This is a genomic window from Desulfacinum infernum DSM 9756 (genome assembly GCF_900129305.1).
Classification (GTDB): Bacteria; Desulfobacterota; Syntrophobacteria; order Syntrophobacterales; family DSM-9756; genus Desulfacinum; species Desulfacinum infernum.
Genome location: NZ_FQVB01000003.1, coordinates 57,672 through 113,647 on the forward strand (window position 1 = coordinate 57,672; position 55,976 = coordinate 113,647).

The window sequence follows — 55,976 nt, forward strand, 5'->3', positions numbered from 1 at the left end:
CTACGTGTTCGCCAACGCCCGTCGGTTCTGTGACAATTCGCTGGAATTCGCCTTCCAGGTCCTGGAACGGGCCAAGGTGGGCATCACGCCGGGGGTGGATTTCGGCGCCCAGGGGGAGGGTTACGTTCGTTTCAGCTACGCCAATTCCCTGGGAAACATCGCCGAAGGCATGGACCGACTGGAAAAGTTCCTGTACGGGCGATGACAAGCAGAGCCGCCATCTTCCACCCCTTTTGCGGGCTCGAAGGGCGCGGGCTCCGTGGCGCGGATGCCACCCGGGCACAAGGACTTCGGAGCGGGGCAATCCCCCGGCCCTCTTCTGAAAAGGGGGCCCTGCTCTTCGCAAACCATGCGCACCCGGGCTCTGGGAGCCTGTCCGGGAACTCCTCAAACCGGCACTCCCGCGCAAGCGGGAGTCCATAAGTTGCCGGAAGTCCTGGATCCCCGCTCCCCGTTCAAGCCGGGGGCAAGCTTCGCGGGGATGACGGATGGACGTTGGAAGGGGCAAATGAACCATTTTCAGACAAGCTCCTAGGAGCTTGTCCGAGAATGTTCCTCCGACACAAGAGGCTGGAGAATTTCCGTTCTCTTCGGAGCCGCGGGGCTTCAGCCCCGCGGAGAAGGTCATCGTAACTCCACGAAGTAACAGGAAATACGCGATGGCCTATCCGAGGGCCGGGGATTGTTCCGCAGCCCTAAAGGGCTGCACTACGAGGAAAAAGGTCGTCCGCGGCGTTCTCAGACAGGCTCCTAGGGACCCCCAAGGAAGAGCCCCCGGTACGGACCACGGATCACGAATTACGGATCACGCTCATGGAACATCAGGCGGGTTTTTCCCTGCAGATCCATTCGGCGGAATTCGTCACCTCGGCGGTGGCCCCGGAAGGCTACCCCCCGGGAGACCATCCCGAGGTGGCCTTCGCCGGTCGTTCCAACGTGGGCAAGTCCTCCCTGATCAACTGCCTACTCGGCCGAAAGAAGCTGGTGCGCACGAGCCGCACCCCCGGCCGGACCCAGACCCTGAATTTTTTCCTCATCAACGAGAGCTTCTACTTTGTAGATCTTCCCGGGTACGGATACGCAAAGGTCCCCCAGAAGATCCGGGAACAGTGGGGTCCCATGATCGAGAGGTACCTCACCACACGACGTCGGCTTTCCGGCGTGGTCCACATCATGGACCTGAGGCATCCCCCCACCACCGACGATCTGCTTCTGTGGAATTGGCTGAGAGAGATGGGAATCCCGGCCGTCCCCGTGCTTACCAAAGCGGACAAGGTTTCCCGCGGCAATCGCGCCAGGCACCTTCGAGACGCCTCCCAGCGCCTCGGGATCGAACCCCGGGAAGCCGTCGTCTTTTCAGCCGTCACCCGGGAGGGATGGCAGGCACTCTGGGAACGATTGATGCCCTGGATCGGTTATTCGTCGTAGACCATCTCCCCGATTTCCGGAACCCGCCGGAGCACCCGGTATGCACCTTCGCTCTTGAGGGAATAGCGCAGCCCTTCGAAGGTGAACTCGTCCTGGAAACCGTAGGGAAGGTGCAGGTCCTCCGATTCCGACATGGTTTCCATGAGGAAGGAGAGCACGCGGGCGTATTCCGTCAGGGCCTCCGCAATGTTTCGGGTGTCGATCCAGATTTCCTGAACGTTGAAGAGCTTGGTGAGCCCTTCCGTGTGCAGCCCCCCGGCATCGGGATCCCTCACGAGGGAGATGACCTGTTCGGGTTTCCGGCTGTTTTGGATCTTCAACAATTCGATCCTGGCGGTGTTTTCCGTTGTTTCCATGCGATTTCCTTTCTCGCAGGGTCGCGCCCCGGCGCGGTTGAGCCGGCTCGAAGACGCCCTCATCGAGCAATTCTTGTCGGCTTTCTTTGGCATCGCGGGATGAGCGGGGGCGGACAAACCCCGCCCCCTCACCCCAGAGGTCAATCCATCACTGTAGGGGCTGGTTTTGTGCCCTCCCGACAGGACCGAATCAGCAAAGGACCTTCCACTTGGGCTCCTCTACGCAGAACGGCTCTTCCTGGGCGCGGGAGCCAGGCATTCATCGCGGAAACAGCAGTCCAACCGGTCGCAGTAATCCTGCGCCGTCCCGAAACAGTCGAAATTGCCCTCGGCCCTTTGGATCTCCCGGATCAGATCCACCTTTTTCTTCCCGAATGAATTGATCCCCAAAGCCTTCGCCTTAACCCGTATTTCCTGCATCTTCATGGCATAACTCCTTGTCCCCGTGCCCATCTTCCGGCATTCGGCGCACCCGGTCCACTGCGAGGCCCACGGCAGCCCTGCAGAGCCATGCCTCAATCCCCGAAGTCATAACGGAAAAAGACATCCACACCGCTTTGGTTCTCCCTGCCCCACTGGCTTTCAACGGAAATGTGACGGTTCAGGCGGTATTCCGCCCGCAATTGGTCCTTGTCGTCCCCCGCCAGCCCCTTCTGGTAAGTCACGTAGAGCTCCGGAGTGAGGTATTTGCCGATTTCCACCACGTTTCCATCGGACGTACCTTTCAATTCGAACACATCGGGCTTGAGAGGCATATCCCCGAGCAGGTCTCTTACCACGGCGGTGGTGCCAGAGCCCACAAACTGTACGCCCCGCCGCTGCAAGGCCCCGGCCTGGCGGGCGCTCAGCTCACCCGCCGGCCTACCGTACAAAAGATAGGACACGATATCCACCTGATCCATGGCGGGGGAGCTGGAAAAGCTGAGCACCGGCCGGCTCAACTGCCCCGTGAGGGATGCTGTGACGCTCACGTCCCGAACGTTTTTCTGGCAAGTCACGTTGAGAAGGGGATCGGGTTGTTCCAGACCCCGGAAGACGAGCACTCCGCTCACCAGGCTCAACCGGACCCCTTGGAACACGTACTCTCCCTTGACCGCCTGAAGGGTGCCGTAGAGCTTCACCGGGCCCCGGCGGGTCTTCTTGATCTTGGTCGCCCCCTGGACCAGGGCTTCCAGTCCGTAGCCCCTCACCCACGATCCTTTCTCGGGCAGGTGAATCTCCACATCCAGTGTGGTCCGCTGGAACAACCCCGGCCTTCGCCGCTCTTTTCGATCCCGGCCCAATGGAACCACGGGACCTTCCTCCTTGTCGCCCACCACATGGATATTGCGAGCCAGATCCAACTCCAGCTCCCCCAGATTCATTACGGCTTCCGTGAGCTGAACCCGTCCCTTGACGTCCGGCCGAAACTCCCCGCCTTCCTGGGAAAAGACCCCCACGGCATTCCCGCGTCCTTCGATACCGAACAGCTCGGGAAAGCGGACGTCGGTGCCATCGGCATGGAGCTCATAACCGAGCACCTTCCCCATGCGGTGGCGCAGCACGCCGCGTGCCGTCACGTCCCCATCCAGCAGGCGGAACCGGGCGTCCTCCACGACCAGCCGGTCGTTTTCCAGCCGCCAGCGCGCCCGTAAGCCCTGGAAGGGCTCCGCCCAGGATTTGAGCTGGAACGCGCCGTGCTCCACCCGGCCTTCTCCCTCCAGCCGAAGATCCTGCAAGGGCCCCGCCAGTCGGAGCCTGCCCTGCAGGGTTCCCTTGAGGGTCTCCATGAAGGGCAGGTAGGCCGTCCCGCTCTCCAGGGGAAATTCCTCTGTTCGAAGCTCGATCACACCCTGGGCGTCTTCAGGAATCCGACACACCTTGGAGCGAAAATCCAGTTCCAGCGGCCAGCGGCCGTTCGCATCCACAACCCCCGTACCCGAGCCGGTTCGGACATGAGCCGTAAAACTCAAAAAACCTTCGCGGTAGTCGCCTTGCACCTGCACGGAAGCCGAAGGATATCCAAGGTCTTCTCCCGGACGGATCCCTCCCGCAGCCACTTCATAGGAAAGCACCGGACTCTCCCAGGATCCGTCCAAAACGAGGACGCCTCCCAGCACCCCCGTCCCGAAGGTCCGCTTCGCCAGCCGCTTCGACCATGCCCCCAGATCCAGCCCCTGAACCCTGAGGCGCAGATTCCGAGGGCCGCCCTTGGTGACCTCCCCGGACAGAAAAAGGGACTCACCCCCGTGGAGGATTTGCCATTCCTCCAGGTCGACCCCGGCAGCCTCCACGCGCCCCCGCCCTGAGAACCGAAACGACTCCTCCCCCATCTGCACCGAACCGCCTTCCACTCGAAACGTCTTGGGAAGGGCCCACACATTCTCCACGCGCCCCTGGAGGCTGAGCCGATCCGATCCCAGGAGGCCTTGCCCGGTGACCCGGAACTGAATCTGGTCGGATGCACCTTGATTCAGTTCCACCTCCAGGGATTGCCCCCGGGTGTCGTTGAGAGCGAAGGAAGAAAGGCGAACGGTCGCACGGCGCGGGCCGTCACGCCCCAGGATCCGCCCCTTTGCGACGACCTTCAGGCCCTCCGCCCGCACGCCCAATCCCTGGACGTTGCGACCCCGGATCGTTCCCTCCCACACGGGATCGCCCCAGGATCCGGACAAGGACCCATCGAAATCCACGGTCCCCGAGATGGATTCCCCTCCCAGTGCTCGCCCCAGCAGGGCCAGATCCAGGCCCTTTCCCGCAAGATGGAGATCCATCACGGGGCGCCACGGAACGACGTCATCGGACGCCGCTTTTCCTGGAGGAAGGAGAATACGGCCGGAAGATTCCACGCGACCCGGCCCCAGGATCACGTCCCCGCGGGCAATCTGAAAGGCCTCCGGAGTCCATGTCCCGTGGATTTCCGTTCCGGCCAGGGAAACATCGACCACCGAACCCTCTTGGATGCTCAGCCGCAGAGCCCCGGAGATCCCGCCCACGAAGTGCCGCTCCACCCGGATGTCCGCCTTACCGGAAAGGCTCACCGGCACCTGTGGCTTCGGAGAGACGTCGAGGTCCTGAAACGCCAGGGACGTGTGGGCGGACAACGTCCCGTCACCTCTTGTCAACCGTGCATCTCCCCATACCCTGCCTCCCATCATCCGAACTTCGTAGGTTGCCTGGAGGTCTTCCGGGCTGCCGAGAAGCCTTAGCCGCGCCCGAACTTCCCCTTTCCCGCACGCGAGGGGAATTCGGGGAAGAATCGGGTTGGGGCACACCGCCTCACAGGAAACACGGATGTCCATCCGGCCCGACGGAAACCCCGGCCATCGCCCTTCGACCCGTGCGGAAAGGGTATCCCCCGCCTGCACTTCCAGCGTCTCAACCGCAAGAGCTTCCGGCATCCAGGAAAGCCTTCCGGAAAGAGCCACCGGACCGTAGGAAGGCGTATCGACGTTCCCCCGCCAGTCCTCCAGGCGAATGTCCAGGCCCGAAGTTCCGTCTTCTCTTCGAACACCCTCCAGCCGGAGGATTCCGGTCATCTCCTTGATATCCAGGATCTTGTGTCCGTCCTGGTGAGCCCGCACCCGGGCCTCGATCACCTGGACGGAAGGCAGCGGCATCCGGTCCCACCGAAGCGTCGTCCCATCCGATGCCTCCTTTCCTTGGATCGGGGGGATAGGCAGAGCCCATCGCCCGTCCGCCTTCCTTTGCACATCCAGGACCGGCCGCACCAGGATCAAGCGGCGGGCATGGAAATACGGGGAACTCAGGCTCAACCGATAATCCAACGCCACGGACTCGGCCTCCAGGAAAGGCTCCTGGCCCTGCGAAGCGGCGCTGACATGCTGCAGGCGGATTCCCTGAAAGGGGTTCCAAGCCACTTTGCTCACATTCAGTTGGATCCCCAGCTCGTTTCGGGCCCAGTCCGTGCCGTAGCCGATGATTGTGTGCTGGACCCACGGCACATGCAGGGCCAGCACAAGGGCGATGGCGGCGGCCAGCCCCACGCCCGACACGGCAAGGACGATGCGTACGATCCACGCGCCCACCCGGGAGTCCTTGGTGCGTCCTGTTTTTTCGGCCCCCCCGTTGGGGGATTTCCGGATGTGTCTCATGGATTTCAGATGGGACCTCCTCTATCGGGAGCCTTGCATGAGCCCCGTCTTTCGTACAATATGCGAATTATCCTGCACCCGATGCGTCAAGGCAACAAGTGATTGAACCCAGCATGCGGAGGCACTTCCCATGAAGGCGATGGTTCTGGAACGTTGCGCGCCCATCGAAACCGAACCCCTTCGCATCCGGTCCCTTCCCGACCCCGAGCCGGGCCACGGGGAAATCCGGGTGCGCGTGAGGGCCTGCGGCGTGTGCCGGACGGATCTTCATGTGGTGGAGGGGGAGCTTCCCCCCTTGGACCATCCAGTCATACCGGGACATCAGGTGGTGGGGGAAGTGGACGCCCTGGGAGCCGGCGTGCGGCTTTTCAAAGGTGGAGAGCGAGTGGGCATCGCCTGGCTGCGCCATACCTGCGGACAATGCAGCCATTGCAAGAGCGGCCGGGAGAACCTCTGCGAGCAGGCGCTTTTCACCGGCTACCACGCCCCGGGCGGCTATGCCACGCACGTGGTGGTGCGCGAGGATTTCGCCTATCCCGTTCCGGAAACCCTCGGCGACGCGGAAGCCACGCCCCTGCTGTGCGCGGGAATCATCGGGTATCGGAGCCTCAAACGGTGCCTGTGCGGCCCCCAGCCCACCGGTTCATCGGCAGACCGGCCCAAGCTGGCCCTGTACGGCTTCGGCTCCTCCGCTCACATCGTGATCCAGATCGCCCGCCACTGGGGATACGACGTATACGCCGTGTCCCGGACTCCCCGGCACCAGCGCCTGGCCCTGGAGCTGGGAGCCCGTTGGGCCGGACCGACCGCGGAGGAGATGCCCGTAAAACCCGGCCACGCCATCATCTTCGCACCGGCCGGCCATCTTGTGCCAACGGCTCTGGAACACCTGGAAAAAGGCGGCACTTTGGCCCTGGCGGGGATCTACATGAGCCGGATTCCATCCTTGGACTACGAAAAACACCTCTTTTATGAAAAGAACATCCACAGCGTGACCGCCAACACCCGCCAAGACGCCCGGGAGCTCCTGGAGATCGCGGCCGCCGTACCCATTCGCCCCGAGGTTCACACCTACCCCCTGGAGCAGGCCAACCGGGTCCTGCGGGATCTCAAAGAAGATAAGATCCGGGGCACCGCCGTCCTGCTGCCCTGACGGACCCGCTCGTCCCGGGGCCATCATCGAAAGATCATGCACACAGCCGCGGCAAAGGCATAGAGCGTGCCGCCGTAGTAGGCGCGCCCCCTCACCCTCCGTCATCTCTTCACATTTCTTTACTGATATTTACATACTCTTAACTCATCGATTCCACAAAAAGATCCGTTTATTGCTTTAGGTATTTTGAGGTCGGTTTCAAATCATCCAAACACCCCAAAGAAAGGAGGATCAAAATGGTCAGTTCGGTGGAATTCGGTATGACATCGGCACTTTTCGGGCAAAGCACCCAACAAACACGGATCCTGGACAGGATCGACAGCGATGGAGATGGAACCATCACCAAGGAGGAATTCATAACCAATCGGCCGGAAGATATGGACGAGGAACAGGCTGAAGAAATGTGGAGCACGTTGGATACCGAAGGGGCCGGCAGTCTAAGCGGAAGCGATTTCATCAGCCTCATGCAAAGCATGCGGCCGCCTCGTCCACCGCAGGGCGGTGACGAATCTCAACGTTCGGCGGGACTTCAAGGTCTTCTCGAAAAGATCGACGAAGATGAGGACGGTACCATCACCAAAGCGGAATTTCTTGCGGCCCGGCCGGAAGACATGAGCGAGGAGCAGGCTGAAGAAATGTGGAGCATGTTGGATACCGAAGGGGCCGGCAGCCTCTCACAGGCTGAATTCTTGTCGGCCATGGAGACCTTGAAACCTCCGGCCGGGCAGGCTCCCATGGGCTCTTCGGTACCCCCGAGCGAGAATGGCGAGGAGTCGGAATCGGACAGCGACGCCCTGACACAGGCGATTCTCAGCGCAATTCAACAATACACCAACGGATTATCAAGCGAAGCCCTCTCCGGCAACCTGCTCGCCTCGTCCGGGCTGCTTTCCACCACCGCTTAGTCACATCCCCCAGGCGGAAGCTTTTCCTGCTTCCGCCCCTTTACACCCAGCTCCCGTAGCCCATCCGGGCGAACACCCATGCCGAGCATCAGGACGCGAACAGACCCGTCCTCCTCCGGGGCTCGGGCCGGATTTCTTTGCGGCGGGAAAAAGATTCCCGCCCTTGGGAAAAATCTGCCGAGCCCTGCAAAGCCGGGAAATCCTAGAAGGCGTGGCCGATGCTGAAATGGATCTGGTAGCGATTGAAGGGGGCGTCGTCCGGCGGATTGAGCTGGTAGCCCAGGTCCACGCGCACGGGTCCCACCGGCGTCTTGTAGCGCAGTCCCACACCCGTGGTGAACCGGAGCTGGTCCCAGACAAGTTCATATCCCCGGGGATAGACGTTGCCCGCATCCAGGAAGAGCACCCCTTCCCAGGAATCCTTCAGGGGGAAGCGCCAGTCCAAGTTCCCCTCCAGTACGGTGAGTCCTCCCAGGGGATTGCCCGCATCGTCCAAAGGGCCCAGTTTCTGGTAGGGATACCCCCTCACGGAATTGCTTCCACCGGTGAAATAGCGCTTGAAAATAGGCACATAGCTCGTGTCTTCCAATTCCTTGATGCTCCCCCACCGCGCCCTCAGGGCCAGGACCCCCAGCGGGTCAAGGGGCAAGTAGGCCCTTCCTTCCAGGCTCAGTTTGACGAAACTCACGTCCGAGCCCAGCAGCCCGCTTCCCCACTCCAGCCGCTGAAACACCTGCCAGCCCTTGTGGGGATCCAGCAGGTCATCCACCCGCTGGTAGCTGGCTCCGGCCACGAGAGAGGAAACGAAATAGTCTTCCCCTTCCTTTTCGGCGCCGAGCGTTTGATCCGGTTGCAGGTCCAGGCTGAGGAGTTGGTTGGCTTCCAGGTTGTGACCGAGATAGAAGAGCAGGCGGTCCGATTCGCGAATGTTCCATTGGTTGCGGATGTAGTACTGCTCGTTTTCAAAACTTTCCTGGATTTCCCGGGAATAGCCGCCGGAAGAGGTGAGGAAGGCATTGGGCCAAGGAAAGTGCGGCTGAAGCAGGCGACCTTCCACGTATCGGGCCAGGGAGCTGGCTTTGGCGCTCACCTGCAAATTGCGGCCGCCGCCCAGGAAGTTCCGATACTCCCAGCCGAGCATCCCCCGCAGCTTGTCTTCCGTGCCGTAACCCGCTCCGAATCGTATGCTCTGGCTCTTGGCTTCCTTGACCACGATGTGGATGGGCAGCCGGGGACCGGTATCGCCTCCCTCCACCACCTGGACGTCCACGAAAGAAAAGAGGCGTGTGTCCATCAGGCGTTTTTGGGAGGCGGTGACGGCGGAGGTCCGAAAGCGTTCGCCTTCCCGGAAAGTCAGCTCCCGCCGGATGACGTCCGCGCTCACCTTGCGGTTTCCCTCGATCGTAACGGGGCCGAAATAACAGGGCGGGCCCATCTGGACGTCCACTCGGATGACGGCCTTCCGCGCCTGCTTATCGAGGCTGCCGCCGGTCTCTACCTGCGCTCGCGCGTAACCCCATTCGGCCAGGAAGCGGCGCACGGTCCTTTCGATGTTTTCGAAACCCGGGCTGGTGAAGCGCCCCCCCTCCTTCAGGGGCAGGGCGGACAGGAGTTCCTTGTGCCAGGGACCGCTTTCTTTCCCGTCCACGTAAAGCCGGACCGACTCCACGATGACCGGATCTCCCTCATCCACCTGAATTTCCAGGATGTGGTTCGACCCCGCCAGGGGAAGGAGGCGATACCCGAGGACCCTGGCATCGTAGTAGCCTTCGCTTCGATACAGCCTTTCGATGCGCTCCAGGTCCTTTTCCAGCACCTGCTCGTCCAGGGGCTCGCCGCCGAACCAGCGGAAACGTCGAACCCGCGTCTCCATGACCTTCTTCAACCGGTCCGGTGACAGCCCTTGGACACCCACGAAACGGAGGAAGCGCACGTAACGGACATCAGAGGAAGGGGATGGACGGGAGGCTGCTCCCGCGGGAGCCCCTCCCATGGCGATGGCGAAAAGGAGGATAAGGAAAAGGCGTTTCCCCAACCGGGCGGGCATCCACGCGCAACCCTTGGAGGTTTGAATCGGACGCCCGCTCACCGAAGCCTTTCAAGCCACTTCTTGGCAATCTCGGCCTGTGGGGTCGTGGGGTGCTGCTCGACCACACGTTCATAGAGGATCCTGGCCGCGGTCCGGTCCCCCAGCTTCTCGAAGGCGGCTCCCTGCTTGAGAATCGCATAAGCCACCTTGTTGCCCTTGGGATATCGGTCGAGCACGTCCTGGTAGGCGGCAATGGCCTCCTGATACCGGCCTTGCATGAAGTGGCATTCCCCGATCCAGAATAGGGCGTTATCCGCCAGTTCCGACTGGGGATACCGGTCCACGAATTGGCGGAACCCTTCCAGGGCCTGGGGGTAGTCGCCCTTCTGGAAGGACTCCAGGGAACGGCTGTACAGCGCCTTTTCGGGGTCCTGGGGAGGCGTGACCGGCTGAACGCTCACACTGCTTCCCGTCGCCTCCGGTTCACTGGAAACCGGAGGGGCTGCAGGGACAGGTGCCGGAGGAGAAGTCGCCACAAGGCGCTGCTGCTCTTCGAGGCGCCCCTTCAGCCCGGCCACTTCCATCTGGAGGGCGTCCAAGCGAGCGTTCATGTCCGCCAGGCTTCTACGGCCGCCCCCCTCTCCTTCGCCCGTACCGAAAACGGCGGATTCCATGCGCTGGACACGGGCGTCCAGGTCCTGCACCTGCTGCTGAAGCGAATAGACGCTCTGCTGGAGCACCGATGTTTGCTGGGTGGTCACACACCCCTGAAGCACCATGGCCGTCATGGCCGCGACAGCGGCTGTGCCGAGAGCCCTCATCCCGCCAGGCATTGTCTCCCCCCGTCGATGTTGGTGGCCGGACTAGAAATGAATCACGAAATGGGCCCTGCGGTTCTTGGCCCAGGAAGCTTCATCGTGGCCTGCGGCCACCGGACGCTCTTCCCCGTAACTGATCATGCTCAGTCGCGACGGGTCGATGCCCGAGTCCACCAGGTACTGCCAGGCGCTGTTGGCCCGCCGCTCCCCGAGGGCCAGGTTGTATTCGCTGGTCCCCCGTTCGTCGCAGTGGCCCTCGATGGTCACCTGAACCTTGGGATAACGCCGCAGGAATTCCACCTTTCGATCCAGGACCATGCGCGCTTCTTCCAGGAGAACATACGAATCAAACTCAAAGTAAACATCCTCGTTTTCGAACTTCTCCATGGCCTGCAGAAACTCGAGGCGTTCCGGTTCCGTCTGCAGTCCCAACCGCTGCCAGGTGGCCTCGTCGATCCGGCCTGTGGCGCCGGATCCCTGCACCGCGGTCTGCATCGGGGGCGCGGGGGTCATCCCGCCCTGCACGGGGACCGCTTTCTTGGTGCAGGCGGAAAAGGACAGTACCAACAACCCCAATGCCGCTACGGCCAGAAGACGCTTCAGCATGTCTTGCATGGTTTCCTCCATCTTCGAGGTTTGGGATCCCAGGAGCCTGTCCGAGAATGGTTTTCAGGCTCAAGAGGCCGGGAATTTCCAATCACTTCGTAGCCGCGGGGCTTCAGCACCGCGGAAAAGGGTCCAACCCAACCCAATGAACTGACAGGCAATACCCGATGGGCCATCCGACATCCGGGGATTCCTGCGCAGCCAAGGGCTGCGCTACGAGAAAAGAGATCATCCGCGACGTTTTCGGACAGCCTCCTAACGCGGTAGTCGAGGCGACCAGTCAGGAAGGCTCTGCTCTCCGGGAAGGCGGGTCAATCTCTTCACTCCTTCACCATTGAGGAGCATGACCCAGACGGCCGCACGCCCCCCTTGACGCGTGGAAGTGAAGGCGATCATCCGCCCGTCCGGCGACCAGGAGGGCGCCTCGTTATCTCCCTCATTGTGGGTCAGCTGCCTGATCTCCGACCCGTCAGGCCGAATGATATAGATATTGTTAAGCCCTTTGTCCATGCCGCTGTAGGCGATCCAGTCGCCCTTGGGAGACCAGCTGGGGGCCGTGTTGTACTTCCCGTGGTAGGTCAATCGCTCCTTTCGCCCTGTGGCGAGATCCAGGACGTAGATCTGGGGATTACCCGTTTCTCCCGATACATAGGCGAGCCTCTTGCCGTCCGGGGACCAGGAAGGCGACACATCGATGGCCCAGCTGGAGGCCAGCTTCCGCACCACCTGTCCGTTGAGGTCCACCAGGTAGATATCGGGGTTGCCGTCCTTGGAGAGCGTGACCGCCAATCCGTCGCCTCCGGGCCTCCAGGCCGGGGAGATGTTGAGACCCGGGTACCCACACAGGTTTCGGCGTTGCCCCGTAAAAAGGTCCACCACGTAGAGTTTCGGGGCGCCTTCGAAGTAGCTCACATAGGCCAGATGCCTTGCGTCGGGGCTCCAAGCAGGCGAGAGCGCCGTGCTCCCGTCCCGGGTGACCTGTTTGAGGTTTTCCCCGTCGATATCCATGAGGAAGATTTCCTTAACCCCGTCCTTGGCCTGCACGAACGCGATCTGTGTATCGAAGATGCCGGGCTCTCCGGTCAAGGCCGCAAGGATCTCATTGGCGAACCGATGGGCCATGACCCGCGCGTCTTCCACGCGCCCTTCGTAAATCTTCCCGACTACCAAGCGCTGAGCCACCACGTCGTAGAGGCGGTACTCCACACGCAGCCGAGAGCCCTCTCGGCTGCACTTACCCCGAACCAGAAATTCGGCTCCCACTTGCCGCCATCGATCGAAACGAATTTCCGCCGCCGTCAGCCCCTCGTCCTGCCCGGAGCCGAGGAACCCTCTGGGGTCCAGGACTCGGAACAGCCCGGAAAGATCCAAGTCGTTGGACACCACGGAGGCCAGCAGGCGGCCGAGACCCTCCCCTGCGGGGCCTTCCTCGCGCAGATCGGTGACCGCAATGGGAAGCTGGACGAAATGGGGCTGGGTGATGTCGATATAGACTCTCTGGGCCGCCGTGGCCTCTCGGGCCGACACCGCGGCCACAAGCAGGGCGATCGCAAGAAGGAGCGGCCTGACAACGGATCTTTCACTCTGGAAGGGCATCATCATGAAGAAAGGGTGTCCTCCTTGCAATCTCAAGCCAGGTCCTCCGGGCGGAACCGGATGCCGATCTCGTCCCGGGGCGGGCTGTAAATGTCCGGGAACTTGGGCAGAGGATTGGCCTTTTGAATGGCGCGAAGCACGGAGTCGTCGAACAGGGCGTTTCCCGACTTCTTCTCGAACCGAACACTCTCGATGGTGCCGTCGCGCCGGACCACGATCACCACCACCGCTTCCAACCGCTGGGATCCCAGAAGGGACTTGGGCAGGGCCCACTGGTTCCGAATGGCGCTCCAGACCTCCGTATAGTAGAGACGGCGGGCGAGGCCGATGTCTTCATCCTCCGATACCTCGCGGGCCGGGCCGGAAGTGGGCGGGCCGGGCGCTTCGCGGGTTGCCTCCCTGGTGCCGGCCCCGGCAGTGTGGCGAGGCACCTCACGGGGAAGAAGCTTTTCCACCGTCTCCTCGATGGAAGGCTTGTCCACGGGCGCCACCTGCGGCGTCCGAGGGACATCCAGCTTGTGCACTTCCGCTTCCTTGGGCTGGAAAACTTCCCCCAGCCTCTTGACGGGAACCACGGGCGGGGGCCGGAATCCCTTGGATGGGGCCTTTTTGGACGGGGCAACGGAATTTTTCCCTGGGCTTACGGGCTGGGAAGGGGCCGGGGACTGGAGACCTATATCCGCCGGGGAAACCAGTTTGACCGTATAAAAGGGGATCTCGTAAGTCTTCCGTGGAAGCACCTGGGGCAGGAACAAGACGCCAAAGGCCAGGAACACATGAACCAGGAAGGAGATCCCCAGGCCCAAGATGACCTCCTCCTTGGGAAGACGCAGCCTCGAAAATGCAGCGGAAGCTTCCGTCATCTTAGCCCTCAACCGCCCCGACTTTCCGTTGAAGCCCCCACCGGTTCCGTCACCAGCCCGATCTGATCGATTCCCGACTGCCGAATGATGCTCATCACGTGCATGACGTAACCGTAGGGGATGGACTCATCGGATCTCAAAAAGACCCCCTGCGTTCCGCCCGTGTTGCGATAGATGGCCGCCAGTTTGGGGCCCAAGACGTCCAGTTCCACCGGGTACTCGTTGATATACACCTTTCTTTGAGCGTCGATGGTAACCACCAGCCGCTCCTGCTCCGACGGGATCGCCGGTGCCTCCACCTCCGGAAGGTTCACGTCGATGCCCTGCATCATCATGGGCGCGGTCACCATAAAGATGATCAGAAGCACCAACATGACATCCACGAAGGGCGTCACGTTGATCTCAGACAGGAGTCTTCGGTCGGATTCGGGGATCTTCATGACATCATCCACTGGTGATTCCCGTCCGGACTGCGGACGACGCCTCCGCCGCCGCCACCCGCACGCCGTGGGAAGATCGGCGCATCCACTCGCGCTTCATGAGGCTATAGAAATCCGAGGCAAAGTATCTCATCTGGCCGTCGATGCTCTGAACCTTGTTGATGAAGTGGTTGTAGAAGATAACCGCCGGAATGGCTGCGGCCAGCCCCACGGCGGTGGCCACGAGGGCCTCGGATATGCCCGGCGCCACGACGGCCAGGTTGGCCGCCCCCTTCAGACCGATTTCCTGAAAGGAGGTCATGATGCCCCAGACGGTGCCGAAAAGGCCGATGAAAGGCGCCGTATTGCCGGTGGTGGCCAGCAGGGGCAGGAAGCGTTCCAGGCGGCGCCTTTCCAGGAGCATGGCCCCCTCCATGGTCCTTTCCACGGTCTCCAGGGCGTCCTCCACCCCGTTCAGTGCCCCCTCTGTCGGGTTGCCCGCCTCCAGAGCCTTGCTCAAACGGCCCCACTCCACATAACCGGTTCGAAACACCTGGGCCAGGTAGCTCTCGTCCAGCAGCTGGCTCTCCCGGTACAGGTGGGCGAAGTTTTTCTTTTGGCGGTACAACTCGTAGAACTCCTCCGACTGTTTCTCGGCTCTCCGAAACAGACGCCACTTCACCAGCGCAATGCCCCAACACGCCAGGGACATGACCAGCAGGAGGAGCAAGACCAGCTTCACCATGGGGCCGGCGTGGCGGATCATGTCGCTCACTCCGTTGCCGGCCCGCTGGTAGGGGGATGCCAGGGCCACCGTTGTCAGGAAGGTTGAAAGAAGGGAAAGGCTCATTCTCTTTACGCTCGCTTTCCTTGCCCGCCGATCAAAGGCCCATGGCCGCAACGAGTGCGGGCAGGGCCCGACCGGCGGGTTGATCGATGTGGATATCCGTCACCGTGCGGGTCAATTCCGATTCCTGAGGATTGATCTCGATGATGAAGGCGCCGCGCCCTTTGGCGATGATCGGCAAATGGGATGCCGGAGCCACCGTGGCCGACGTTCCCACCACCAGCAGCACATCGCACCGCTCGGCCATTCGAAAGGCCTCATTTTGGGCTTCGAAGGGAATGCCTTCGCCGAAGAAGACAAAATTGGGGCGGATAGGACCTCCGCACGGACAAAGCGGCGGCAGATCCCCGAGATCCAGCTCTTCGCGGGGGAAATGCCTGTGGCAAGAATCACACCGGGCGCTGCGCCCGTGCCCATGGAACTCCACCACGTTCCTGCTCCCCGCCCGCTGGTGCAGGCTGTCCACGTTCTGGGTGACGATGCCCTTGAGGATTCCCCCTTGCTCCAGTTGCGCCAGTGCGTAATGGGCGGGATTAGGTTGGGCACCCCGAAGCAACCGGTCCATGTCCAGCAGCATCCGCCACACCTTCCCGGGATTTCGCCGAAAGGATCGGATGTCCCCGTATTCCAGAGGGTCGTACTTGGACCACAAGCCTCCCGGACTTCGAAAATCGGGAATCCCGCTTTCCACGGAGATGCCCGCCCCGGTGAGGGCCACGGCCCGGGCGCTCTTCCCAAGCCGCTCGGCAGCCTGACGGATGGCTTGCTCCATGCGGTTAAGCTCCCGTTATCTGATCCATTTCCACACCCACGGGGCATCGTAGTGGCGTCCCGGTACCCTTGTCAAGGACGGAAGGACGGCAGCCCCGGCCACCACCGTCAGTCACGGTGGACAATGAGCTTTTGGCCCAGCCAGATGGTGGAGCCCTTGAGGCCGTTCCATCTCCGCAAATCGGATACGCTCACCCCGTAGCGCTTGGCGATCCTCGTCAGGGTGTCGCCTTTCTCAACCACATGGAGCACCGCCTTGGGTTTGAAGGCCTCCAGGAAGGACGCCAGGTTTTGCCGGAATCGGGCTCCGTGGCCCCGTGGCAGCCGGAAGCGGTATTGTCCCCTGGGAATTTCCCGGGAGATGAAGGAGGGATTGAGGCGCTTGAACTCGCGATAGGTAATGCCCGCCTTCTCCGCCAGGGCCTGGATGGGTACGGGATATGGGACCGTCGCTTCCACGTAGTCGAAGGCTTCCTCCGGATAGCCCGCTCCTTTGGGCAGCACGTAGCCGTACTTTTCCGGGCTGGACAGGATGGCCTTGATGGCGAGAATCCGGAAGATGTAGCGTTCGGTTTCCGCGGGCAGCTTCAACTGATAGTAGTCGCGCACCTTCTGGCGCTCCATCTCTTCCTGGACGCGTCGTTCCCCGCAGTTATAGGCGGCGATGGCCAAGGTCCAGTTCTGGAACTGGTCGTAGAGGTCTTTGAGGTAGCGCAGGGCGCTGTCCGTGGCCAGTTCAAAGTCGTACCGCTCGTCCACCGAGCCTTGCGTTGCCAAGCCGTAGCGCTGTCCCGTTCCCGGAATGAACTGCCACAGCCCGGCGGCCCCCATGGGCGAATAGGCTCCATGCTGCAGGTCGCTCTCCGCCACGGCCACATACTTCAGGTCCAGCGGCAGGTTCCGGCGCTTCAGTTCCTCCTCGAATCGGGGGAAGAACCTTTCCGCCCTCTTGAGCCACAAGTAAACTTGGGCATGGGCATAAACGAGGATGGTGAACTCGCGGTCGAACCGTTCCCACACGTCCTGGACGTGGAGGGGGACAGGCTCCCCGCACAAATCCAAGTGGTTCGGCGGCTCCACATACGGCACCACCTGGACGGGCGGGGCTGCTTCCTGCTGAGCATTGACGGGAACGGATAGATAAGCGGAAAGGAAACAGAACAACGACAGGGCCCAGAGCCATTGCCTTCGACCCGTGGTCATGGTTCAACTCCTACACCCACAAGCGTTTCGCATTCCGGACGGCCGCCATGCCGGGGCGGGCCTCCGGCTGGAAAATCTCTACCGCGGAACAGGACATTGAGTCCTTCGTGCGGCCGCATCGCAGGGGCCAATGATCATTCGCCCCTGCACTTCCCCGCCTTTGAAAGGCACATCGCATCGTTGGTTGTCACGGGCTCCCGTGACGGGGGTCAGTATGCCACAAAGACTACCAGGAGTCACGACAACACTGGAGGAGGGAGCTGAAAGGCAGCCCGATGGGCTGAGCCAGGAGATCCCCGGCCTTCGGGAGGTGGGTGGGAAAGAAGACGCGGGGATGCCCGGGGCGGGTTCCGGCCCAGCCCGCAGGGGACCGCCCCACGTTCAAGGCCCATGAGGGAGCTAGCAACCTGTTTGATAACGCAAGGGATGACTTTGTTTTTCGTAGCGCAGCCCTTCAGGGCTGCGGATGAATCCCCGAACGTCGGACAGGCCAATGGGGCATTGCCTGGCACTTCATTGGGTTACGGGCCCCTTTCCGCGGGGCTGAAGCCCCGCGGCTACGAAAGAAGACGGATTTCTTGTCGGTAGATTTTCGTCATCCCCGCAGAAGCGAGGATCCAGGACTTCCGGCAACTTATGGACTCCCCCCCTGCGCGGGAGTGACGGTTTGCGGAGTCCTCGGACAGGCTCCTAAGAACAGATCTCCAGCTCGGAGAAGAAAAACGCGATCTCCTTTTGGGCCGTTTCGGGAGCGTCCGAACCGTGGACGGTGTTTTTTTCCACGTCCAAAGCGAAGTCCTTGCGTATGGTCCCGGGCGCGGCATCCGCCGGATTGGTGGCGCCCATGAGCTCCCGGTTCCTTTGAATGACATTCTCCCCTTCCAGCACCATCACCACGATGGGCCCCGAGGACATGTAGGTGGTGAGGCTATCGAAGAAAGGCCTTTCCTTGTGCACCGCATAGAAGGCTTCCGCTTCTTTTTTGGTCAGATGGCGCATCTTCATGGCCACGATGCGGATGCCCGCCTTCTCAAACCGCTGAACCACTTCCCCTATGAGACCGCGCTCCACTCCATCGGGCTTGATGATCGACAGGGTTCGTTCCATTCCTTTCCTCCTACGAATCGATTCTTTGTCTTGAGTCCGCTACCTGATGCGGTCTGGAGGGCCAAAAGTCAAGCCTCAACTTGCGGACAGCCCCCTCTGGCGCCCACAAAAAACGGGGGGCTGTCCGCCCCCCGATCCGTTCCATCCCCCGAAAAACCGCGAGATTCCCAAGCCCTCACGGTTTGTGGCACTGGCCGCACATCACGGGCAGCTGCATGCCCTCCCGGCTGTTCAGCCGCTCATGGCACGATTTGCACTGCAGGTGAAAGGCCCTTTTGAGAGGCATGGGGCCGTCCTGTGCGTCCGCCGCATGGCAGGTGGAGCACTTTTGGCCGTCTCCTCCCAGGTTGGCCCCGTAGCGATCGTAGTCATGATGACACCGCGTGCAGTCGATGATCTCCGCGTGCCGCTCATGGGGGAATGTCACAGGCGGCCTTTCCAGGGGGGCAAGGGCTTCATCCTCGAGAACCATGACCTCGTCTTGGGCCCGGACGGCGGGACCCGTCGAAAGCGCCACGGCGAAGAGAGTCGCAAGGAACAGGACGGCGAATTTCATAGAACCTCCATTCAACGGAATCGTTTTCCACCTCACAGTGAAGCATTAGCGGAGGGCCCCGGTGGGGATCAGCTGCTCTCGTCCCCGGGCGCGGCCGGCCCACCGTTTTCCAGCGCAAGCCGCTGCTTGGGTGAGGTCACGATGGACACCTGGCAACTTGCCCGAAGCGATACCTGCTGGGCGTTTTCCCCCAGATGCGGTTTTTCCAGGTCCAGTGCCTGTTGCGGATCCTTGATGGTGTAGGGCCCCATGACGATCAGATCCACTTTCTCCCTTCGGGCAAATCGCAGGATCTCCACCCAGGGGATGCCGGCCCGCACCTCCACTCGAAGGTTCTTGGGCTCTTCCTCCTCCACCCGGATGGAATAGTACTCCCGCAACTTGGCCTTGAGCTTCTCAAAGACCTCGGGCCCCGCCCACGTTTCCCCATCCTCGGTGATGACGTGCCCCGAATATCGATGCCGGGACTCCAAGACATGCAGGATGATGAGCTCAGCCCCCGACCTCTCCGCAAGATCCAGGGCGGCGGCAAAGGCGTAATCGGAGCTGGCATAGAGATCCGCGCAAAAGAGTATCTTTTTATACATGTGGCCTCCTCCCTTCTCCGTTAAGCGCCGCCCCGGTACCGGCCCGGTCCCCGGGCACTACTCCTCCGGGGCCTCTTCCTCGTCGGGCTTGAACTTGTCCGGGATGATCATCATCTCGCAGATCAGTTCCTTCAAAGACACCACGCGAATACCCAGTTCGTATTCCTTGTTCAGATCGCTCAGCTGGTCAAAGCAGTTGTGGCAGGGAGCGATCACCACCTTGGCGCCGGTGGCCCGGATCTGCTCCGCCTTGACGCGCCCGCTGGCCATGCGCTTGGGCTTGTATTCGGGTCCCATGGGAATGAAGCCGCCTCCGCCCCCGCAGCAGTGATTGTACTCCCTGTTGGGGGACATATCCCGAAAGTCTTCGGCCAGGAACTGAACCAGCTTGCGGCCTTCTTCCCACAGGCCGCCGTTTCGGGACACGTTGCACGGGTCCTGGTAGGTAACCGGCTCTTTGAGTCGCTTGGCCGGATCGATCTGGATGCGGCCGTCCCGCAGGTACTCATAGAAGAGTTGCACCGAATGCACGATGGGAACCGGCGGTTTGCCGTCGGGATAACCCGCCAGGTAGGGCCCCTCGAAAAGGGCGGAACGGAAGGCATGGCCGCATTCGGTGATGAGGATGTACTGCACGCCCAGTTCCACAGCTTTCTCGTACATGTTGCGCACCACCTGCCCGGCCAGGGCCTTGTCGCCGGCAAACATGGGCAGATTGGTGCAGTCCCAGCCCGTGCTGGGCATGGTCCAGTCCTCCCCGGCCACCGTGAAGATCTGGGCCGCTTGGGCCAGGTCCTGGGGATAGAACATGGGCTCCCGGGGATTGACCGTGTACATGTACTTGGCGCCCTTCTTGTCGATGGGAATGGTGACTCCCTTGACCTCGTCCTGAGTCTCCTCGGCCATCCACTCGCAGGTGTCGATGAAATCCTCTGAGCTCATGCCCATCTGATTGCCCGTCTCCCGGTAGTTCACCACCGCCCGGGCCAGACCCTCGGGTGTGATCCCTTGGGAATAGAGGATGGTTCGGGTCACGGCGATCATGGTGGCAATGTCGATCCCGAAAGGGCAATAGAGGGAGCAGCGCTTGCACGTGGTGCATTCACCCCAGACGATGTCGGCGCAGCGCTTCAGGAAGTCCCAATCCACCCGCCCTTTTCTCTTGTAGAGCTCGCCCAAGGTGTTCTTGAACTTGTAGGCGGGGCTCAGCTTCGGGTCTTTGTCGTGGGCCAGGTAAAAGAAACAGCTCTCCGCACACAAGCCGCAGCGGGCACAAATGCTGAGCCAGGTGCGAATGCGGGCCCCATCGTTGGCGTCCAACAATTCGCGAATCTTCTTCACATCAACCTGAGGCGTGTCGGCACTGTCGTGCACTTGTCGTTCCGCACTCGCTGCCATCTATCCGTCTCCATTTGAACGTTGAAATATTCGGATGCGTCGAACCTTACCAGGTGCGGGCGCCGCGCCGGGCTCCCATCTCAAAACCGATAAAGGCCCTGGTAAAGAAGAAGAGGACCATGTGTCCCAGCTTGGTGAAGGGAATGCAGATGAGGAGGATTTCGCTCGTGAGAACGTGGAGAATCAACATGAGATCATAGGGCCCCCAGTGGTGATAGGCGCAAAAGCCGGTTAGAAAGGGAAGGGCCGTGCCCACCAGCACCGTGTAGTCCCAAGGCGTGGTGAGGATCCGCACTTCCGGGCGTACCAGGCGGCGCACCAGAAGAAACAAGGCACACGCCAGGACCATGAGGGTCAGGGCATCCGCCCAGGCGTCGGGCATGGACCAGAGGCTCACACCGAACGCCTCGTCCCACAACAGATTGTGCGCGGCCAGGAAGAGGGGCACCGCCAGGATCCCCACGTGAAAAAGAAAGAAGACGAGGCTGAAGACCAGCTGGCGGCGCATGGAAACGCTTCCCCACGGCACCAGCCAATGCACGATGGACTTGATCGCCCAGTTCCAATCCATGTGGTTGTAGAAGACCCGGTCCCGTTCCTTGCTGAGCCCGTAGAGGAATGCGATCCGGACCGCCAGGCCCCCCAAAAAGATCACGAACGTCGCCCATAAAGCCGGGCCGGTCAGAAACTGATAGAGCCCACTCATGCCGTATCCTCTTCTGCTCGGGGAAGGTGAGCCGCACGATGCACACGTTCCGCGCGGCGCAAAATCGCTCGTGAATCTATAGCCTTCTGAGTCGATCGTCAAGAGTCGCACAAGGAATTGTGCATTTCTCCAAGGCCTGATTTCATGCCGGTTGACAGTCCTCCAACCCCGGGATATGGGTTGATGACAGGGTGAAAAATGAAAGCCGTTCAGTGAGAAAAGGAGCCCACGTGACGCCCAACACGGATCCCCTGGAGGAAGTGCGCGGCTTCATGAAAAGCCGTGTTCTGCTCACCGCGGCGGAACTGGACGTCTTCACGGCCATCGACGAGGAACCCTTATCGGCCGAGCGTCTGGCGAACAGGAAGGGGGTGGATGTGCGCGCCCTCACCCGCATCCTGGACTGCCTCGTCACCTTCGGGCATCTCACCAAGAAGGACGGAATCTACTCCCTCACGGACCGGGGAAGTCTCTTTTCGGCAAAGCACCCACGGACCGTTCTGCCCATGGTGCTCCACATGAACCACGTGTGGAACAACTGGCATCACCTCACAACAACCGTCAAGGAAGGCATCAACAACCAGCGGGAGCCCGCAACGGATTCGGGCCTGGAATCGTTGAAAGCCTTCATCGGGGCCATGCATGTGGTCGGGCGGACCCTGGCCCAGGAAATCGCCCGCTCCTTGGACCTCCGTGCCTACCGGACCCTCCTGGATATCGGAGGCGGATCGGGGACCTACACCGTCGCTTTCCTGGAAACCAATCCTTCCCTGCGGGCGGTGCTCTTCGACCTTCCGGACGTCATCCCCATGGCGAAGGAAAGGCTGGAACAGGCCGGGATGCTGGACCGCGTGACCCTGGTTTCGGGAGATTTCTACCGGGACGAGCTCCCGCCCGGATGCGATCTGGCCCTTCTGTCGGCCATCATCCACCAGAACAGCCGGGAGGAGAACCGCGAACTCTACGCAAAGATCAAAAGGGCGTTGGCGCCCGGGGGCAGTCTGCTCATTCGGGATCACATCATGGACCCCGAGAGGACCTGGCCCCCCGCGGGCGCTCTTTTTGCCATCAACATGCTGGCCAACACTTCCGGGGGCGACACCTACACCTACCGGGAGGTGGCGGAGGATCTGGAATCGGCGGGATTTCATTCCATCCAATGGATCCGCAAGGGAGAGCGCATGGATTCCCTCGTACTGGCCCGAACGTAGGGCCGCCTTTATGCCTTGACAGCACGCCGGCCCGCTGGCATAAGGGGCTCCGAGGTATGTCAGGCATCCAAAGCCACCCAGCCTCCAGGGCGGGGTGGCTCTTTTTTTTGGGGGGAACTCCATGAAGCTGGTGCTCATCGACAACTACGATTCCTTTACCTTCAATCTCTACCAACTCTTCCTGGAATTCGAAATCGACGTCCGGGTTCATCGCCATGACGCCGTGAGCATCCGGGACATCGCCCGCATGCGCCCGGACTGGATCTGCATTTCTCCGGGCCCCAAGGATCCGCGCCACGCCGGAATCAGCACCCAGGTGGTGAAAACGTTTCAGGAAACCACGCCCATCCTGGGGGTGTGCCTGGGCATGCAGGTGATCAACGAGGCCTACGGAGGCCGCACCAGCCGCGCTCCGCACCCCCTGCACGGAAAGCGGTGCCGGGTTCACCATCGGAACGATCCCATGTTCGCCGGCATTCCCTCCCCCTTTAGGGTCGCCCGCTACCATTCCCTCCAGTGCACGCAGGTCCCTTCCGCCCTGGTGCCGACGGCTTGGGCGGAAGACGGGGTGCTCATGGCTCTCCGGCATGAACGTCTGCCCGTTTGGGGCGTGCAATTCCACCCGGAATCCTTCCTGTCGGAATTCGGCCTGGAAATCATCGCCAATTTCCTGGGCACTCATCCGAGCTTCCGCCTGGACACCGGCCTTCTCACATCGGAAGAGATCCGCTTTCCCCGTTGGCTGGGACCGGCAGTGCGCACAACGGCGCTCCCGGAGGCTCGTCCATGAACTGCCTTGAAAGTTTGCTGAGCCCGGCGGTCCACCTCTCCACCGTGGTGGTGTCGGAAGAAGAGACGGACAGGTCCTTTTTGGACCGGGCGGAAGTCATCGCCCGACAGGTGCACAGCGCCGTTCTCATGAGCGGGGGCGATCTGGACTGCAGCCGCTACTGCCTGGCCTGCTGGAATCCCCAGGCGGTTTTGACGGCCAAGGGAAAGCAGGTGCAACTGGACACCATCTCGGGATCCCTCACCTTCCAGGCCAACCCTTTGGATGCCCTGGATGATTTGCTGAACCTCACGGCCTCGCCCATCCCCCTGCTCCAGGAACCCTTTTCCGGCGGCGCGGTGGGCTACTTGGCCTACGAACTCAAGAACACCTTGGAAAGACTGCCCCAAACCACGGAGGACGATCTGGGACTGCCGGACATGTACCTTTTCGTTCCGGGAGATATCCTCGTCTATGACCGATGGAAGGCCCGGACAGTCCACGTGCGGCTTGCCCTTGAAACACAGGCCGGCAGGACGGATGCGGGATGGAAGAATACGGCCGCTCGCTCTCCGGCACCCGCCTCAGCCCCTGAGAAGGAGAGAGATCATCAGGCCCAGAGCGACTTCAGCCACGACGAATACCTGCACGCCGTGGCCAGGATCCGGCGCTACATCCGCCAGGGCGACGTCTATCAGGTGAACCTGTCCCAGCGCTTTTCCGCCCCCTTTTCAGGGGACCCCTGGGTCTTTTGGGTCGCTCTCTTCGAGAGAAATCCGGCCCCCTTTTTCGCCCACATCCATGCCCCCGGCCACAGGGTACTCAGCACGTCCATGGAACGGTTTCTCCTGCGAAAGGGAGACCAGATAGAGACACGGCCCATCAAAGGCACCCGCCCCCGGGGGGAAACTCTACGCGAGGATACCGAAAACCTGAGGGACCTCACCGCCAATCCCAAGGACGACGCGGAACTTTCCATGATCGTGGACCTCCTGAGAAACGACCTGGGCCGGGTCTGTCGGGCTCGATCCGTCGTGGTTCGTCATCACAAGAAAGTGGAATCCTACGAGAATGTGCATCACCTGATCTCCATCGTGGAAGGGCGCCTGAAGGAAAGCACCACCCACGGGCAAATCTTGCGGGCCACATTTCCCGGGGGCTCCATAACGGGTTGTCCCAAGATCCGGGCCATGGAAATCATCGATGAGCTGGAAAAACACGTTCGCCACGTCTACACGGGTTCCATCGGCTATCTGGGCTGGCACCAGAACATGGATCTCAGTATCGCCATCCGGACCGCCATCGTGAAGGAAGGCCGGCTTTACGTGGCCGTGGGAGGGGGCGTGGTGTACGATTCCGACGAGGAAGCGGAGTACCTGGAAACGCTCCACAAGGGGCGGACCTTTTTCCGGCTGCTAAGGGACTGGGAGCAGGAAACCGGAGGGAATCGATGACCGACAAGTCGGGCCGGATCCTGTGGTTGAACGGTTCGTTCGTGGCGGAAGACGATGCGCGGGTTTCACCCCTGGACAGGGGATTCCTCTACGGCGACGCCCTTTTCGAAACGCTGCGCGCCCAGGATGGACAGCCGCTCTATGTGGCCGACCACTTGAAAAGGCTTCGAGACGGCTGCAGGCAGTTGCGGCTGGATTGGGCCGGCACGCCCCGGTTTCTCCCGGAAGACGCCCGGCTTTGGAGGGACCAGCTGGAAGAGCTCCTTGGAAGGAACGGGCTGACCGAGGGGACGGCACGCATCAGGATCCAGATAACCCGAGGGCGAGCCGAAGGTCTCGGGCTCCCCGCCCCCCACGCGCCCACCCTTTTGGCCATGGCCGCGCCGTACCATCCTCCTTCGGAACGCGATTACGAGCAAGGCCGGCGTCTGCATCTGGTGGAGGGAATCTTCACCCCTCCCCTTTCGCCCTTCAAGACCTGCAACTACCTGGCCTACCTCCAGGCCGGGCAGGCGGCCCGAGACGCCGGCTTCGACGAAGCCCTCCTCAAGGACAAGGACGGGACTCTGGCCGAAACCAGCACGGGCTCCCTGCTCTTCCTGAAGGAAGGAACCTGCACCCTGTCGGCCAGCCCTTTTCGGCTTCCTGGAACCGCTGAGCAAAGAATCGCCTGCATGCTCCACGACGACGGCTGGCAGGTGATCCGCGCCCCCGTCACGGAAAAGGACATCCCTTCCTACGAAGCCCTCTGGATCACCAACTCCCTCATGGGCATCCTGCCCGTCCGGGCCGTGGACCAATACCGCTTCCCGCGTCTTTTCAGGCGGAAGGCCGCCCGATACCGAGAGAGGTTCTTCCGCGAGGGCCGACTCGCCTAACAGCTCGCATCAGGTTGGGCTACCGGAGATCCTCATGGCAACTTTCGCCGCTCCCACAGCCCGCTTGTTCCTATTGGCGTTCATTTGTGTTCATTCGCGGTTTTCTTTCACAAAAAGCGGAAGTTCGCCAGCATGCGCCGGAGGGCTTCCCGCCAATGGACGGGATCCGCGGGCCACAGCCGCCACGTCTCTTCCTTGTCCAGGACGCTGTAACCGGGACGTTTCGCCGGCGTGGGATAGGCGGAACTGGGAATGGGGCGCACCCGCACCCGGCGCCCTCTCGCTCCACGGGTTTCCTCTTCCACGGCCACGGCCAGATCGTACCAGGACGCCACCCCGGCATCGGTGAAGTGAAGGATCGGCGGCGGCGCGTCCTCCCGGGCGGCCAAGTCCAGGAGAAAGCGCGCCAAGTGGTGGGCCCAGGTGGGCGTTCCCACCTGATCGCAGACGACGGAAACCTCCTCCCGCTGAGAAAAAAGCCGCAGCATGGTTTTCACGAAGTTGGCACCATGGGCGGAATAGAGCCACGCGGTACGCACAATGGCACCTCCGTGAGGATGGAGTTCCAGCACCGCTTCCTCCCCGGCCCGCTTGCTGCGACCGTAAACGCCCAAGGGATTGGCCGGATCTTCGGGCTTGTAGGGGCGCCCCCGCGTTCCGTCGAAGACGAAATCCGTGGAAACGTGCAGCAGCCGGATGTCCCGCCGACGGCATTCCTCGGCCAGAAGGGCCGCGGCATCCCGGTTGATCAAAAAGGCCGCCTCCGGCTCCGATTCCGCGCGATCCACCGCCGTGTAGGCCGCCGCGTTGATCACCACCCGGGGCCGGACTTGATCTAGAACCCGACGCACTTCGGCCGGCCGGGTTACATCCAGATCCTTTCGGGCAAGCGCCGCCAACCGGAGCTCCGGCCTGTCACAGCGCTGCAGTTCCCAGCCCAGTTGACCTCCGGCGCCAGTTACGAGAACCGTTCGCAAAACGACCGCTCCTTTCTTTGAGGCACGGCCTAGGAGGCTTTCCGAGAACGCCGCGGACGACCTCTTTTTCTCGTAGCGCAGCCCTTTAGGGCTGCGGAGGAATCCCCGGTTGTCGAATAGGCCTCGCATACAGCCTGCGACTTCAAGGGGTTACGATGACCCTTTCCGCGGGGCTGAAGCCCCGCGGCTACGAAAAGAGGGGCCATAGCCCGGGCTCTTAACTCGGAGAGCCATTGTCGGACAGGCTCCTAGGAGCTTGTCTGAAAATGGCGAATTTGCTTTGTTCACGGCCCCTTCGTCATCACCGCGAAAGCGGGGATCCAGGATTCCCGGCAAGTTATGGACTCCCGCTTGCGCGGGAGTGACGGTTTGCAAAGTTTTCGGACAGCCTCCTGGGAGGCTGTCTGAAAATGTGTCCGAAAGCCCTTTCCCCTGGGAGCGCGGGCCTCCGGCCCGCACAAGAAGCGGGCGAGACGCCCGCGCTCCCAGGAAAACAGCGTTCTCGGACAGGCTGTTAGGCAAAAAGATCCGCTTGCTCCACCGGGACTCCCGCCGCGTCCTTGGGAGACACGGTGAGCTGCATGCCCTCCTCCAGGGGCCACCGGATGCGGAGCTTGGGATCGTCCCAGCGGATGCACCGCTCATGTCGGGGCGCATAGAAATCCGTTGTTTTGTAAAGCACTTCGGCCCAATCACTCAAAGTGAGAAATCCATGGGCGAATCCCACCGGGATATAGAGCTGGAGTTTGTTTTCCGCCGAGAGCTTCACTCCGTACCACTGCAGGAAGGTGGAGGAAGAGCGCCGCAGGTCCACGGCCACGTCGAAGATCTCCCCGGCCACCACCCGAACCAGCTTCCCTTGCGCCTGCCGGATCTGGTAGTGCAGGCCCCGGAGAACCCCCCGGCGGGAGCGGGAATGGTTGTCCTGGACAAACTCCTCCCGAATTCCGAGATCCGCCAGCACCTTCTTGTTGTAGCTTTCGAAAAAAAAGCCGCGCTCGTCTTCGAAGACCCTGGGTTCCAGAAGCACCAGGTCCCGAATGGGAGTGGAAAGCCGCTTCACGATCCGCCCTCCTTTGGCCGGCTTTCGTTTCTTAAATCGCACGCTTCATTCTGATGGTGCGACCCCGAAGGGCGGGCATAAAGCCCGCCCCCACAAAAAGGTATTGACATGTTGGGTAGGGGCGGGGTTTATCGCCGCCCGCTCATCACGTGGGAACATGTAAACCACCCGTAAAAATCGCTCAGCATAGGTATTGATCAGAGAAACCGTCCCATGGGTTCCACGGCGATGCCCGCTTCTTCCAGCTCTTTTCGGATGATGCGCGCCAGCTCGGCCGCTCCCGGCGTGTCCCCGTGCACACACAGGGTGTCCGCCTCCAGGGGGATCTTCTCTCCATCCAGGGAAAACAGCACCCGTTCCTCCAGCAAGCGCACCACCCGATCGCGCACCGCTTGGGGGTCATGGATCACCGCCCCCGGCAGATTCCTGGGAGCCAGCCTTCCGTCGGCCAGATAGGCCCGGTCGGGAAAGACTTCCCGGGCGACCCGAAGCCCCTCCTTTTCCGCCATATGAGCGAGAACGGAACCGGGCTGGCAGACCAGAATCAGGTTGCCGTTCACGGCACGGACGGCCTCCACCACCTCCCGGGCCACGGCCTCATCGGCCGCCGCCATGTTGTAGAGGGCGCCGTGAGGTTTGACGTGCTGGAGGTTCACCCCGTGGGCCGTTGCAAAGGCCGCCAGAGCCCCGATCTGGTAGATGAGGTAGCGGGTGATTTCCCCGGGGAAGGTCTGGATCTTCCGCCTTCCGAAGCCCATGAGGTCGGGAAATCCCGGGTGCGCCCCCACGCCCACGCCGTTTTCCTTGGCCAGGCGGACGGTCCTGTCCATCACCAAAGGATCCCCTGCATGGAATCCACAGGCGATGTTGGCCGAAGATACGGCGGCAATGATGGTCTCGTCGCTGCCGATGGTAAAAGAGCCGAAGCTTTCCCCCATGTCACAATTGATGTCGATCGTTCTCATCTTTCCGACTCCAAACGGTTGATTCCCCTTAACCCCATCACGCAACGGCCTGACACAGGATGAAACGCGCCTTTTCATGTGAAAGAAAACCGCGAATGAACGCGAATAGACGCAAATGATTCTCTTCCATTAACCGACGACGTCATGTTTCAAAAAAACGTCTCACCCGGAACGCCCACTGAAGGCGCGCCCACCGGGCTTCCTCTATGGAAACCCGCTCAAATCGCAGGCAATCCCCCGGCAAGAGTTGAGCCACCAGGGGAATGTCCATGGAAATCACCGTGGCGGCCTTGACGTATCCTCCCGTGGTGGGCCGGTCCGCCATGAGGATGAACGGGAGCCCTTCTCCGGGCACCTGGATGGATCCCGGAGCGATGCCGTCCGAGATGATATCCGCCCCGCGCGTGTGAGCGAGCCGGGGGCCTTCCAGCATGATGCCCATGCGGTCGGAGCGGGCCGTCACCGTATACGTTCCCGAAAGGAAGTCCGCCAGCGTCTCCGGGGTGATGCGTTCCGCCTGGGGACCGAGGACCACCCGCACCCGGGGGTTCCGGGCATAGGCCGGGCGAAGCCCTTCCGGGACATGGTCCATGAACGTTGGGCCGCCGGCTCCACCGATGCCAAGCACGTCCCCCCTTCGGAGCGCGCGGCCCTCCACTCCGCCAAAACGGCCTCTCAGGTAGGTGGATTTGCTGCCCAGCACCCGAGGCACGTCGATGCCCCCGCCCACGCACAGGTATTGACGTGCCCCGAAAGCCCCCATGCTCACTTCCAGTACATCCCCGTTCCGGGCAAAATGCAGTCTCCACGCTTCCAGGGGTGTTCCGTTCAGGAAAAGCACGGGATCGGCTCCCGTGACGGCGAAACGGCAATCCCCCAGAAAAACGGCCCGGAATCCTCCCACGGAAATCTCCACCCCCGCCTCGCCCGGGGGGTTGCCCACAAGAAGATTCCCCAGGGCAAGGGCCGCAGGGTCCATGGCTCCGCACGCCGGTACCCCCCGGTCCTGGTACCCCAGCCGTCCCGCATCCTGGACCGTGGCCAGCGGTCCGGGATCTTCAATGCGCAAGCCGTTCAAAATCCTCCCTCCCTATGGATCGAAAGATCACCGTGTCGCCCGCTTCCACCAGGAACGCCGGCGTCCGATCGGGATCGAAAAGCCTCAGGGGGGTTCGCCCGATGATCTGCCAGCCCCCGGGACTCTCGATGGGGTAGATGCCCGTCTGCTGCTCCGCGATGCCCACGCTTCCCGCAGGCACCTTGGTCCGTGGCTGCCTTTTTCGCGGCGTGTGAAGCCGCGGATCAAGCCCCCCCATATACGGGAAGCCCGGCGTAAAGCCGATCATGTAGACCAGGTAGCGGCCCGATGCGTGACGCCGGATGACTTCATCCTCCGTCAGGCCGTTGGCTTCGGCCACCTCTCCGATGTCCGGCCCGAACGGGCCTCCGTAACAGACGGGGATCTCAACGACCCTGGAAGGCTCCCGGAAGCCCTCCAGGGACTCCAAACTCTGTTCGACCAGCAGCATCAGCCTTTCATAGGAGCACAGCAACGGATCGTACTGGATGAAAAGGGAGCGGTAGGTGGGTACCAGCGCCAGGATGCCGGACGGGTTGAGTCGCTCCAGCCTCCGCCGGAGCTGGTGCACCCGCCGGTTGACGTCCATATCGATTCCCTCACCCAGTTCGACCATCAGGCCCATGTCACCACAATGCAAAAAACGAGGATAGACTCTTTCCATGGATTCGCCGTCCCTGAACTTTCTACCCCGCCAAGCACCCGGCGGCGCCGATCACAGCCTTCATCTGGGACCTTGTCCGAGAACAGGCTTCCGTCTGGAACCGGTAAGGACTCTGACCTCTTTCGTAGCCGCGGGGCTTCGGTCCCGCGGAAAAGGGACCACCCCAACCCAATGAACTGACGGGCAATACCCGATGGGCCATCCGACATCCGGGGATTCCTCCGCAGCCCTGAAGGGCTACGCTACGGCAAAGACGGTCATCCCCGGCGTTTTCGGGCAGTCTCCCAGGTGCGCCCACACACAGTTCGCGCATCATAGCCTCCGATGCATCAAATCCAAAGAATGTTCTGAACCACGCGGGATCCGCACCGTATTCTTTGCCTTTTTCCTTGACAGCATATATCTTTTCGGAGCCGGAAAGTGCCTGTGGATCGGCTTGGGTTATGGATGAGGTGCAGAAAAAGGCATGGAACGATCGCCCTTCGGCCCCAGTGAGATTCCAACCCTGAGAGAAGCGATTCGCATCTCGGAGGAACTCATTGGAGATCGCTTCAAGATTTCCACTTCCGACTGGAAGAGGTACCGCTACGACATCCAGTCCCTCAAAGACCTGCGCCCGGAAGAGATAACGGACGGAGCCTTTGCCCAGATCCGCCGTTACGCGCGCCACCCCCATGAAAAGCTCCTGGCCAGCAAGCACGGGGAGTATTTCAAGATCTGCCTCCAGGACCACGTGATCCGAAACGCCCTGCAGCGGGATTCCCACATTCGCCTGCTCCCACTGGCCACCTACATCGTGACCCACGAATTGATCCACGTGGTGCGTTTCGCGCGGTTCCTGCAACGATTCGACGCCCCACCCAGGGAAAGGGACGAGGAGGAGGTCCGCGTCCATCACCTGACGGCCGAAGTGCTGGGGGGACTGAGGATGGAGGGGCTCCGGGACGTGCTGTCCGCTTTCAGGGATTGTCGGGCCATGGAGACCTTCGTCAGCCAGGATGCCGCCGGCGCGGCGCCAGATTCCCATTGACGAGTCCATGCGGTTTCGCTAAAAGGAAGCGTTTTTACGCAAGATTTTACCGGGAGCCGGTCTCAAAGGCCGGCTCTGTGTTTGGAAAGACCGTATGTGCAATGAGGAGGTTCGAATGGCACGCCATAAGAAGATAGAACGCCGCCGGGAACTGGACCGCCGCCGTCACCGCAGGAAGAAACGAGCCAAGCTGCGCGCCAAGGGCCTTCTGCCTCCCGCGGAGGGCACCCAACAGGCCGACAAGAAGTAACCGGGAGCGCCGACGAACCCATGGCCATCCAGAGCGGAACCGCTTCCTTCACCAGGTTTTTCGTGCCCGAACCCCAGGTCGCGGACTTCTGGTCCCACGTGGACGAGAAGCTCCGCGCCGGAGCCTATCGGGACGCCTCCGACGGCGCCGAAGCCCCCCGGGGGTTCGTTGCCTGGGAGGACCTTTTCGACCCTTCCTTCGCGTATTCGTCCTACCACAAGGGGGAATACATCGCCTTCCAGTTCCGCCTGGATCAGAGGAAGGTACCTTCGCTGGTGCTCAAGCAATACGTGCGGGACGCCGTGGAGCAGTACCGCAAGGAACACGACGGCCGTTATCCGCCGCGCCAGGAAAGGCTCAAGATCCGCGACGAAGTGCATGCGAGCCTGCTGAACCAGGTGCTTCCGCAGCCTTCCGGATGCGACGTGGTGTGGAACCCCGCCCGGCGGTGGATGCTGGTGGGCACCTCAAGCCCCAGGATGCTGGAAGCGTTTCTGGAACACTTCGAACGGCATTTCAAACTCTACCCGGTGCCGCTCTACCACGCCCAGTGGGCGGTGAACATGCTTCAACTGGAAGGTCGTCAGAAAGACGTGCTCGCCGGTCTCATCTCCCTGAAATCGCCCCACGCCATGCACGAAGGCCGATTTCTCGGCTACGAGTTCCTCACCTGGCTCTGGCATTTCATCGAAACCGAGGGCGGCCGCTGCGACTTCGATCCGGGAATGACGGCGGCGCTGGCTCTGGGGGAACGGATCGTGCTCAGCCGCCAGGATGACGGCAAGGAGCGGGTCATTTGCACGACCCAGGCAGGGGCTCTGGACGAAGCCAGAACCGCCTTGCGGCAAGGAAAGCTGGTGGAAGAGGCCCAATGGATCATCACCGTGGGCGACAATGAATACATCATGACCCTGGACAGGGATCTGTGGGCGTTCAAGGGACTGAAAACCCCCAAGCAGATGCCCGAATTCGACGACGAAGACCCCGACGGACGATTCCTCGAAAAGATGTTCTTTCTCGAAGAGACCTTCGCGGTGTGGGACGCTCTGTTCCAACGCTTCCTGACCTCCAGGCTCACCCCGTCGTGGAACTCCGACACCCTGCCGGCCCTCCGGCAGTGGATCGAGGGAGCCACGAGCTGACACCCCGTCCGGACGACGGGGGCGGATGACAATGCACCTCCAAACTGCGGTCGAGTGGTTCAGACAGGTCGCAACCGAGCATCTTACCAGCATCCTGCTGTGTATTCTGACGCTAGCGGTTATCGGTGCCGTCTTCATCCTGCGATGGTGGCTCCGGCGGCGATGGCACGCGCTCCTTCAGGAAAGCGCCTCCGAGAACTTCCATTTGGGCGACCCGGCGGATCTGACCACGCAGGATCAGGAAGCCTTGGCGTGCCTCAAGCAGATGCGCCGCGAGGTCTTTCACGCCCCCGAATCCCAGCTCTCCATTGCATTTGAAAGCCTGTTTCAACGCTCCCAGGACGTGGTTCGAAGGATCGCCCGCATCTACCACCCGGACAAGGAGGAGCCCGAGTACCAGGCGTCCCTGGAGGGATTGCTCCAGCTCACCCAAAGGGTTACGGCCCGCCTCCAGGCCATCGCCGGCTACGGGCCCTTCCGCGTGCTCGCGTCCCGGCGCCTTGCCCATTACCGCTCCCTCTACCGAACCTACCAATCGGTGCAGGAAAGCCCCCTGGTGCAGGGACTGCGAAAGCACAAGAGGATCTACAAGGTGGCGCGCCTGCTCTGGAATCTTCGGAACATCAAGAACCCCTTCTACTGGCTGGGCAAGGAATTGTCGCAAGAGGGCTACTTCCTGATGCTGCGCTGGTTCCACATCGCCCTGGTCAATCAGGTGGGCAAGGAGGCCATCCGCCTCTACAGCAGCCGTCCGTTCATCCACGATGAGGAACGGGACCTGGCGCTGGCGTGTCTCAAGGTCCTCCATGAATGCCGCCAGAGCGGGCGTCTGGATGCCGGGAGTCTGGAACGCTGGGTGGTTTTCGTGTGCGGGCTTCCGGTGTTGGACGCCAACAGCAAGCTGCGACTCATCCGCGGGGCCTGTTCCGGGGACCTCCCGCCGGACGTGGAAAAGGAGGATTTTCGGACATCCCGCGGCAAAAAATGGTATCAGAAAGGAATGGAGATGGTCCCCCGAAAGGATTCGGAATAATTGGTGTTCACACCCCCGGTAGGCGGTGCTAAAATCAATTGATCGGAACCCATAGTGACCCAGGGGCACCGCCCCGTAAAGCCCTAGACCAGGAGGAAACCTTTGAGTCCGTTTTACAAGAATCTCGCCTTGTGGCTGGTCATCAGCCTCATGGTCATCCTGCTTTTCAACATGTTCAACCAGCCCCAGCAGGCACGGCTGGAAACCACCTACAGCCAGTTTCTCGAATCGGTCGAGAAGGGGGAGGTGGCCCAGGTGACGATCCAGGGGGACAACATCCTGGGCATCTATGTGGACGGAAAGCCTTTCAAGACCTACGCTCCGGGGGACCCCGACCTCATCCGCATCCTGCGGGAGCGGGGAATCAACATCCAGGCCAAGCCCGAAGAGGATTCGCCCTGGTACATGACCATCCTGATCAGCTGGTTTCCCATGTTGCTCCTGATCGGCGTGTGGATCTTTTTCATGCGCCAGATGCAGATGGGCGGCGGCAAGGCCATGAGCTTCGGCAAGAGCCGGGCCCGGCTGTTGAGCGAGGACGCACGCAAGGTGACGTTCAACGATGTGGCCGGCATCGACGAGGCCAAAGAGGAACTTCAGGAGGTGGTGGAATTTCTAAAGGACCCCAAGAAGTTCACCCGGCTGGGCGGGCGGATTCCCAAGGGCGTGCTCCTGGTGGGAGCTCCGGGAACGGGTAAGACCCTGTTGGCCCGAGCCATCGCCGGCGAGGCGGGCGTTCCGTTCTTCAGCATCAGCGGTTCGGATTTCGTGGAGATGTTCGTGGGCGTGGGCGCGTCCAGGGTCCGCGACCTCTTCATGCAGGGAAAGAAGTTCGCCCCGTGCATCATCTTCATCGACGAGATCGACGCGGTGGGACGCCATCGCGGCGCCGGGTTGGGCGGCGGCCATGATGAGAGGGAACAAACCCTGAACCAGCTCCTGGTGGAAATGGACGGCTTCGAATCCAACGAAGGGGTCATTCTCATTTCCGCCACCAACCGCCCCGACGTCCTGGACCCGGCCCTGCTTCGCCCCGGCCGCTTCGACCGGCAGGTGGTGGTGCCGGTGCCGGACATCCGCGGCCGGGAGGGGATTTTGGCCGTGCATCTGCGGGGCAAGCCCCTGGCCGACGATGTGGATATCAAGACCCTGGCCAAGGGGACCCCCGGCTTTTCCGGTGCGGATCTGGAAAACCTGGTCAACGAAGCAGCTCTCCTGGCGGCACGGCACAACAAGGACAAGATCGAGATGGCCGATTTCGAGGAGGCCAAGGACAAGGTCATGATGGGCCTGGAGCGCAAGAGCATGATCCTGAGCGACGAGGAAAAGAGGACCACCGCCTACCACGAGGCGGGACACGCCCTGGTCGCCCGCATGCTTCCCGGCACCGACCCGGTCCACAAGGTGACCATCATCCCCAGGGGACGCGCCTTGGGCCTCACGCAGCAGCTTCCCCAGGACGAGCGCCACACCTACCCCAAGGAATATCTGCTCAGCACCATCGCCATCCTCATGGGCGGCCGCGCCGCCGAGGAGGTGGCCTTTCAGCAGCAGACCACCGGAGCCTCCAACGACATTGAGCGGGCCACCCAGCTGGCCCGGCGCATGGTGTGCGAATGGGGCATGAGCGACAGGATGGGGCCTCTGAGTTTCGGCAAAATGGAGGACCAGGTCTTCCTGGGAAGGGAAATCGTCCAGCACCACAAGGACTACAGCGAAAAGACGGCGATCCAGATCGACCAGGAGGTTCGGCGGATCGTGGAGGAAAACTACGCCAAGGCCAAGAACATCCTGGAAGAGCATCGGGACATCCTGAACGCCATGGCGTCGGCCCTTTTGGAAAAGGAAACCTTGGACAAGAAGGACATCGAGGAGATCATCGCCTCCATCCGTCCGGATCTGGCCCGCCCCTTGGACGAATCGGAAGCGGCGGCGGATCCATCGGCTTCCAAGTCCGGCCCGGAGGAAACCTCCGGTGAAGGTGCGGCCCGGACGCCCGATCGCGAGTCCGCCGATTCCGAAGGCGAAGCGACCGAAACCGCAAAGCAGGAAAGGAAAGAGACCACCGGAGACGAGCCCCGATGATGCCCGCTCACCGTCCCGTGTTCACGCTGAAGCTGCGATCCACCGACTGGATCCTCGGCCACCGGACCCTCATTATGGGGATCGTCAATGTGACGCCGGATTCCTTTTCCGACGGCGGACGATTCGCCTCCACCCGCACCGCGGTGCAGCACGCGTTGGAACTGGTGGAGGCCGGCGCCGACATTCTCGACATCGGGGGAGAGTCCACCCGGCCCTTCTCGGATCCCGTGCCGCTCCAGGAGGAACTGGAGAGGGTTCTTCCGGTCATTGAAGAGCTTCGCGCCCACACCGACGTTCCCATCTCCATCGATACCACCAAGGCCGAGGTGGCCCGGCGTGCCTTGGAAGCCGGGGCGGACATCATCAACGACGTGAGCGCCCTGCGCTTTGATCCGGAAATGGCTTCGGTCGCAGCCGAAACGGGCGCTCCCGTGATCCTCATGCACATGCTGGGAACGCCCAAAACCATGCAGGAAGCCCCCGTCTACCAGGCCCTGCTGGCGGAAGTGAGCGCCTTTTTGGAAGAGCGCATCCAGTGGGCCGTGAGCCGGGGGGTGGACCGAAGCCAGATCATTGTGGACCCGGGGATCGGATTCGGCAAGACGGTAACCCACAACCTGCGGCTGATCCGGGACCTGGACATCCTCTCCAGCCTGGAGCGCCCCCTGCTCCTGGGAGTTTCCAGAAAAAGATTCATCGGCTCGATCCTGGACCGTCCCGTGCAAGACCGGGAAATCGGCACGGCGGTGGCCAATGCCTTCGGTGTCGCCGCGGGAGCCCACATCCTTCGAGTCCACGACGTGGGAGTGCACAAGCAGGTGGCGCTCATGGCCGATGCACTCCGGGAGGGCCGTTGGAGCGAACAAGAATAGAGGAAGGACCAAGGCCGTCATCAGCGAGGAGCCCGAACCATGGGAGAATTGTTCGGAACGGACGGGATTCGAGGGATCGCCAACGCGTATCCCATGACCACCGACATCGCCTTGAAAGTGGGCATGGGAGCCGCTCACCTGTTCAGGAACCGGCACCAGAGACCCAAGATCGTGATCGGAAAGGATACCCGGATTTCGGGTTACATGATCGAGAACGCCATCACGGCGGGCATCTGCGCCATGGGTGTGGACGTGCTGCTGGTGGGTCCTCTCCCCACTCCGGGCATCGCCTTTATCACCACCAGCATGCGCGCGGACGCCGGCATCGTGATCTCGGCATCCCACAATCCCTACGAATACAACGGCATCAAGATCTTCGCAGGCACGGGCTTCAAGCTCCCCGACGAAGTGGAAGCGGAAATCGAGCGGCTCATCCTGACGGGGGAGATCGATCGCATTCCCAGACCCGACGTGGCCGACATCGGCCGCGCCAAGCGGATCGATGACGCCCACGGCCGTTACATCGTCTATCTGAAGAACACCTTCCCCAGGAATCTCACTTTGGAAGGGCTGAAGATCGTCCTGGACTGCGCCCACGGGGCCGCGTACAAGGTGGCTCCCGCCGTCTTCGAAGAGCTGGGGGCGCAGGTGATCGTGGTGGGAGACCGGCCCAACGGCAAGAACATCAACTCGGGCTGCGGCTCCCTGCACCCCGGAGAAATGGCGCGTCTCGTCCAAGAACACGAGGCCCATGTGGGGATCGCCTTCGACGGCGACGCGGACCGGGTCATCCTGGCCGATGAAAACGGGGAGATCCTGGACGGGGATCAGGTGATGGCCATCTGCGCCAAACACCTGCACGCCCGGGGCCGGTTGCAGAAGAACACCGTGGTGGCCACGGTCATGAGCAACATGGGCCTGGAGGTGGCTCTGCGCTCCATGGGCATCTCCCTGGTGCGGACCGCCGTGGGGGACCGCTACGTGGTGGAAAGGATGATCCAGGACGACTACTGCCTGGGAGGAGAGCAGTCGGGTCACATCATCTTCCTGGAACACAGCACCACCGGCGACGGCATTCTCTCCGCCCTGCAGATCCTGGCGGTGATGCTGGAAGCCCAGCGGCCCCTTTCCGAGCTCAAGACCGTCATGGAGAGATTCCCGCAAACACTCAAGAACGTCCGGGTGGCCCAGAAGCGCAACATCGAGGAGGTGCCGGAAATCATGACGTGCGCCTCCAAAATCGAAGACAGGCTGGGCTCCGACGGCCGCCTCCTCATCCGTCCGTCCGGAACGGAACCCGTCATCCGGGTCATGATCGAAGGCCGGGACGAGACGCTCATTGAAACACTGGCCGAAGAGATGGCGGACCTCATCCGGAAGCATTTCAACCGGCCGACCACAGCAACCGCCGAGGGGTCTTCATGTTGCTCGTAATGGACATCGGAAACACCAACACGGTCCTCGGCCTCTTCGACGGGGACCGGCTCGTGCACGATTGGCGGATCCGCACTGAAGTGAACACCACGGCGGACGAGTACGGGATCCTGTTGAAAAACCTTTTTGAAACCCAGGACCTTCGTTTCAATGCGGTGACGGACATCATCATCTCCTGCGTGGTCCCGCCGGTCCTGCGAGACGTGGAAGGCTTCTGCCGGAAGTATTTCCAGATACAGCCCCTGGTGGTGGGTCCCGGCATCCGCACGGGCATGCCGATCCTGTACGACAACCCCAAGGAAGTGGGGGCCGACCGGATCGTGAACGCCGTGGCCGCCTACGAGAAATACCGTTCGGCCACCATCGTGGTGGACTTCGGCACCGCCACCACCTTCGACTACGTGTCCGAGCGGGGCGAGTACATGGGAGGCGTCATCTGCCCGGGAATTCTGATCTCGTGCGAAGCGCTTTTCCAGAAGGCTTCCAAACTTCCCAGGGTGGAGATCTTCGCGCGGCCCAAGTCGATCCTGGCCAAGAACACCATTGGGTCCATGAACGCCGGCATCGTGTTCGGATATGCGGGACTTGTGGGCGGAATCATCCAAAGGATGAAAAAGGAGATCCAGACGCCCCTTCGAGTCGTGGCCACGGGCGGTCTGGCCCCTCTGATAGCCAGCGAGTGTCCGGAGATCGAAGAGGTGGACGACTATCTGACCCTGAAGGGATTGAAAATCCTTTTCGAGCGGAATCAACACTGAAACCATGATGCCGCGCCGTTCTCGCCGATCCTCCGGCGCCCGGCCGCGCCCGCTTCCTCTGGCGCCGGGCATGACCGTGGCGCTGGCGGCTCCCGCCGGTTCCTTCCCTTCCGACCGGACGGAAAAGATTCGTCGGCTTTTTGAGGAGAAAGGCTTTCGAGTCGTCATCGGCCGGCACGTCACGGGCCGGGATCGTTACCTGGCCGGTTCGGACGCCGACCGCGCCGTGGATCTCATCCGGGCGCTCACCGACCCCTCGGTGGACGCCGTTTTCGCCATCCGCGGCGGCTACGGTTCCAGTCGGCTGTTGCCGCGCCTTCCTTTCGGTTCTTTTCCTGAAAAACCGAAAATCTTTTGCGGGTACAGTGACATCACCTTCCTGCACGCCGCTTTGGGCGCTCTGACCGGCTGGATCACCTTTCACGGCCCCAACGCCATTGAATTCGCCGACGATCCCATTGTCTTCGAGGAAACCCTGGCGTACTTGAGCGGATCCCGGCCTTTAGAATGGCACCTGTCCGATGAGCAAATTCTTCAGGAAGGCAAGGCTTCCGGCATTGTGGCCGGCGGAAACCTCACCTGCTTTTCCCATCTCATGGGAACCCCTTATGCTCCCTCTCTGGAAGGCGCCCTCCTCCTGCTGGAAGACAAGGCGGAACCAACCTACCGCGTCGACCGCATGCTGATGCACCTCAAGGCCGCCGGTGTTTTTCACCGGATCGGCGGGATCATCGGAGGTACGTTCACGGACTGCGGCGATCCCGACGAGATCCGAATGCTGCTCCGGGAATACTCCGCTCCCCGCTCGATTCCCGTCGTCCTGGGCCTTCCCTTCGGCCACGGCGCCCGCAACCACGTCCTGCCCTTGGGCGCAAGATTCACCCTGGACACTTCCAAGGGAACCTTGACCTGCGCGGAGGTCCCGTGGGCATCCCGATGACCTCCCTGGAAAAGGAACTCTCCTCCCTCTTTGCCCATGCCATAGGAGAAGGTGTCTTCTCCGGGGCCTCCCTGGTCGTGGGAGTCGACGGCCGAAAGGTCCTTGAAGGAACCTGGGGGACCACTTCCTTCCATGAGCCCTCAGCTCCTGTGGGTTTCCAAACGCTCTTCGATCTGGCCTCGTTGACCAAGCCGGTGGCGACCGCCACTCTCTTCATGATCTTCCATGAAACAAGGGAAATCGCCCTGGAGGATCCGCTGCCCCGCTTTTTTCCTCGAACGCTCGTGCCCGCCGACAAACGCACTCTGACCCTGGAAGCCCTTTTGTCCCACCGATCGGGCCTGCCCGCCTACCGGCCCTACTATAAGGATCTTGTGCGAATCCCTTTCAACCGCCGCCGGGAGACGCTCCTGGGCTGGATCCTTCAAGAACCCCTGAACCACCGCCCGGGGAAAAAGCGAATCTACAGCGATCTGGGCTACCTGCTCCTGGGCTGGATCCTGGAGGAGATTTCAGGATCCCCCTTGGACCGACTCTTCCGCGAAAAGATCGCCCTTCCCCTGGAAACCGGGCTCGCCTACAGACCCGGAGAGATCGTAAAGGACCGCCGGGAACCGACAGGCCCAGAAATCGCGTCCGTCGCCGCCACCGAAAGGTGCCCCTGGCGCGGCAGGACCCTTCAGGGGGAAGTGCACGACGAAAACGCCTATTGCCTCGGAGGCGTGGCCGGTCATGCCGGGCTGTTCGGATCGGCCGACCACGTGTGGCGTTGGGTCCAGGCGCTGTGGATCGGATCGAAAATCCCCGAGAGCGGGTTCACGTCCAATGTCCGGGCTTCGGCTGAAGCCACCGCTTCCACAAAGAGCTTGTACATCTCGGCGGAAACCATCCGGTTTTTCTGGAAGCCGCGGTGCGACGGTGCCGGCGAGGCCTGGAGCTTGGGCTTTGACCATCCGTCCGGAGAGACGCCCGCCGCCGGCCGTTTCTTTTCGCCGGAAAGCGTGGGGCACCTGGGATTCACGGGGACTTCCTTCTGGCTTGACCCAACCACGGGCATCGCCATCATCCTCTTGACAAACCGGGTGCACCCGTCCAGGAATGATGAACGCATTCGAGCCTTTCGGCCCGTGGTCCATGACACGGTGATGCGAGCATTGACAGGTTGTGATCCCTAAAGACACAGACCTGAATGGACCGATGGTTCGAGAGGTCCGTCCGATCTTGCAGGGCCGGGTTTCACGCCCGCCGGAGGACCGCAAATGGGAAAAACCTAAATTGGACGATTCTTTCTCGTGGACAGGTCCTGAGGGGCGGGCGTAAAGCCCGCCTCTACAAAAAGCACGGACCCCTTGGGTAGGGGCGGGGTTTATCCCCGCCCGCTGATCACGCGGTGTAAGCGACACCCGAAGAAAGAATCGCTCGCTTTAGGAAAGAATCATCCGAGTTAGGACAGATCCAAGGGGAGGTTCTAATTGCCTGGAGATATGAAGAGCTCATCCGAACGCCTCTATCTGATGGGAATCGGCGGGATCGCCATGGGCACGCTGGCGGGGATGCTCAAGGACGGCGGATACCAGGTGACCGGGTCCGACACCAACCTCTATCCCCCCATGAGCACGTTTCTCCAACAGAAGGCGATTCCGGTCCTGCCCGGATATGATGCAGAAAACATTCGGCGCGCCCGACCGGATACGGTGATTGTGGGAAACGTCATCCGAAGGGAGAATCCCGAGGCTCGGGAGGCGGCGGCGCTGGGAATTCCCATGATCTCCATGCCGCAGGCCCTGGAAAGATTCGTCTTGACCCGGCACAAGAGCCTTGTGGTGTCCGGCACGCACGGCAAGACCACTACAACCGGCCTCCTGGGCTTTATCCTGGAATCCGCCGGGCTCGATCCCTCCGTCTTCATCGGAGGATTCGTCAAGAACTGGGGCCGGAGCTACCGGCTCGGAAACGGTCGCTACATGGCCTTGGAAGGCGACGAGTACGACACGGCCTTCTTCGACAAGAACCCCAAGTTTCTGCACTATCGTCCCTGGGCGGTCATCATGACGAGCATCGAATTCGATCATGCCGACATCTACAGGGATCTCGACCACATCAAGGAGTCCTTCCGACGATTGAGCCGCCTCATTCCCCCGGACGGTCTTCTGGTCGTCAATGGAGACGACGCCCACTGCCTGGAGGCGGCCGAAGAATGCAGAGCCAGGATCATCACCTACGGTCGGGGTTCCGGCTGTCACTGGCGGCTGGAGCGGATGGTCCACGAAGGGGGAAGGGCCCGCCTTCTGGTCAAGGATCCCTCCGGTGGGTCCCTTCAACTGGAATCTCCCCTTCCAGGAAGGCACAATGCTTCAAACACCTTGGCCGTTTTGGCCCTTTGCCGTGAGCTGGGGATCTCGGAGGCCGCATTCCAAGAGGGACTCCGGCGGTTTGAGGGCATGCGGCGCCGCCAGGACATCCTCTACCACGACGAATCCGTCACGATCGTCGACGACTTCGCCCACCATCCCACGGCCGTTCAGGAAACCGTGCAGGCGATTCGGGAATTCTACCCGCACGGCAGACTGCTGGCCGTCTTCGAGCCCAGGACCAACACGAGCCGCAGGCGCTTCTTTCAGGAGACGTACACGAAAGTCTTTTCCGGAGCCGACTGGGTGGCGATCAAGGAACCCGCCGGCTTCCATTCCATACCTTCGGAGGAAAGGCTGGACACTCAGGCCCTTGTGCGAGGAATCGCCGCGCAGGGGATACCCGCCCATCTGTACAGGGAACACGACCCGGTGACGGCGGATCTCATGGCGAGAATCCAGCCGGGCGATACCGTTCTTCTCATGAGCAACGGCAACATGGACGGCCTGCCCCGGGAGTTGGCGGAAGCCTGCCGGAAAGCCTTCGGCCGCAAAGACCGCCGGAGCGGACTCCACGGAGGATGAGCAACATGCCCCGGATTCTCCTCCACACATGCTGCGGTCCCTGCCTACTCCACCCGTTGGACCGACTGCGGGAAGAAGGCTGGACGGTCCACGCCTATTTCTACAACCCCCACATCCAGCCCTACCAGGAACTGGAAAGGCGCCTGAAGGCATTGGAAGAAGCCGCCGAGGCAAAGGATGTGCCGGTGATTGTGCGAAAAGACTACGAGTTGGAAACGTTCCTCAGGCAGACGGCCTTTCGAGAGGGGAGTCGATGCCTCTATTGCTACTCCCGGCGGATCGAATCAGCGGCACGGCTGGCCAAGAAAAGCCGCTTCGACGCGTTCACCACCACGCTTCTCTACAGCAAGTTCCAGAAGCACGACCTGATCCGCTCTCTCGGACAGGAGGCGTCCAAAAGATGGGGGGTCCCCTTCCATTATGAGGACTTCCGGACCGGATGGCGCGACGGCAAGGAACAGACGGCCCGACTCGGCATCTACCGCCAGCACTATTGCGGATGCATCTACAGTGAAAGGGAACGCTTCGCGCCCCGCTGAAAAGGGCCCGCAATCAGGCGTAGGCGTAGACCGAAACCTTGGCGGGGGCTCTCAGAAGAGTATCGATCTCCTCCTGCAGGGCCTGCCGTTCGGGATTGTTTTCCCAGGCCTTCCAGTCATCCAGACTGTTCCAGGTGCTGATGACCAGGAACCGCTGGGGATCTCCCACGGCGCGGAGGGTCTCGCCGGAGATGTAGCCGCCCGCCTGCATGGCCTTGGCACGCAACTGGAGGAGCTTGTGCTGCAGCTGAAGCTCCTTGTCGGGGTCCACGATCCTTTCGATCAGCACTCGGACTGCCATGACCGCCCCCTTTCTGCAGGTCTTGCCGCGGTAGGATGATAGGTACGGGTTTGCTTTTTCATATCATGCACAATGGCGAGCGACAACGGGGCTGAGCCGGATGGAAGAGATGGCGGGCGGAAACGCCAAGGTGCGTGTGATCCAGACCTACAGGCGGCTGTATCGGGCCGGGGCCTCCCCCTCGCTCCCCGTTTTGGGTGGAAGAGCCATGGCCCGATCCCTGGGATACCCGGAGGACGTGCTCCGGGCAGTGGACGACGCGCTCTGGAACCGGTTCTTTCCGTGCGGAAACCCGCTCCCGTACCTGGACGTCCGCCCCGGCCAGCGCATTCTCAATCTGGGATCGGGCGTCGGCTTGGATGCCTTCTTCGTGCGTCAGACACTCTCCTCCGCCGCGACGGTGGTCAATCTGGACATTGCCTACGAGGCTCTGGCCGCCGGTTTACGGGCGTTCGGGAACCAGCCCGGGGAAGCCGGAGGCGTCCACTGGGTCCAGGCGGATGGGGAGATCCTTCCCTTCACCGAAAAGTGCTTCCATTGGGTCGTTTTAAACGGTGTCTTCAACGTCTTCCCCGAAAAGGACCGGATCGTCCGGGAATTGGCACGGGTTGCCGCCCCCTGCGGCCGGCTGGTGGTGGCGGATCTGGTCCGCAACGGCCCGCTGCCCGACGAGTGTCGGAACGAACCGGAGGGATGGGTGTGGTGCCTCAACGGGTCGGAAACGTGCGAGGAGATTGCTCGGCTGATGGAAGGCGCCGGCTTTCTGGATGTGCGATTTCACGAGTGGATCTGCCAAGCCGAGCCCTTCTGGCGTTGCGTCTTTACCGCCCGAAAGAGCCCGGCATGATGGAAGTATCTATTCGTCGTCCCCCTTTTCATCCACCATCCTGATGGCCTTGGTGGGGCATTCTTCGGCGCAGATGCCGCATCCCTTGCAATACTCGTAATCGATCTCCACCGGGATGGCCCGGCTCACCACTCCCTCGGGGCAATAGAGCCAGCAAAGAAAGCACGAGGGCCGCTTGTTTCTCGTGGGGGTGCACTTTTCCGGGTCGATGACGGGACGCTCGGATCGCCAGTCCCCGGTCCGCCCTCCTTCTCCCACACAGGCCCGGGAATGGGCAAACGTGAATGGATCTTTCCTCGGTTCGCTCATGCGCACTCTTCTCCTTCCATCAGAAGGCCTGGGCCGCAGGCCTCATCACGCGCACTGCAGGGTGCATTCACCGGCCAGAGTGGTCCGCTCAAAGGCGAGCCGGGCCCCCTTCCGGTTCTTTTCCAGGGCTTCTCCCTGGAAATGGTTGGCCAGGGCCTTGTCCAAGCTCTCCAAACTCACCAAGGACGTGGCACGGGCAAAACCGCCCAGAATGGCCGTATTGGAAAGGACCGTGCCGGCGATGATAAGCCCCGCCTCCTTGGCACAGCGCGTGGCGTCCGTCGTCGCCACGGCGAACCTTTCCGAGATGGGGAAGTGCTCGGGGGAGAGGCGCGAGTTGATCAGCACCAGGCCGTCCGGGGCCAGACCGGCGGTCACATCCACCGTTTCCAGCAGCGTCTCATCCAGAACCACCACCATATCCGGCTCCACCACCAGCGAGTAGGTGCGGATAGGGCGCCAGGAAAACCGGTTGGTGGCGATCACCGGGGCACCTCTTCGCTCGGCGCCGAAAAAGGGAGCCGCCGTGACCCCACGATAGCCCTCCTCGAAGGCTGCTTCCGACAAAATCATGGCGGCCGTCACCGCCCCCTGTCCTCCGCGCCCGTGCCATCTGACCTGAAGGTATTTTCTTTTCATGGGAATCGGCCTGCTCCTCGTCGCTGGAAAGCGTTCAGGGGTTTGTGGAAGAGTTGATTCTTTATCCTTTTTACCCGCGCACGTCAACGATTCCCGAGCGCCTTGCCGGCAGCCGTCAAAAACATGGCTCCCCCGGGCCGAGCGTGCGACCGTTGAGATCCGGGTGGATCGTCCGCAACAGACTTGCGAAGGAACCGTTTTATTGGTTATGAGGGTTCTTCCCAAACCCACGAGGAGGAGAGAAGCGAAAGATGAATGGTGAACGAGCACTTCTGGAATCCAGAACACTCCCCACGGGGCTTGTTGTTCACCTGTTCGACAGGTCCAAAAGAATCGCCGGCGACCGTTGGTACGTGCAGCTGCTGGTGGAGATTCCCATCCCCCTGGACGACTCCCTGTTGGACAAACTGGGGACCGATAAAGAGCTGCTGGAAGCCTTCCGCCGCGAAGCAGGCAACCCTTTCGTTTACCGATACAAGAAGGAGAGAAACTTCATCGACGCGGGGGAAAAAGACGCCGCCCTGGAGCAGCTCAAGGAAGAATTCCTGAAGACCAATTGGAACTACCTGGCCCACCCACGGTTCGCCGAATTGACGGTGAAGAAGTCCTTTCGGGAATGGGAGGAACGTCGGCGCTGGTACAGGTAAAGCACGGCGGCCCATGGGGCGAACGGCCAGGGAAAAGAAGCGATACCGGCGCATCAGGGGCGGACGGTGACCGGCGTCCCCACATCCGCCATAGTGTAGAGCTCGTTCATGTCGCTGTTGTACAGGGCGATGCAGCCGTCCGTCCAGTCGCCGTGCGCCCCGCCGCCGTGGATGAAGATTTCTCCTCCCAAGGGCGTATCCCAGGGCGGCTGGACCTTCCTTTCCAGGGCCAGTATGATGTCGCGGTACTGGACGGGTGACAACAGCCCGGCCATGAATGCCTGCTCCGCATGCTTCTTCGTGGGGTAGGAAAGGGCCAGGGACTTGTAGAACTTGCTTCGCGGGTTCTTGACGCAGATATAGAAGGTTCCTTCCGGCGTCCGGCCGTCACCTTCCCCCATCTTGTCCCCCTTGGGGTTCTTGCCCAGTCCGATGGGATAATTGCGGACCAGAACGCCCCGATCCATGACGTAGAGGCGCCTCTTGTCTTTGTAGACAAAGACTTCCGGGTTCAGAATCTCTTCGGTGGGCCTCAGGTAATCGATGCGGACCGGTTTCAATTCGTCGAACCGGAGCCTCGCGACCTCGTTAGCGGAACTCTCCCGGCTTCCCTCGTGTTTGGAGATCCCGCCTCCTGAGCCGGGACCCTGCACGGTACAGGCACCGGACAGCAACAGGCCGAGAAGGAATGCGGCTGCCACAAGCCGTCTCGGAAGATGCAACGCGATGGCCTGAGACCTCGGTAATGTACCCTTTATACGACCTTTCATCGGGATCTACCCCATGGATTGAATCGCACGATCTATAGTTCTGCCCCCGTCCGCTGATCGGAGAGGTCCACGATTTTCGGGTTTATGAAGATCAGCAACTCACTTTTGTCTTTGCGCACCGACTCGGATTTAAAAAGGGAACCCAGGATCGGAATCCGATGGACACCAGGAGTTCGGCTCTCATCACGGGAATCCTCTTCCTTGATGATCCCGCCGATCACCACAGTGGCCCCGTCGTCCACGAGCAATTCCGTGTCGATCTTCCTCGTGTCGATGGCCGGTTCTCCGGAACCGCCCGTTATGGACGTGTTGGGGCTGTCCTGCTTGGCCTGCAGTTGCAGCCGCACGCGACCGTCGGGCGTGATATGCGGTGTGACCTGCAGCTCCAAGGTCGCATCCTTGAAAGACACGGACGTATTACCCTCGCCCGTCTTCTCTTGGTACGGGATCTGAGTTCCCTGGGAGATCGTGGCCTTCACGTGATTCATCGTGAGGACCCTCGGCGCCGCGATCACCTTGCCCTGCCCTGCCGTCTCCGCGGCACTCAACCGAAGGTCCAGGTTCCACAATGTACTGCCCACCAGCCGCCCGATGGTCATGGAGGCGGACGAGGTGGCGGTGACGGGGTGATTGACGGCAAAATCGGTCGACACGGAATGATCCGTGGTTTTCGTCAAGGAAAAGCCCCAGTCTATCCCCAGGTCCTTGGAAACATTGCTGTTGATTTGCACAATCCGTGCCTCGATGAGAACCTGCCGGGTCGGACGGTCGAGACGCTCCAGGATGCCGCTCGCCTCGGCGATCCGTGCCGGATAGTCCGTATAGAGGATCAGGTTCGTGCGCTGATCCACACTGACCTTGCCGTCCTCGCTCTTGATCTCCCCGATCTTGGCGGCGATGGATTCCGGATCGGCGTAGTTGACCTGCAGGTAAACCGTCTGCAATTCCCCCAGATCCTTCTGCGCCCGAAGGAGCTCCTGCTGGGCTTTGATGCGCTCCTCGCGTTCCTTCCACTCCTCCTTCAACTTTTCCTGGCGGGCGATGCGGATGACGCCGCCGATCTCCTCTTTGCCCAACCGGTTCATCATCAGGACCATATCCAACACCTGGTCCCAGGGCACGTTTTCCACCTTGATCGTCACCTTTCCCGACACGTCGGGTTCCAGGACGATGTTCATGCCGCTGATATCGGCCAACAAGCGCAGGACGTTTTGAATGTCCGCATTCTGCAGATCAAGGCTGATGGGTTTCCCCCGGTAGTGGCGCTTGTATCCCATCACACCGTCGTCGGGCGGGGCGGGGCGGGCGTTGAGCATGTTCCGGGAAGGACGGCCGGCAGTTTCCGGCCAACCCTGTGCGGACCCCGATCGTGGCCCCGCAAGACTCACGCGGGGCGTGGACATGGCGGAGGGCGCCGCCGGGAAGACGTTCACCACCAGATCCTTTCCGACGGCGTGGGCTTCCAACCGGCCGACGGGATCCAGCAGGCGTCCCGTCAGGGTGAACGTCCCGGCGGGGGCCGAGGTCGCTTTGACCGCTATCAGTTTCCTGGATGCCGTGGGGATGGAACCGCCTCCCAGCCTGGTCTCCACACCGTCCAGGACCACCACAAACTCATGGGTGCCGCGGCGCATCACCCGGTGGCTCGCGGCGGGTCGATCCATAAGGATCTTCACCTCGGTCCGGTCATCACGATCGTAGGCCTGCACTCCGAAAACCTTGGCTTGCCCGGTTTCGACGTTCATCTTGGCCATGGCCCCGGACGTCGGGCCGGCCGCCGGGGCTTCGGGCCCCTTGGCCTGCTGCTGCGGTGTGACACAGCCGACCATCACCACGGCAGCGGCCACGATCCAGATGAGTGTGCGAAATGAGCCCATGAAAAAACTCTTTTTCGTCTTCATATGCTTCCTGCCTGTCTCGTGAGTTCGCCAAGGCATCCCCAGGCCTTTCCAAACCAAGCCACTATTTCTTCCCCCCGGCCGCAGCGGGGCTTCTTTCGTGTTCTTCCAGAAAGCGGAACGTCTGGAGGTTGCAACTGACCTGAAGCGATGAATCGTTTCTTCTTTTGAGCGACAACGCTTCCACCCGGATGATGCGATCCAGGCGGCTGATCTTGTCCAGGAACGTCCCCAGTTGGTGGAAGGAGCCCACCATATCCAGGCGCACCGGGATGGTGGCATGAAACTCATGCTTTTGCTCTCCCTGAGGCTGGAACAGGAGATTTTCCAGCCCTTCCTGAGCGCCGATGCCGGAGACGGTTTCCAGGAGTTCCGGGATCTCCCTTTGATCCGGTAGAAAGGCCATCAACACCCTAAACTCTTCTTCGGACTTGGCCAGCTCCTGCATGAGTGTCTCATACTGCGCCGCGTATTTCTTGAGGTCCGCCAAACGCTTCTCCTGGGACTGAACGCTGGATCGAAGCCGGCGGATCTCTTTTTCCTGGGGCTTGTACTTGAGAAAATAAAAGGCGCCCCCCAAGAGCAGGATCGTCAGCAGGAAAACCAAGGCTTTCTGCAGACTCGGAAGGGCATCGACTCGTTCTTCAATGCTTTGCATGGAAGGGAGATTCAGTCTCATCACCGACTCCGGACTTTAACCTTGCGGTTGGGACGGGGCCCCGGCACCTTGTGGAGTGGGCGGCATCGAGGCGGCCCTCAGTTCCGAATAGGAACGCATGGAACAGCTCAATTTGAATTCCCTCAGTTTCCGACCTGCGATCACCACCTGCTTCGAATGGGACAATTGCACGCTGTCCCTCAGAACGTAGGGCGACGCCCGAAGGTTGCGCATGAACTCGGCAATGGCCTCATTACTTCTCGCAACGCCGTCGATATCCACCCGTCCTCCGGTCAGCGACAGGCTCTGAAACCATATCTTCTCCGGCGGAACCAGCAGGCTGATCAAGGCCAAGGTCCGAGCCATCCGGTCCCTGTCCTTTTGAAGCCCTCGAATCACCTCTTTTTTGCGCTCGATGATCTCTTTTTTCTGTTTGATCTCTTGCACCAGCTTTTCATACTTGGCGTACTTGGCTATTTCGGTTCGTAGCTGGGCCTCCCGTTTTCCGAGGGCATCGATCTCCCGCGCCTGGGCCTGCCATAAGTAGAAGATGCCGATACCGGTGAGAACAATGCAGAGCCCGTAAAGCACCAAAAGTTGGCGGGCGGTACTCTTCTTGGCCTTCTTTCGAACCGGCAGTAGGTTGATGCGAATCATTTGTCTTCCGCTCTCCTCAGCCCCAGGCCCAGGCAGATGGCCATCTGCGGCCCCACCTGATCCACATAGTCCGGATCGAACTTGCTTGGACTGGTCTCAAGACGCAGCAAAGGATTGAAGATGTCCACATCCACGCCCAGTTCGCTCTTGATGAGCGCATCCAGGGCTGGAAGCCTTGCCGACCCTCCGCTCAGATAGATCTTGTGAATCTTCGATTCCGGATAATTGGTGTAGTAGAAATCCATGGCTCGGCGGACATCGGCGCACCACTCCCCCACCGTTTCCATGAAGGCCCCCTCGAGCCGCTCGGCATCCACTTCCTCCACACCAAGTCCCAGCTTGATCCGCTCCGCCCGGTCCACCTCCACCCCCAGCTCCACGGCAATGCGGTCCGTGATATTGCGCCCTCCCGCCATCAGATCCCGCATAAAGACCGGCCGCCCGCCCCGAACAATGGTGAGCGTGGTCTTGACCGCACCGATATCCATCAAAAGGATGTTCTGATCGGAAAACACCCCGTAGGTGGCTTCAAAAGCGTTGCTGAGAGCGAAGTAATCCACGTCCACCACCGCCGGCTCGAACCCTGCCTTTTCGATCAGGGCCGCATAGTCCGCCACCGATTCCTTCTTGGCCGCCACCAGAAGAACCTCCATGTGGTTGGGGCGGTCCTTGGATACATCCAGGATCTCGTAATCAACGTTGACTTCATCCAGCTGGTACGGGACGTACTGGGCGATTTCCTCGCGAAGCCTCTTTCCCAACTCCTCTTCGGACATGCCGGGCATTTCGATGGTCTTGATCATCACCTCATAGCCCGACACCGAGGTGGCCACGGGCCCCGGTTTGATCTGCAAATTCTTGGCCAGCTTTCTTAAGACGTCCGCCACCATCTCGGGTTTTTCGATCCGGCCCTCCGAGACGGCTTCATGGGGCACCATCGCCATTCCCAGGCTGTCCACCCGGTAGCCGGTTTTCCCTTGGGTAAGGCGCATCATCTTGATGGCGTACGAACCCAGATCCACTCCCACAATCTCTTTTTTTCTTCGAAACATGGCGACTCGCCGGCCCCTTCATCAAATAGGGATTGACACACATTTGGATTTGTTATTTACCATCTTGCCTCAGCTATTTACAAACGGATTCCATTCCCCTTTCTTTTATTTCGGCAGAATGGGAGGCTGAATTGAGTTTTTTTTCTCGCAGACGTGCGGCACGAGACAAGAAAAAGAGCGCTGTTCGCGAGTACACCGAAGCCATCGTGGTGGCAGTGATTCTTGCGCTCTTCATCCGAGCTTTTGTGGTTCAGGCCTTCAAGATCCCCTCCGGCTCCATGAAAACCACACTGCTTATCGGGGACCACATTCTGGTGAGCAAGTTCAGCTACGGAATTAAAGTTCCCATCCTGGACAAGGAACTGATCCATTGGGACGCCCCCCGGAGGGGGGATATCGTGGTCTTCAAATACCCCCAGGATCCATCTAAAGACTTCATCAAGAGAGTGATAGGGCTACCTGGAGACACGATAGAAATACGGGACAAGAAAGTTTTCGTCAACGGACAACTGCTGCATGAGCCCTATGCCCGGTTCACGGACCCACGAATTCTGCCCGGCTCCGTGAGTCCCCGCGACAATCTGGGCCCCATTGTCGTTCCCTCCCACAGCTTTTTTGTGATGGGCGACAACCGGGATGAAAGCTACGACAGTCGGTTCTGGAAATTCGTAGACGAATCGGAACTCAAAGGCAAAGCGTTCATCATCTACTGGTCCTGGAACAGCGATGGCGAGCTGACTCTTGACCCGGAAAAATGCTACGTGAGATGGAACAGGATCGGACATCTTCTCCACTGACAGGACATTGATGCTCCCCGGGATATCGGCCCCGCAGCCGCGCCGGGACGCGCGTCTGTCCGGCAGGTTCCCCGAAGGGCCCGTCCAGCGGCCTGCGGAAACGGGAAGAGAAGAGAGGATGATAGTCAACGAACAAGATGCCCTGGAACACGCAGCAACCCTTTCGCAGTGGATCGCCGCCCGGGTTCGAGAAGCCGGGGCCCGAGGGGTTGTGATCGGCATCAGCGGCGGCATCGATTCGGCCGTGTGCGCCGCCTTGGCCCACAAGGCCCTCGGCGAAAACGCTTTGGGCCTGTTGCTCCCCTGCCACAGCAGCCCGGTGGATCGCCGCGATGCCCACCGGGTGGTGCAGCATTTAGGCCTGACCTTCGAAGAAATCGATTTGAGCCCCGCCTTCGATGCCCTCGCGGGTATCCTTGGGCCTGCCGATCCGAAGCTCTACGGAAATCTCAAGGCCCGCCTTCGCATGGCGGCTCTCTATCACCGGGCGGCGTCGCTCCGTTACCTGGTGCTGGGCACCAGCAACCGAAGCGAGTGGAAAGTCGGCTATTTTACCAAGCACGCAGACGGGGCCGCCGACCTGCAACCCGTCCTCCATCTCCTCAAGTGCGAAGTCCGCACGCTCGCCGAGGCCCTGGGCCTTCCCCGCGAGATCATCGATCGCCCCCCCTCTGCGGGGCTCTGGGAAGGGCAAACGGACGAAGGAGAGCTGGGCTTCACCTACGATCAGCTGGACGCCTACCTGCAGGGGCACACCGGCAAAATGGACCCCAGCGTTCAAGAAAGGATCCGGGCCCTGCAGAAGGCCACCGCCCACAAGCGCAGGCCGCCCCTGCGCTTTCTGGAACCCCCTTCAAGCCCCATGGCGGCGCCCCCTGCGGGGGACTCCACGGCCGCCGACAAGAGCGTGGAGGCCCTCACCCTCATCAGCAAGGCCATCACCTCCGAACATTACCTGGAAGACATCCTCCGTCTGATTGTCATGGTCACCGCGGAAGTCATGAATTCCAGCGTCTGCAGCCTCTGGCTCCTGGATGAACCGTCCCAGGAGCTGCGTCTGCGGGCCACGCAGGCCATCAATCCCGAATACGTCAAGGACAGAACCCTCAAGGTGGGTGAAGGCGTGGTGGGCAAGGTCGTGGTGGACAACAAACCCTACGTGGCGGTGGATGTTCTCAAGGATCCTTACTATAAGGAAAAGGAGCTGGCTCGGGACCTGGGCCTGGTGTCCATGGTGAGCATGCCCATGCGGGTCAAGGACCGGGTCATCGGTGTCATCAACTGTTATACGTCCTTCGAACATCGTTTTACGGACCTGGAGATGAACGTCCTGACGGCCGTGGCCAATCAGGCCGCCGTGGCCATCGAGAACACCGAGCTATTGGTCCAGACCCGGGTCATTCAGGAGGAACTGGAAAAGCGCAAGATCATCGAGCGGGCCAAGGACCTCCTCATGGATCGCCTGCACCTGTCCGGCGAAGAAGCCTATCGGTGGCTCCAGAAAAAGAGCATGGACACGCGCCGTTCCATGAGAGAAGTGGCCGAAGCCGTTTTGCTGACCTTGGAGAATTGAGCTCCGAGGGCAAACCCGGTCCGCTCCCACACGAGCCGACGACCGTGCCCGGCGCGTTCATGAATAGAGGAGGAGGGACTCCCGGGAGGATTGGTATCTTTTCAGTGCTTCCGCCCACCGGGCTTCCAGCCGATCCAGCCCCTCTCCGTCTTCCAAGGCCTTGCGGATCTCCGCATCTCCGATCAGGATATCGATGGGAAGATGCTCGTACTCGTATTCATACGGGGGCGGCAGCCATCGGAACCGATCCGGATAAGCCTTGAGAAACGAACGGAGGAGCGCAAGACCGAAGCAGTAGGGTCGGAAGCGAGCGGGATCGGTCACCACCAGGTGGAATCCCCGGCAAAGCTCTCCGGCCCATTTGTCGAAGGTGGGTTCAAAGCTCACCGGCCTGAGCACCACCCCGTCGAGCGCCCGGGGATCCAGATGACCCGCCAGCTTTTCCGGATCCACGAAAGGGGCCCCGAAGAGCAGAAACGGCAGGGTGGTCCCGCGCCCTTCACTCACATTAGTCCCCTCCAGAAGCACCATGCCGGGATAGACCAGCGCGGTTTCCCAAGAAGGCATGTTGGGGGATGGAAAGATCCAAGGCCGCCCTGTGGCTGGCCACAGTTTCTCCCGGCGCCACCCGGCAACGTGCACCACTTCCACCAGCTCCGGCCTTTCCAGGGACCGGGCCACCCAAAGGGCCAGCTCGCCCAGCGTGAGGCCGTGCCGCATGGGAATCGGATAGCGTCCCACGAAGGACCGAAGCTCCTCGCGCACCGGGTTTCCTTCCACAAACGCCCCGCCGATGGGATTGGGACGGTCCAGGACCACCACGGGAATTCCTGCGTCGGCGGCCGCCTCCACGCACAGTCCGACAGTGGTGCCGTAGGTGTAGACGCGGGTGCCCACGTCCTGAAGGTCGACCAGAAGCACGTCGACGCGTTCCAACATGGCCGGAGTCGGCCGGCGCACTTCGCCGTACAGGCTGAAGACGGGAACGCCGGTGCGCGGGTACACCCCATGATCCGATTCGATCATGTTCGCCTGCTTTTCCGCATGGAACCCGTGCTGGGGCGAAAAGACGGCCGTCACCCGCGCTCCCGCCTCCACAAGGGCATCCACCACGTTCTGCAGCGTTCGAGTAACCGATGCCTGGTTGGCCAGAACGCCGACTCGTTTGGTGAAAAGCCAGGAAGGCGGATCCGACAGGAAAACATCGCAGCCGAAAAGGCAGGAATCATCCGAATCAAGCTGTTCCGTCATCATTCTTCCGTCTTCTTGTTCCCGCCGGAGATCTTCTCCAACACCTTGGGGTAGTACCTCTGGTGCTCTTCCAGCAAAGGCGACACCCGGCGCATCATGTTGAGCTTCATGATGAGGTAATTCAGCTTTTTCATTTGACGGTATTTCTGCTGTGTGTCTTTTATGCCCTCAAGGAGCTCTTCCGTCGTCTGGATGTCCTTTCGCAGCTGAAGCTCCGGGGGCAGACAGTCGGCGTTCTTGAGGATCTTGTACGCGATGCGCAGATCCGGAGGCAGGTGGCTGTCATCTTCCAGGTGGAGCGGCTGACCCTTGCCGGGAAGATTGTCGAACTCGCCCCGTGCCATGGCTTCCTGGATCTTCTGCTCGGCCAGTTTCTCGAAAACGGTGAAGATGTTGCTCATGGGATTTCCTCCCGTCCAACCGAACACCATCGTCATTTTGGGCGCGGGGCGCTTCGGGCGCCTCGCCGCCAAGCGGCTCCCCGTGCGTTATCCCCAAGCTTCCCTGATCATCGTGGATCGGGACGCCGCCCGCCTGGAGAATCTCCAAGGAACGCCCCCGGCGGAAAAGGTCGAACAGGACGCCTTGGCCTTCCTGGAAAGCCTCGAGCCGACCAAGGACCTGTGGATCGTCCCCGCGATCCCTGTTCATGTGGCTTGGCAATGGATCCTTTGTCGGCTCCAGAGGATCGGATCCGCCCACCCCCTGCCCGTCCCGGTGGAACTGGATCACCACGTCCCGCACCCGCTGCGCACCCCCACGGGAACCCTCTACGCCAGCTTCGCCGATTTTCGCTGCCCGGACAACTGTCCGGAGCCCGACAAGATCTGCACCTTCACCGGCAAGCCCCGGCAGGGCATTTTGCACCAGCACCTGGCCCGGCTCAGCGCCCCCGGCCACCGGATCCACGTGCTGCGCAGCCGGCAGATGGCTCCCGGAGTCGGCGGGTACACATTGGATCAAATGCAGGAGATTCTTCGGGCCGTCAAGGCCCATCCCGGCGCCCACATCCTGGCCACCAGCTGTTCTTGCCATGCCGTTCTGGACGGGCTGGCCT

The 55,976-nt window shown here is 61.3% G+C and carries 57 protein-coding genes (2 of these 57 cut by a window edge); 25 read left to right on the plus strand and 32 right to left on the minus strand.

Translation table 11 applies throughout. The features are described 5' to 3' along the window. Both BUB04_RS00280 and yihA read left to right on the plus strand, forming a co-directional pair. Positions 1-205 carry the 3' end of a pyridoxal phosphate-dependent aminotransferase gene (locus tag BUB04_RS00280; RefSeq protein WP_073035829.1) on the plus strand. It extends 944 nt beyond the left edge of the window, so 205 of the gene's 1,149 nt are visible here — the last part of the coding sequence; the start codon falls outside the window, past its left edge; its stop codon occupies positions 203-205. A gap of 608 nt (positions 206-813) precedes the next feature. Beyond that, on the plus strand, positions 814-1,428 hold the full coding sequence (gene yihA, locus BUB04_RS00285; RefSeq protein ID WP_073035830.1) for a ribosome biogenesis GTP-binding protein YihA/YsxC: 615 nt from the start codon (positions 814-816) through the stop codon (positions 1,426-1,428). On the opposite strand, the gene BUB04_RS00290 is transcribed toward yihA, so the two are convergent. The 3 genes from BUB04_RS00290 to BUB04_RS00300 all read right to left on the minus strand — a co-directional run bounded on the left by BUB04_RS00290 (position 1,416) and on the right by BUB04_RS00300 (position 5,812). Continuing rightward, positions 1,416-1,784, minus strand: a complete 369-nt coding sequence (locus BUB04_RS00290; RefSeq protein ID WP_073035832.1) for a hypothetical protein — start codon at positions 1,782-1,784, stop codon at positions 1,416-1,418. The genes yihA and BUB04_RS00290 overlap by 13 nt on opposite strands. 219 nt (positions 1,785-2,003) lie before the next feature. Further along, the gene (locus BUB04_RS00295; RefSeq protein WP_073035835.1) at positions 2,004-2,210 is read right to left on the minus strand and encodes a hypothetical protein; all 207 of its coding nucleotides are present in this window, start codon (positions 2,208-2,210) and stop codon (positions 2,004-2,006) included. 89 nt (positions 2,211-2,299) lie between these two features. Further along, positions 2,300-5,812: a translocation/assembly module TamB domain-containing protein gene (locus tag BUB04_RS00300; protein ID WP_143156293.1), complete on the minus strand. Its 3,513-nt coding sequence runs from the start codon at positions 5,810-5,812 to the stop codon at positions 2,300-2,302. Positions 5,813-6,008: 196 nt separating this feature from the next. On the opposite strand from BUB04_RS00300, the gene BUB04_RS00305 reads away from it, so the two are divergent. Next, the gene (locus tag BUB04_RS00305) at positions 6,009-7,031 is read left to right on the plus strand and encodes a zinc-dependent alcohol dehydrogenase family protein (RefSeq protein ID WP_073035839.1); all 1,023 of its coding nucleotides are present in this window, start codon (positions 6,009-6,011) and stop codon (positions 7,029-7,031) included. Positions 7,032-7,267: 236 nt separating this feature from the next. Continuing rightward, positions 7,268-7,936 carry an EF-hand domain-containing protein gene (locus BUB04_RS00310; protein WP_073035841.1) on the plus strand — a complete coding sequence of 223 codons (669 nt, stop codon included), beginning with the start codon at positions 7,268-7,270 and terminating at the stop codon, positions 7,934-7,936. Positions 7,937-8,138: 202 nt separating this feature from the next. On the opposite strand, the gene bamA is transcribed toward BUB04_RS00310, so the two are convergent. From bamA to tmcC, 14 genes are all read right to left on the minus strand, one after another. Next, the gene (bamA, locus tag BUB04_RS00315) at positions 8,139-9,983 is read right to left on the minus strand and encodes an outer membrane protein assembly factor BamA (RefSeq protein WP_073035844.1); all 1,845 of its coding nucleotides are present in this window, start codon (positions 9,981-9,983) and stop codon (positions 8,139-8,141) included. Positions 9,984-10,021: 38 nt separating this feature from the next. Beyond that, entirely contained in the window at positions 10,022-10,786 is a 765-nt protein-coding gene (ybgF, locus tag BUB04_RS00320) for a tol-pal system protein YbgF (RefSeq protein WP_178371853.1), read from the minus strand. Positions 10,787-10,828: 42 nt separating this feature from the next. Then, on the minus strand, positions 10,829-11,398 hold the full coding sequence (gene pal / locus BUB04_RS00325; protein WP_073035848.1) for a peptidoglycan-associated lipoprotein Pal: 570 nt from the start codon (positions 11,396-11,398) through the stop codon (positions 10,829-10,831). Positions 11,399-11,644: 246 nt separating this feature from the next. After that, entirely contained in the window at positions 11,645-12,991 is a 1,347-nt protein-coding gene (gene tolB / locus BUB04_RS00330) for a Tol-Pal system beta propeller repeat protein TolB (protein WP_084075756.1), read from the minus strand. A 26-nt stretch (positions 12,992-13,017) separates the two neighbouring features. After that, complete coding sequence (locus tag BUB04_RS00335; protein ID WP_073035850.1) at positions 13,018-13,848, minus strand: TonB family protein; 831 nt, start codon at positions 13,846-13,848, stop codon at positions 13,018-13,020. 8 nt (positions 13,849-13,856) lie between these two features. Further along, positions 13,857-14,288 (minus strand): ExbD/TolR family protein, encoded by a 432-nt coding sequence (locus tag BUB04_RS00340; RefSeq protein ID WP_073036118.1) that lies wholly within the window; start codon positions 14,286-14,288, stop codon positions 13,857-13,859. Between the two features lie 4 nt (positions 14,289-14,292). Next, entirely contained in the window at positions 14,293-15,117 is an 825-nt protein-coding gene (locus tag BUB04_RS20030) for a MotA/TolQ/ExbB proton channel family protein (RefSeq protein WP_073035852.1), read from the minus strand. A 31-nt stretch (positions 15,118-15,148) separates the two neighbouring features. Further along, positions 15,149-15,886 carry an SIR2 family NAD-dependent protein deacylase gene (locus tag BUB04_RS00350; protein ID WP_073035854.1) on the minus strand — a complete coding sequence of 246 codons (738 nt, stop codon included), beginning with the start codon at positions 15,884-15,886 and terminating at the stop codon, positions 15,149-15,151. 107 nt (positions 15,887-15,993) lie between these two features. Then, on the minus strand, positions 15,994-17,088 hold the full coding sequence (locus tag BUB04_RS00355; RefSeq protein WP_073035856.1) for a lytic transglycosylase domain-containing protein: 1,095 nt from the start codon (positions 17,086-17,088) through the stop codon (positions 15,994-15,996). Between the two features lie 690 nt (positions 17,089-17,778). Beyond that, entirely contained in the window at positions 17,779-18,195 is a 417-nt protein-coding gene (ndk, locus tag BUB04_RS00360; RefSeq protein WP_073035858.1) for a nucleoside-diphosphate kinase, read from the minus strand. Positions 18,196-18,370: 175 nt separating this feature from the next. Beyond that, entirely contained in the window at positions 18,371-18,751 is a 381-nt protein-coding gene (locus tag BUB04_RS00365; protein ID WP_073035860.1) for a cytochrome c3 family protein, read from the minus strand. A gap of 68 nt (positions 18,752-18,819) precedes the next feature. Continuing rightward, the gene (locus tag BUB04_RS00370) at positions 18,820-19,338 is read right to left on the minus strand and encodes a universal stress protein (RefSeq protein WP_073035863.1); all 519 of its coding nucleotides are present in this window, start codon (positions 19,336-19,338) and stop codon (positions 18,820-18,822) included. Positions 19,339-19,395: 57 nt separating this feature from the next. Continuing rightward, positions 19,396-20,736, minus strand: a complete 1,341-nt coding sequence (locus BUB04_RS00375) for a (Fe-S)-binding protein (protein WP_073035865.1) — start codon at positions 20,734-20,736, stop codon at positions 19,396-19,398. A 46-nt stretch (positions 20,737-20,782) separates the two neighbouring features. Next, complete coding sequence (gene tmcC / locus BUB04_RS00380; RefSeq protein WP_073035867.1) at positions 20,783-21,442, minus strand: TmcC family electron transfer complex membrane anchor subunit; 660 nt, start codon at positions 21,440-21,442, stop codon at positions 20,783-20,785. Positions 21,443-21,672: 230 nt separating this feature from the next. Here tmcC and BUB04_RS00385 point away from each other — a divergent pair, with 230 nt between their 5' ends. From BUB04_RS00385 to BUB04_RS00400, 4 genes are all read left to right on the plus strand, one after another. Then, positions 21,673-22,653 (plus strand): methyltransferase, encoded by a 981-nt coding sequence (locus tag BUB04_RS00385; RefSeq protein WP_073035869.1) that lies wholly within the window; start codon positions 21,673-21,675, stop codon positions 22,651-22,653. A gap of 121 nt (positions 22,654-22,774) precedes the next feature. Beyond that, positions 22,775-23,443 carry an anthranilate synthase component II gene (locus BUB04_RS00390; protein ID WP_073035871.1) on the plus strand — a complete coding sequence of 223 codons (669 nt, stop codon included), beginning with the start codon at positions 22,775-22,777 and terminating at the stop codon, positions 23,441-23,443. Further along, positions 23,440-24,876 (plus strand): aminodeoxychorismate synthase component I, encoded by a 1,437-nt coding sequence (gene pabB / locus BUB04_RS00395; RefSeq protein ID WP_073035873.1) that lies wholly within the window; start codon positions 23,440-23,442, stop codon positions 24,874-24,876. Before BUB04_RS00390 ends, pabB begins: the two co-directional genes overlap by 4 nt. Beyond that, positions 24,873-25,754, plus strand: a complete 882-nt coding sequence (locus tag BUB04_RS00400) for an aminotransferase class IV (protein WP_073035875.1) — start codon at positions 24,873-24,875, stop codon at positions 25,752-25,754. Before pabB ends, BUB04_RS00400 begins: the two co-directional genes overlap by 4 nt. A 107-nt stretch (positions 25,755-25,861) precedes the next feature. Here the strand turns inward: BUB04_RS00400 and rfbD are convergent, their stop codons facing one another. From rfbD to pxpB, 5 genes are all read right to left on the minus strand, one after another. Beyond that, positions 25,862-26,731 carry a dTDP-4-dehydrorhamnose reductase gene (rfbD, locus tag BUB04_RS00405; protein ID WP_073035877.1) on the minus strand — a complete coding sequence of 290 codons (870 nt, stop codon included), beginning with the start codon at positions 26,729-26,731 and terminating at the stop codon, positions 25,862-25,864. Between the two features lie 514 nt (positions 26,732-27,245). After that, on the minus strand, positions 27,246-27,794 hold the full coding sequence (gene rfbC, locus BUB04_RS00410; protein WP_073035880.1) for a dTDP-4-dehydrorhamnose 3,5-epimerase: 549 nt from the start codon (positions 27,792-27,794) through the stop codon (positions 27,246-27,248). A 197-nt stretch (positions 27,795-27,991) separates the two neighbouring features. Further along, positions 27,992-28,759 (minus strand): LamB/YcsF family protein, encoded by a 768-nt coding sequence (locus tag BUB04_RS00415; protein WP_073035882.1) that lies wholly within the window; start codon positions 28,757-28,759, stop codon positions 27,992-27,994. A gap of 142 nt (positions 28,760-28,901) precedes the next feature. Next, entirely contained in the window at positions 28,902-29,837 is a 936-nt protein-coding gene (locus BUB04_RS00420) for a 5-oxoprolinase subunit C family protein (protein ID WP_178371854.1), read from the minus strand. After that, positions 29,818-30,501, minus strand: coding sequence for a 5-oxoprolinase subunit PxpB (gene pxpB / locus BUB04_RS00425; RefSeq protein ID WP_073035886.1), 684 nt, complete (start codon positions 30,499-30,501; stop codon positions 29,818-29,820). The genes BUB04_RS00420 and pxpB overlap by 20 nt, the downstream gene beginning before the upstream one ends. A gap of 466 nt (positions 30,502-30,967) precedes the next feature. On the opposite strand from pxpB, the gene BUB04_RS00430 reads away from it, so the two are divergent. The 12 genes from BUB04_RS00430 (at position 30,968) to BUB04_RS00480 (ending at position 43,520) form a co-directional block, all read left to right on the plus strand. Further along, positions 30,968-31,531 carry a hypothetical protein gene (locus BUB04_RS00430; protein ID WP_073035888.1) on the plus strand — a complete coding sequence of 188 codons (564 nt, stop codon included), beginning with the start codon at positions 30,968-30,970 and terminating at the stop codon, positions 31,529-31,531. 115 nt (positions 31,532-31,646) lie between these two features. Then, positions 31,647-31,781 (plus strand): DUF6800 family protein, encoded by a 135-nt coding sequence (locus BUB04_RS20035; RefSeq protein WP_281246572.1) that lies wholly within the window; start codon positions 31,647-31,649, stop codon positions 31,779-31,781. A 20-nt stretch (positions 31,782-31,801) separates the two neighbouring features. After that, entirely contained in the window at positions 31,802-32,923 is a 1,122-nt protein-coding gene (gene rdgC / locus BUB04_RS00435) for a recombination-associated protein RdgC (protein WP_073035890.1), read from the plus strand. A gap of 31 nt (positions 32,924-32,954) precedes the next feature. Next, positions 32,955-33,956, plus strand: coding sequence for a hypothetical protein (locus BUB04_RS00440; RefSeq protein WP_073035892.1), 1,002 nt, complete (start codon positions 32,955-32,957; stop codon positions 33,954-33,956). A 102-nt stretch (positions 33,957-34,058) separates the two neighbouring features. Beyond that, positions 34,059-36,041, plus strand: coding sequence for an ATP-dependent zinc metalloprotease FtsH (ftsH, locus tag BUB04_RS00445; protein ID WP_084075782.1), 1,983 nt, complete (start codon positions 34,059-34,061; stop codon positions 36,039-36,041). Next, complete coding sequence (gene folP / locus BUB04_RS00450) at positions 36,038-36,913, plus strand: dihydropteroate synthase (protein WP_073035894.1); 876 nt, start codon at positions 36,038-36,040, stop codon at positions 36,911-36,913. Before ftsH ends, folP begins: the two co-directional genes overlap by 4 nt. 39 nt (positions 36,914-36,952) lie before the next feature. Then, positions 36,953-38,347 (plus strand): phosphoglucosamine mutase, encoded by a 1,395-nt coding sequence (glmM, locus tag BUB04_RS00455; protein ID WP_073035896.1) that lies wholly within the window; start codon positions 36,953-36,955, stop codon positions 38,345-38,347. Beyond that, complete coding sequence (locus tag BUB04_RS00460; protein WP_073035898.1) at positions 38,335-39,105, plus strand: type III pantothenate kinase; 771 nt, start codon at positions 38,335-38,337, stop codon at positions 39,103-39,105. Before glmM ends, BUB04_RS00460 begins: the two co-directional genes overlap by 13 nt. 70 nt (positions 39,106-39,175) lie before the next feature. Next, positions 39,176-40,045: a S66 peptidase family protein gene (locus BUB04_RS00465; RefSeq protein WP_178371855.1), complete on the plus strand. Its 870-nt coding sequence runs from the start codon at positions 39,176-39,178 to the stop codon at positions 40,043-40,045. After that, complete coding sequence (locus tag BUB04_RS00470; RefSeq protein ID WP_143156294.1) at positions 40,030-41,220, plus strand: serine hydrolase domain-containing protein; 1,191 nt, start codon at positions 40,030-40,032, stop codon at positions 41,218-41,220. The genes BUB04_RS00465 and BUB04_RS00470 overlap by 16 nt, the downstream gene beginning before the upstream one ends. A 297-nt stretch (positions 41,221-41,517) precedes the next feature. Next, the gene (locus BUB04_RS00475; protein ID WP_143156295.1) at positions 41,518-42,981 is read left to right on the plus strand and encodes a UDP-N-acetylmuramate--L-alanine ligase; all 1,464 of its coding nucleotides are present in this window, start codon (positions 41,518-41,520) and stop codon (positions 42,979-42,981) included. Positions 42,982-42,986: 5 nt separating this feature from the next. Then, positions 42,987-43,520 (plus strand): epoxyqueuosine reductase QueH, encoded by a 534-nt coding sequence (locus BUB04_RS00480; protein ID WP_073036120.1) that lies wholly within the window; start codon positions 42,987-42,989, stop codon positions 43,518-43,520. 13 nt (positions 43,521-43,533) lie between these two features. On the opposite strand, the gene BUB04_RS00485 is transcribed toward BUB04_RS00480, so the two are convergent. After that, positions 43,534-43,821 carry an antibiotic biosynthesis monooxygenase family protein gene (locus tag BUB04_RS00485; RefSeq protein ID WP_073035907.1) on the minus strand — a complete coding sequence of 96 codons (288 nt, stop codon included), beginning with the start codon at positions 43,819-43,821 and terminating at the stop codon, positions 43,534-43,536. 100 nt (positions 43,822-43,921) lie between these two features. Between BUB04_RS00485 and BUB04_RS00490 the strand changes: the two genes are divergently transcribed. After that, complete coding sequence (locus tag BUB04_RS00490; RefSeq protein ID WP_073035909.1) at positions 43,922-44,668, plus strand: methyltransferase domain-containing protein; 747 nt, start codon at positions 43,922-43,924, stop codon at positions 44,666-44,668. A gap of 9 nt (positions 44,669-44,677) precedes the next feature. On the opposite strand, the gene BUB04_RS00495 is transcribed toward BUB04_RS00490, so the two are convergent. Then, the gene (locus BUB04_RS00495; RefSeq protein WP_073035911.1) at positions 44,678-44,977 is read right to left on the minus strand and encodes a 4Fe-4S binding protein; all 300 of its coding nucleotides are present in this window, start codon (positions 44,975-44,977) and stop codon (positions 44,678-44,680) included. Between the two features lie 45 nt (positions 44,978-45,022). Beyond that, on the minus strand, positions 45,023-45,616 hold the full coding sequence (locus tag BUB04_RS00500; RefSeq protein WP_073035913.1) for a 2-oxoacid:acceptor oxidoreductase family protein: 594 nt from the start codon (positions 45,614-45,616) through the stop codon (positions 45,023-45,025). Between the two features lie 251 nt (positions 45,617-45,867). On the opposite strand from BUB04_RS00500, the gene BUB04_RS00505 reads away from it, so the two are divergent. Then, a complete protein-coding gene (locus tag BUB04_RS00505; protein ID WP_073035915.1) occupies positions 45,868-46,263 on the plus strand; it encodes a hypothetical protein in 396 nt (131 codons plus the stop codon). 53 nt (positions 46,264-46,316) lie between these two features. On the opposite strand, the gene BUB04_RS00510 is transcribed toward BUB04_RS00505, so the two are convergent. The 5 genes from BUB04_RS00510 to pilM all read right to left on the minus strand — a co-directional run bounded on the left by BUB04_RS00510 (position 46,317) and on the right by pilM (position 51,298). Next, positions 46,317-46,964, minus strand: coding sequence for a L,D-transpeptidase family protein (locus BUB04_RS00510; protein ID WP_245795087.1), 648 nt, complete (start codon positions 46,962-46,964; stop codon positions 46,317-46,319). Between the two features lie 101 nt (positions 46,965-47,065). After that, entirely contained in the window at positions 47,066-48,934 is a 1,869-nt protein-coding gene (locus tag BUB04_RS00515) for a type IV pilus secretin PilQ (protein WP_073035917.1), read from the minus strand. A gap of 61 nt (positions 48,935-48,995) precedes the next feature. Beyond that, entirely contained in the window at positions 48,996-49,610 is a 615-nt protein-coding gene (locus BUB04_RS00520; protein WP_073035919.1) for a type IV pilus inner membrane component PilO, read from the minus strand. A gap of 15 nt (positions 49,611-49,625) precedes the next feature. Beyond that, on the minus strand, positions 49,626-50,246 hold the full coding sequence (locus tag BUB04_RS00525) for a PilN domain-containing protein (RefSeq protein WP_073035921.1): 621 nt from the start codon (positions 50,244-50,246) through the stop codon (positions 49,626-49,628). Beyond that, positions 50,243-51,298, minus strand: a complete 1,056-nt coding sequence (pilM, locus tag BUB04_RS00530) for a type IV pilus assembly protein PilM (protein ID WP_073035924.1) — start codon at positions 51,296-51,298, stop codon at positions 50,243-50,245. Before pilM ends, BUB04_RS00525 begins: the two co-directional genes overlap by 4 nt. A gap of 131 nt (positions 51,299-51,429) precedes the next feature. Here pilM and lepB point away from each other — a divergent pair, with 131 nt between their 5' ends. Continuing rightward, positions 51,430-52,095, plus strand: coding sequence for a signal peptidase I (gene lepB, locus BUB04_RS00535; RefSeq protein WP_073035926.1), 666 nt, complete (start codon positions 51,430-51,432; stop codon positions 52,093-52,095). Between the two features lie 118 nt (positions 52,096-52,213). Further along, positions 52,214-53,668, plus strand: a complete 1,455-nt coding sequence (gene nadE, locus BUB04_RS19545) for an NAD(+) synthase (protein ID WP_218588336.1) — start codon at positions 52,214-52,216, stop codon at positions 53,666-53,668. A 57-nt stretch (positions 53,669-53,725) separates the two neighbouring features. Here nadE and BUB04_RS00550 read toward each other — a convergent pair whose 3' ends face one another. After that, on the minus strand, positions 53,726-54,922 hold the full coding sequence (locus tag BUB04_RS00550; RefSeq protein ID WP_073035928.1) for an exo-beta-N-acetylmuramidase NamZ family protein: 1,197 nt from the start codon (positions 54,920-54,922) through the stop codon (positions 53,726-53,728). After that, on the minus strand, positions 54,919-55,320 hold the full coding sequence (locus tag BUB04_RS00555; RefSeq protein WP_073035929.1) for a DnaJ family domain-containing protein: 402 nt from the start codon (positions 55,318-55,320) through the stop codon (positions 54,919-54,921). Before BUB04_RS00555 ends, BUB04_RS00550 begins: the two co-directional genes overlap by 4 nt. Here BUB04_RS00555 and BUB04_RS00560 point away from each other — a divergent pair. Then, on the plus strand, positions 55,319-55,976 hold the 5' portion of the coding sequence (locus tag BUB04_RS00560; RefSeq protein WP_073035931.1) for a Rossmann-fold NAD(P)-binding domain-containing protein. 71 nt of this gene lie beyond the right edge of the window; only the first 658 of its 729 coding nucleotides appear in the window; the start codon lies at positions 55,319-55,321; the stop codon falls past the right edge of the window. The two genes, BUB04_RS00555 and BUB04_RS00560, sit on opposite strands and share 2 nt — an antisense overlap.

Coding starts and splice junctions, on each gene's coding strand:
- BUB04_RS00355 (WP_073035856.1), bottom strand. CDS start 17,088: ATGACCACGGGTCGAAGGCAATGGCTCTGGGCCCTGTCGTTGTTCTGT.
- BUB04_RS00305 (WP_073035839.1), top strand. CDS start 6,009: ATGAAGGCGATGGTTCTGGAACGTTGCGCGCCCATCGAAACCGAACCC.
- pilM (WP_073035924.1), bottom strand. CDS start 51,298: ATGTTTCGAAGAAAAAAAGAGATTGTGGGAGTGGATCTGGGTTCGTAC.
- BUB04_RS00290 (WP_073035832.1), bottom strand. CDS start 1,784: ATGGAAACAACGGAAAACACCGCCAGGATCGAATTGTTGAAGATCCAA.
- BUB04_RS00430 (WP_073035888.1), top strand. CDS start 30,968: ATGGAACGATCGCCCTTCGGCCCCAGTGAGATTCCAACCCTGAGAGAA.
- BUB04_RS00415 (WP_073035882.1), bottom strand. CDS start 28,759: ATGAGAACGATCGACATCAATTGTGACATGGGGGAAAGCTTCGGCTCT.
- BUB04_RS00490 (WP_073035909.1), top strand. CDS start 43,922: ATGGAAGAGATGGCGGGCGGAAACGCCAAGGTGCGTGTGATCCAGACC.
- yihA (WP_073035830.1), top strand. CDS start 814: ATGGAACATCAGGCGGGTTTTTCCCTGCAGATCCATTCGGCGGAATTC.
- glmM (WP_073035896.1), top strand. CDS start 36,953: ATGGGAGAATTGTTCGGAACGGACGGGATTCGAGGGATCGCCAACGCG.
- BUB04_RS00295 (WP_073035835.1), bottom strand. CDS start 2,210: ATGAAGATGCAGGAAATACGGGTTAAGGCGAAGGCTTTGGGGATCAAT.
- BUB04_RS00350 (WP_073035854.1), bottom strand. CDS start 15,886: ATGGAGCAAGCCATCCGTCAGGCTGCCGAGCGGCTTGGGAAGAGCGCC.
- pxpB (WP_073035886.1), bottom strand. CDS start 30,501: ATGGAAAGAGTCTATCCTCGTTTTTTGCATTGTGGTGACATGGGCCTG.
- rdgC (WP_073035890.1), top strand. CDS start 31,802: ATGGCCATCCAGAGCGGAACCGCTTCCTTCACCAGGTTTTTCGTGCCC.
- BUB04_RS00505 (WP_073035915.1), top strand. CDS start 45,868: ATGAATGGTGAACGAGCACTTCTGGAATCCAGAACACTCCCCACGGGG.
- BUB04_RS00480 (WP_073036120.1), top strand. CDS start 42,987: ATGCCCCGGATTCTCCTCCACACATGCTGCGGTCCCTGCCTACTCCAC.
- BUB04_RS00555 (WP_073035929.1), bottom strand. CDS start 55,320: ATGAGCAACATCTTCACCGTTTTCGAGAAACTGGCCGAGCAGAAGATC.
- nadE (WP_218588336.1), top strand. CDS start 52,214: ATGATAGTCAACGAACAAGATGCCCTGGAACACGCAGCAACCCTTTCG.
- BUB04_RS00390 (WP_073035871.1), top strand. CDS start 22,775: ATGAAGCTGGTGCTCATCGACAACTACGATTCCTTTACCTTCAATCTC.
- BUB04_RS00520 (WP_073035919.1), bottom strand. CDS start 49,610: ATGAGACTGAATCTCCCTTCCATGCAAAGCATTGAAGAACGAGTCGAT.
- BUB04_RS00550 (WP_073035928.1), bottom strand. CDS start 54,922: ATGATGACGGAACAGCTTGATTCGGATGATTCCTGCCTTTTCGGCTGC.
- BUB04_RS00375 (WP_073035865.1), bottom strand. CDS start 20,736: ATGGCAGCGAGTGCGGAACGACAAGTGCACGACAGTGCCGACACGCCT.
- BUB04_RS00465 (WP_178371855.1), top strand. CDS start 39,176: ATGACCGTGGCGCTGGCGGCTCCCGCCGGTTCCTTCCCTTCCGACCGG.
- BUB04_RS00440 (WP_073035892.1), top strand. CDS start 32,955: ATGCACCTCCAAACTGCGGTCGAGTGGTTCAGACAGGTCGCAACCGAG.
- pabB (WP_073035873.1), top strand. CDS start 23,440: ATGAACTGCCTTGAAAGTTTGCTGAGCCCGGCGGTCCACCTCTCCACC.
- BUB04_RS20030 (WP_073035852.1), bottom strand. CDS start 15,117: ATGAGCCTTTCCCTTCTTTCAACCTTCCTGACAACGGTGGCCCTGGCA.
- BUB04_RS00460 (WP_073035898.1), top strand. CDS start 38,335: ATGTTGCTCGTAATGGACATCGGAAACACCAACACGGTCCTCGGCCTC.
- BUB04_RS00340 (WP_073036118.1), bottom strand. CDS start 14,288: ATGAAGATCCCCGAATCCGACCGAAGACTCCTGTCTGAGATCAACGTG.
- folP (WP_073035894.1), top strand. CDS start 36,038: ATGATGCCCGCTCACCGTCCCGTGTTCACGCTGAAGCTGCGATCCACC.
- BUB04_RS00485 (WP_073035907.1), bottom strand. CDS start 43,821: ATGGCAGTCCGAGTGCTGATCGAAAGGATCGTGGACCCCGACAAGGAG.
- tmcC (WP_073035867.1), bottom strand. CDS start 21,442: ATGAGTGGGCTCTATCAGTTTCTGACCGGCCCGGCTTTATGGGCGACG.
- BUB04_RS00370 (WP_073035863.1), bottom strand. CDS start 19,338: ATGTATAAAAAGATACTCTTTTGCGCGGATCTCTATGCCAGCTCCGAT.
- tolB (WP_084075756.1), bottom strand. CDS start 12,991: ATGATGATGCCCTTCCAGAGTGAAAGATCCGTTGTCAGGCCGCTCCTT.
- ndk (WP_073035858.1), bottom strand. CDS start 18,195: ATGGAACGAACCCTGTCGATCATCAAGCCCGATGGAGTGGAGCGCGGT.
- BUB04_RS00335 (WP_073035850.1), bottom strand. CDS start 13,848: ATGACGGAAGCTTCCGCTGCATTTTCGAGGCTGCGTCTTCCCAAGGAG.
- ybgF (WP_178371853.1), bottom strand. CDS start 10,786: ATGAGGGCTCTCGGCACAGCCGCTGTCGCGGCCATGACGGCCATGGTG.
- BUB04_RS00400 (WP_073035875.1), top strand. CDS start 24,873: ATGACCGACAAGTCGGGCCGGATCCTGTGGTTGAACGGTTCGTTCGTG.
- bamA (WP_073035844.1), bottom strand. CDS start 9,983: ATGCCCGCCCGGTTGGGGAAACGCCTTTTCCTTATCCTCCTTTTCGCC.
- pal (WP_073035848.1), bottom strand. CDS start 11,398: ATGCAAGACATGCTGAAGCGTCTTCTGGCCGTAGCGGCATTGGGGTTG.
- BUB04_RS00500 (WP_073035913.1), bottom strand. CDS start 45,616: ATGAAAAGAAAATACCTTCAGGTCAGATGGCACGGGCGCGGAGGACAG.
- BUB04_RS00515 (WP_073035917.1), bottom strand. CDS start 48,934: ATGAAGACGAAAAAGAGTTTTTTCATGGGCTCATTTCGCACACTCATC.
- BUB04_RS00365 (WP_073035860.1), bottom strand. CDS start 18,751: ATGAAATTCGCCGTCCTGTTCCTTGCGACTCTCTTCGCCGTGGCGCTT.
- BUB04_RS00495 (WP_073035911.1), bottom strand. CDS start 44,977: ATGAGCGAACCGAGGAAAGATCCATTCACGTTTGCCCATTCCCGGGCC.
- BUB04_RS20035 (WP_281246572.1), top strand. CDS start 31,647: ATGGCACGCCATAAGAAGATAGAACGCCGCCGGGAACTGGACCGCCGC.
- BUB04_RS00525 (WP_073035921.1), bottom strand. CDS start 50,246: ATGATTCGCATCAACCTACTGCCGGTTCGAAAGAAGGCCAAGAAGAGT.
- BUB04_RS00310 (WP_073035841.1), top strand. CDS start 7,268: ATGGTCAGTTCGGTGGAATTCGGTATGACATCGGCACTTTTCGGGCAA.